The following is a 56,540-nucleotide window of genomic DNA, read 5'->3' as shown; positions in this document are numbered from 1 at the left end:
ACCACGTCGCCGTGCGCGCGCAACTGCACCTCGCACTCGACCGGGGCGTCCGGACGGGCGCCGCCGGTCCAGACCGGACGTACGGCGTGCACGTCGGACACGTCCAGGGCCTCGGCCGGGCCCACAGTCACCGTGTTGGTCTTCGGCGTGATGGAGAGCACGTAGCGTGGCCGGCCGTCCGGGGCGGGCCGGTCCAGGTGCAGCCCGCGTCGCTGCCCCACCGTGTACGCGTACGCGCCGCTGTGACTGCCGACCACCGCGCCGGTGGAGGCGTCCACCACCTCGCCGGGCGCCTCACCGAGCCGGCCGGCCAGGAAGCCGCGGGTGTCGCCGTCGGCGATGAAGCAGATGTCGTGTGAGTCCGGCTTGTCGGCCACGGCCAGGCCACGCTCGGCGGCCTCGGCGCGGACCTGCGCCTTGGTCGAGTCACCGAGCGGGAAGATCGACCGGTCGAGCTGCTCACGGGTGAGCACGGCGAGCACGTACGACTGGTCCTTGGCCAGGTCGACACTGCGCCGCAGCAGCCCGTCCGCGCCGAGGCGGGCGTGGTGCCCGGTCACCACCGCGTCGAAGCCGAGGGCCACCGCCCGGTCCAGAACCGCCGCGAACTTGATCTTCTCGTTGCAGCGCAGGCAGGGATTCGGCGTACGACCGGCGGCGTACTCGGCGACGAAGTCGTCGACCACGTCCTCGTGGAAGCGGTCGGCCATATCCCACACGTAGAACGGGATGCCGATCACGTCGGCCGCCCGCCGGGCGTCCCGGGAATCCTCCAGGGTGCAGCAACCGCGCGCGCCGGTCCGATAGGTCTGTGGGTTGCGGGCCAGCGCCAGGTGCACGCCTGTCACGTCGTACCCGGCCGCCACCGCTCGCGCCGCCGCCACCGCCGAGTCAACCCCACCCGACATCGCCGCCAGAACCCTCACCGACCCACTCCCCTTCCCCGTCCCCACCACAACCCTATCCACCAGCCCCGAGAACCCCCTGAACCCGTGCCCGCCCCGCCCACGAACCTTCGCGATCTTGCAGTTTCTGCGCCGACATATGCCACGCAAGGCGCGAAAGGCCAACCGAAAGCGCAAGATCGCGGGGGTTGGGCCCGGGTCAGCGGGGGGTGCGGAGGGCGGCGGCCCGACGGGCTCGGTCGACAGCTGCCGGCAGGGCCGCGATGAGGGCGTCGATGTCGGCCTGGGTGCTGGTGTGCCCCAGGGTGAAGCGCAGCGAGGAGCGGGCGCGGTCGTCGTCGGCACCCATCGCCAGCAGCACGTGCGAGGGCTGGGCCACGCCGGCCGAGCAGGCGGAGCCGGTCGAGCAGGCGATCCCCTGCGCGTCGAGCAGGAGCAGCAGCGCGTCACCCTCGCAGCCGGGGAAGGAGAAGTGCGCGTTGCCGGGCAGCCGATCGGTCGGGTCACCGTTGTAGATCACCTCGGGCACCGCCTGGCGGACCCGCTCGATCAGGTCGTCGCGGAGCGCGGCCACCCGGGCCGCGTACTCCTGCTGGCCCTTCACTGCCGTCTCCACGGCGACCGCGAAGGCGACGATGCCGGCGGTGTCCAGGGTGCCGGAGCGGATGTCGCGTTCCTGGCCGCCGCCGTGCAGCAGCGGCGTGGCCGGCACGTCCCGGGCGAGCAGCAACGCGCCCACCCCGGTCGGGCCGCCCAACTTGTGCCCGGTGACGGTCAGCGCGGCGACCCCGCTGGCGCCGAAGTCGACGGGCACCTGACCGACCGCCTGGATGGCGTCGGTGTGGAAGGGCACACCGTGCTCGGCGGCGACGGCGGCCAACTCGGCCACCGGCTGGACGGTGCCCACCTCGTTGTTCGCCCACATGGCGGTGACCACTGCCACCTGGTCGGCGTGCGCGGCCAACTCGGCGCGCAGGGTCTGCGGGTCGAGCCGACCGACGGCGTCCACCGGCAGCCAGCCGACCTCGGCGCCCTCGTGCTGGGACAGCCAGTCGACGGCGTCCAGCACCGCGTGGTGCTCGACGGCGCTGGAGACCACCCGGCGGCGGTCGGGCCGGGCTGATCGGCGGGCCCAGAAGATGCCCTTGACCGCGAGGTTGTCGCTCTCCGTGCCACCACCGGTGAAGATCACCTCAGAGGGCCGGGCGCCCAACACCGCGGCCACCTGTTCGCGTGACTCTTCGACCCGGCGGCGGGCACGGCGGCCCGCCGCGTGCAGGGAGGACGCGTTGCCGACCTCGCGGGCGGTAGCGACGTACGCCTCCAGTGCCTCATCGAGCATGGGAGTCGTCGCCGCGTGATCCAGGTAAGCCATCGCCGTTCAGCGTACGGCCGACACCTTGGGGACCGGATGCCGGAGGGGACTGCGCGCATCGGGCCGGGGCGGAACTCCACCCCGGCCCGATGCGCGTGGACCCGGTCAGGCGGGCACCGCGGTGACGACGATGTTGTCGCGGTACCTGCGCGCCTTGGCGTCGAACGGCCCACCACAGGTGATCAGGGTCAGCCGCGGCTTGCCGTCGCGGGCGAAGTACCGGTCCAGTGGGATCTTGGTCTTGGCGTACTCCTCCCGGGCGACGACCCGGTAGCGCCGCGCCTCGCCGTCGCTGCCGGTCGCTGTCAACGTGTCGCCCTGGTCCAGCTCACGCAGCCGGAAGAACGCCCCCTTGCCCTGCTTGGCGCTGTCCACGTGACCGGCGATGACGACCGAGCCGACCTCCGCCTCCAGGCCGGGGCCGTACCGGTACCAGCCGATCTGGTCGACGCTCGGCGGCACCTCGAACTCGTTGGTCCGCTCGTTGATGCCGACCGCGTTGACGGTGGCGGTGACGCCGATCGCCGGGATCAGCAGCCGCACCGGCGGGATGATCTTCGGGCCGGCGGGCAGTTCACCAGCGGTGACCGGCACAGACGGGGCACTGGCGGCGGTCGGTGCGGGGCTGGCCAGCGTGCTCGCCTCCTCGGCCCCCACCGTCCCGGCCGGCTGGTTGGCGCACGCCACCAGGGCGGCGGCGGTGAGCGCGGCAACGCCGGCGGCCAGGGCCGCCAGCGCGCCGCGATTGCGCACCGTCACGTGCGGCCCGTCCGCGCGGTCGCCATCCGCACCCCACCACCAAGCAGCAGGAGTACGCCGGCACCGGTGAGCACGTACCACCAGGTGTCCACGCCCGTGCCGGCCTGGCCGCCGTCACCGCTGGGCACGCCGCCCGGTGCGGAGTGCAGGCCGGTGATGGTCTGGGCCACCACGTCGAGGGTCTTGCCCTCGGCGGAGCCGATCGCGTAGACGATCGTGGCGGTGCCCTCCTTGAGGTTGAGATCCGCCGGGCCGATGGCCACGGTGTCGGTGCCGGCCAGCACCACGTCCGCCTTCACCTCGCCCGCGTCGACGTCGCCCTTGGCCTCGTTCGGGTTGGTGAGGTCCTCGAAGACCGGGGTGCCACCGGCGCGCACGTCGACCGCCGGGGCAGCGGCGGTGTGCCGGACGATCAGCCGCGCCTTGCCGGCGTCGACCTTCGAGACGTCGTTCACGAACGGGGTGATCTTCGGCTGGCCGGTGGCGTCGAGGTGGGCCGCGATGCTGATGTTCGCACCGCCCGGCACCGCTGCGTCGTCGACAGTGAGGATCGCGCTGCCGATCGGCTCGCCCGGCTTGGTGAGCGCGATGTCGTAGTCGCCCTCCTCCAGGTTCAGCGGGCCGGCGACGTCGCCGGGCTTGAAGTTGTCCAGCGTCTTCTTGCCGTTGACGTAGACGTCGACCGGGGTGTCCGGGATGCCGTGCACGATGGAGACCTTCGACGTGGCGGCGTACGCGGGGCCGGCGGTGAGGGCGCCGACGCCGGCGAAGGCCAGCGCGGCGACCGCGCCGCCCGCGGCGACCCGACGGAAGTACGAGAGCTGCATGTCTGCCTCCTGATATTTGGTGCTGATTCGTCAGGCCTGGCTTGCAGAACGGGTTACGCCGGCTGTCGGACGGGTGGATGCGCGCCGCAGGCACTTTTCTTTTCCGGCCCCGACCGCATCCGGAACGGGGTCGGGAGACGAAGAGCTGGTGAGATGACATCGACCGGGGAAGTGGGGCGGGGACTGTGGCAGCTACAGTCGGGCATGCCCCATCGAAGGCGAGCCGCCCGATGACGGCGCTACGACAGGAACCGGACCCTCCGGTGGACGACCTCGACCGCAGGTTCCGCGACGGCGACGACGTGGCGCTCCGCGAGGCGTACGACCGCTACGGTCGTGCCGTGCTCCACCTGGCCACGTCCATGCTGGCGAACCGCAGCGACGCCGAGGACGTCACCCAGGCGACGTTCGTCGCCGCCTGGCTGGGTCGCGACACGTTCGACCCGGCCAAGGGGTCGCTGATCGGTTGGTTGCTCGGCATCGGCCGGCGGAAGGTGATCGACCGGATGCGCGCCTCGGCCCGGGAGAGCCGGGTGGTGGAGACGGTCCGACAGCTGCCCGAGCCGGCGCAGACCCAACCGGACCCGGACCGCGTGGTGGACCGGTTGGTGATCGCCGACGAGCTGGCTCGTCTCCCGGACGACCAGCGACGAATGCTGGAGCTGGCCTTCTACGACGACCTGACACACCAGCAGATAGCCACTGTGACCGGCGTGCCGTTGGGCACCGTGAAGAGTCACATCCGACGCGGCATGGCGAGCTTGAAACGCAGATGGGAGGTGGACGGTGCAGCACCTGGACCACGACCGGCTGGTATTTCTGGCACTCGGTGAGAGCGAGGCGGACGACGGGGAGAGCACCCACCTCGGCACCTGCGCGCTCTGCCGCGCGGAGGTCGCGAGCCTTCGACAGGTGGCGGGGCTCGGCACCGAGACGCAGGGCCTGGCTGACCTGCCCGACCCGCCGGAGCACGTCTGGCAGGGCATCGAAGCCCAGGTCAGGGCCGCGGAGGCCGGGCCGTTGCTGACCGAGACCCGTCGACACCGGGTGCCCGAGCAGGCCGACCCCACGACCGCCGAGCAGGCCGAGACAACGACGGCCGAGCAGACCTTCGGCGCGGCGGCCGAGTCGACGGTGACCCGACTGGACCCGGCGCGGCAATCCCGCCGAGGTCGCGGCTGGTCCGGTTGGGTGGCCACCGCGGTGACCGCGGCCGCCGCCGCGGCGGTCGGCGTCGTGGGCACCGTCTCGGTGCTCCGACCGGACGATCCGACGCCCACCCCGCCGCCGGTGGTGGTGGCGAGCGCGCCGCTGGCGGCGTACGGGTCGACCCCGCCGACGGCCAAGGGTGACGCCCGGGTTCTGAAGGACGGCCAACTACATCTGCAGGTGGCGAATCTCCCGAGCGTCGCGGGGTACTACGAGGTCTGGCTCATCAATCCGACGACGATGGAGATGTTCTCGGTCGGCACCCTTGGTGGCGGCTCGGACGCGCTGCTACCCCTGCCCCCGAATGTCGACCTCAAGAGCTACTCGGTGGTCGACGTCTCCGCCGAGCAGTACGACAACAACACCCGCCACTCCGGCGACAGCCTGCTGAGGGGCTCTCTGACGGGCTGATCGGCGGGCCGGCTCAGCTCCCCGGCTCGCCGATCAGCTCCCAACGGCAGTGGCCGCCCGTGCGAACGGGCGGCCACTGACGTATCGCTGGCTTACTTGCGCTTGCGGATCTCCTCGGCGGCCTGCGGGACGATCTTGAACAGGTCGCCCACCACCCCGAAGTCGGCCAGCTCGAAGATCGGCGCCTCGCCGTCCTTGTTGACAGCGACGATGGTCTTCGAGGTCTGCATGCCGGCCCGGTGCTGGATGGCGCCGGAGATGCCGAGGGCGACGTAGAGCTGCGGGGAGACCGTCTTACCGGTCTGGCCCACCTGGAACTGGTGCGGGTAGAAGCCGGAGTCGACGGCCGCGCGGGACGCGCCGACGGCGCCGCCGAGCAGGTCGGCCAGCTCCTCGACCAGCTTGAAGTTGTCGGCGTTGCCGACGCCCCGACCGCCGGAGACGACCACGCCGGCCTCGGTCAGCTCGGGGCGGGAGCCCTTCTGCTCGGCGACCCGCTCGACGACAGTGGCCAGCTTGTCGGTGTCGGTGACCGACACGCTGAGCTGCTCGATCGCCGGGGTGGCCGCCGCCGGGGCGGGGGTGACCGAGTTGGGCCGGACGGTGACCAACGGCAGGCCCTTGGTGACCTTGGACTTGACGATGGTGGAGCCGGCGAAGGCGACCTGGGTCGCGGTGCCGTCGGCGTCCAGGCCGACCACGTCGGTCAGGATGCCGTTGTCGAGCTTGACGGCGAGCCGGGCGGCGATCTCCTTGCCCTCCTGGGCCGACGCCAGCAGCACGGCGGCCGGCTGCACCCGCTTGACCAACTCGGCCAGCACTGTCGCCTTGGGGGCCACCAGGTAGCCGTCGATCTCGTCACCCTCGGCGGCGTAGATCTTCTCCGCGCCGTACTCGCCCAGCTTGCCGCTCAGCGCCTCGGCGGCGCCGGCGCCGCCCAGCACCACAGCGCTCGGGGTGCCCAGCTCACGCGCGAGGGTGAGCATTTCCAGGGTGACCTTCTTGACGCCGAATTCCTTTGTGGCTTCGACGACGACGAGAACCTCGGACATGTCAGACCCCCCTCTCACACGAACTTCTCGGTGGCGAGGAACTCGACCAGCTTGACGCCGCCCTCGCCCTCGTCAGTGATCTTGGCGCCGCCGGAGCGCGGGGGGCGCTTGGTGTGCTCGACGACGGCGCTGGTGGCGCCGTCGAAGCCCACCTCGTCGGCCGCGACCCCGAGTTCGGCCAGCGAGAGCGTCTGCACCGGCTTCTTCTTGGCGGCCATGATGCCCTTGAAGGAGGGGTAGCGCGGCTCGTTGATGGTGTCCCAGACGGAGACCACGGCCGGGGTGGCAGCGGTGACCACCTCGTAGCCCTCCTCGGTCTGCCGCTCGACGGTCAGCGTGGCGCCGTCGACGGTGAGCTTGCGGGCACCGGTGAGCGCCGCGACGCCCAGCCGCTCGGCGATCATGTGCGGCATGACCTGGACCCGACCGTCGGTGGACTCGGCACCGCAGATGACCAGGTCGGCATTGAGCTGACCGAGCGCGGCGGCGAGCACCTTCGAGGTGGCGACGGCGCACGAGCCGTGCAGGGCGTCGTCCAGCACGTGCACGGCTTTGTCCGGGCCCATGGAGAGCGCCTTGCGGATCGACTCGGTCGCCCGGTCCGGACCCATGGTCAGGATGGTGACCTCGCCGCCGTGCGCCTCCTTGATCTTCAGCGCCTCCTCGATGGCGTACTCGTCCATCTCGTTGATCACGTTGTTCGCCGAACCGCGGTCGACGGTGTTGTCGTCATTGCGCAGGTTGCGGTCCGCGCCCGAATCAGGCACCTGCTTGACGAGTACGACGATGTTCATCGCGCTTCGACGACCCTCCTGTGTGGTGTTGCGATTCGCTCGCCCGGTCTGGGGCGCAGCGTCGCGCGTCGGTCGACGCCAGGTCAACCGAGGGCGGTTGTGCAGTTGCCCACGGCGCAATGTTACCTGCCAGTAGGTTGCGCTCCCGCAGCACTCAGAGTGACACAGCTCACCGACGCGTGGCCGGTCAGGCCGGCTCGGCCAACGCGACCCGGATCTGGTCGATGGCCGCCGCCTCGGCGGGCGCCACCCCGTCGTGCGCCCGGGCCACCTGGTCCGCCGCGGCCAACACCAGTTCGCGGTACGCGTCCACGTCCCGTGGGGACTTCTCACGCAGGATCCGCACAGCCTGCCCCAGCGCCGGCAGTACCACCGACTCGATCTCCAGCTGCGAGTCCCGGGGAAGTCGCGGAAGCGGGCCGGTGGTCAGCGCCTCCTTGACCGTGCCACTGGCGTCGGCCAGCGCGCCGGAGGCGGCGATGCTCTCCCGGATCACCCCCAGCACACCGGGGTCGGCGTTGGAGACCAGGAAGACCGCGCCGAAGGCACCCGTCTTGAGGGTCAGCCGCTCCTCGTCCGTCAACCGCTGTTCCATGATCACGGAGTGTAGACGTACGGGGTGGTGGTGGTGATCGGGACGAGACCGAGTCGCTCCAGGATCGGCCGGCTGTCCTCCGAGGCGTCGACCTGCAACAGCGTCCGGCCCCGCTGGTCGGCGAGCCGGGCCCGGTAGGTGACCAGCGCCCGGTAGATGCCCTTGCGACGCCACTGCGGCAGTGTGGACCCACCCCACAGGGTGGCGAAGCCGGTGTTCGGAGCGAAGCGCACCCAGCCGGCGCTCACCACCGTCGCGTCCGCCTCGGCCACCACCACTGTGATCGAGTGCGGGTCGGCGTCGATCTCCTTGGCCAGGCCCCACACCAGGTGCGACCGGTCCTCCTGCCAGACCTCCTCCTCCATGGCGGCGATCCGCTCCAGGTCCTCCCGGGACGTCACCTCACGCAGGCGTACCCCCTCGGGGACGACCGGCAGCGCGGCGGCGAGCGGCGCGACCGGGCCGACCACGACGGTCTCCCGGTCCTCCGGCACGAAGCCGGCCGCCCGCAGCCGGTCCGCCAGGTCCGCCGGTTCGTCGTGCTCGTTGAGCTTCCACTCCGCCGACTCGCCCCGCTCGCTGCACAACCGCACCTGCCGGGCGATCAGCTCGTCCAGCGCGTCGCCGGTCAACCCGCCCAGGTCGCGGTAGGTGATGAAGCCACCGGAGTCGAGCCCGGAGATCCGGACCAGCGGCCCGTCCCGCTCCACCGTCACCCCGGCCGGAACCGGGTCGGGGATCTCCGGACGGAGTTGGTTGTCGTAGGCGGCCCGGAGCGTCTGTACGTCGAGATCAGTCACCGGCCCAGGCTAAGCGGGATGGGAAGCGGATAATCTCCCACTGTGTGGGAGGCGATCAGGCGGTGGTTCGACCCGGCGGAGCTGGGCTCGGTCGGTGAAACACCGGACTACCGCTTCTCCCTGGCCAACGAACGGACCTTCCTCGCCTGGCTGCGCACCGGGTTGGCGCTGGTCGGGGGCGGGTTGGCCGCCGCGCAGTTCCTGCCACCCCTGCCGATGAGCCACCTGCGGGAGGTGATCGCTGTGGCGTTGCTGCTGCTCGGCGCGGCGGTCGCGATCCGCGCGGTGGACCACTGGTCGCGTACCGAGCGGGCCATCCGGCTCGGTCAAGAGCTGCCCGCGTCCCGGTTCCCCGCCGTCCTGGCGCTCGCCGTCGGCGTCGGCGCGTTGCTGCTGGTGGTCGCCGTCCTGATGCGGGCGGTCGGCGAGCAGTGAGCACCGGACGCGACCCGGGGCTGCAACCGGAGCGGACCCGGCTGGCCTGGCGGCGCACCCTGCTCACGGTGACCGTGGTGAGCGTGCTCGCCGTCCGGCTGGCGTCGACCGGCGACGCGACCGGTGCGCTGATCGCCGGCGGCACCGTTCTGGTGTGGGGCGCCCTGCTGGTGCTCTGCTGGCCACGGGGTACCGGAACGGGTCCGGCCCGCACCGGCGGCCGGACACTTCCCCTGGTCACGGTGGGCACTGTGGTGCTGGCGTTACTGGGAGTGCTGCTGGTGCTGCGCGGACTGTGGTGACGCGCGCCGGTGCGTCATCATGGGTGCATGGCCCGGCTTGGCGTACTCCTCTTCCTGGTGCAGATTGTCCTCGCCGTCTGCGCGCTGATCAGCTGTCTCTCCGCCGAGGAGGGCAAGATCCGCGCCCTTCCCCGGATCGCCTGGGTGCTGATCATCTTGTTCTTCCCGCTGGTCGGCTCGATCGCCTGGTTCATCGTCGGCCGGGAGCCCAGCCCCGGCACCCGTAAGGGCTGGCCGGGCGGCACCGGCGGCGGCGAACGGCAGCGCCCTCGGCCGGTGGCCCCCGACGACGACCCGGAGTTCCTGCGCTCCGTCGAGGAACGCGCCCAGCAGCAGGACCAGGAGCTGTTCCAGCGCTGGGAGGAAGACCTGCGGCGGCGCGAGGACGACCTGCGCCGCCGTGACGGTGAGCCGCCGCGCGAGGGCGACCGACCGGAGGTGTGAACGCGCCGCCGGCGCAGGAGCGACGACGGCGGCGGGTGCGACTCAGGCCAGGTTCGACGACCGGGGGTACGCGTCGGTCGGGTCGGTGAGCACGTTCACCAGGTACGGCACTCCGGAGTCGAACGCCCGCTGGAGCGCCGGGCCCAGGTCGGCCGCCTTGGCGACCGTCTCCCCCGCCCCGCCGAGCGCGCTGACCACCGTGTCGTACCGCAGCTCCGGCTGGAGGTCGGCGGCCACGTCGTAGCCGTACATGGCCCGCATCGGGTGCTTCTCCAGCCCCCAGATGCCGTTGTTTCCGACGACGATCACCACCGGCAGCTTCTGGCGGACCAGCGACTCGACGTCCATCAGCGAGAAGCCGGCAGCGCCGTCGCCCATCAGCACGCAGATCTGCCGGTCCGGGTGACTGACCCGGGCGCCCATCGCGTAGCCCATGCCGGTGCCCAGGCAGCCGTACGGGCCCGGGTCCAGCCACGTGCCGGGCTGGGCCGGCTCCAGGTACCGCCCGGCGTACGACACGAAGTCGCCGCCGTCGCCGATGGTGATCGCGTCCGGGGCGAGCGCCCGACGCAGCTCGCCGTAGATCCGGGCCGGGCGGATCGGGTCGGTCTCGGCGGCCATCTCCGCGGCGTCGCGAGCCTTCGCCGCGTCCTCGGCGACGCGCAGGTCAGCGATCCAGTCGGAATGGTCGGCCCGGTCACCGGAGTGATCGGCCAGCGCGGACAGGATCAGGCGCAGGTCACCGGCGGGGGCGGCGGCCGGCTGCACGTGCGTCGCCCGCTGGCTGGGGGCGTCGACGATGTGCACCACCTTGGCGTCACCGAAGTCGCCGAAGCTGAGCCGGAAGTCCAGCGGGGTGCCCACCACCACGACCACGTCGGCGCCGGAGAGCGCGGCCCGACGAGCCTTGGCGAACGCCAGCGGGTGCTCCGGCGGGAGCGAGCCGCGACCCATGCCGTTTGTGAAGACCGGCACCTGCAACGCCTCGGCCGCCTCGCGCAGCGCGGCGACCGCGTCGCCCGCGTACACGTCGGAGCCGGCGATGATGACCGGCCGCTGCGCCCCGGCGATGAGCATCGCCGCGCGGCCGACCTCCTCCGGGTCCGGGGCGATCGGGTCGACACCCGTCACGGTGGGCAAGTCGGCCTCGGCGACCGAGAAGACCGTCTCCAGCGGAAAGTCGAGGAAGGCCGGGCCGCGGTGCGGGGTGAGCGCGGCGTTGAGCGCCGCACCCACCGCACGCGGGATGTCGTCGGTGCTGAACACCGTCTCGGCGTGCTTGGTGACCGGGGCGACCAGCGGCAGGTGGTCCATCTCCTGGAGGCTGCCCGAGCCCCAGCGGAACGCGGGCGCGCGCCCGCCTAGCACCAGCACCGGCGAGGCGTTGAAGAACGCGCTGGTCATGCCGGAGATGCCGTTTGTGACACCGGGCCCGGCGGTGAGCACGGCGAGACCGGGGCGGCGCTGGAGCTTGGCGACCGCCTCGGCGGCGAAGACCGCGGACTGCTCGTGCCGGACGTCGTAGATCGGGAAGTCGGTCTTGTACGCGGCGTCGTAGAGCGGGAAGACGTGCCCGCCGGACAGCGTGAACATCTCCCGTACGCCGTGCGCGCGTAGTGCCGCGAGCGCCAACTCGCCGCCGTGACCCTCGATCCGCTCCGTCATGTCGCTCCCATCGTCCGTGGCCGGGATCACAGGTTACCGGCCAGTCACTTGGCAGTGCGACCGTGGCCCCGGCCAGCAGACGCTGCCGAGGTCAGGGGGCCGTCGGGGCGGGAGGCGACGGATCAGCGGCCGGTGAAGCCCGGCTTGCGCTTCTCGACGAAGGCCGCCATGCCCTCACGCCGGTCGTCGGTGGCGAACAGCGCCGCGAAGAGCTGACTCTCCCAGGCCAGGCCCGAGTTCAAATCCATGTCCAGGCCACCGTCGACCGCCAGCTTCGCCGCGCGCAGCGCCTGCACCGGACCGGTCAGGTACGGAGTGATCAGCGCGACGGCCGTGTCGTACACCTCGGCGGCCGGGGCGACCCGGTCGGCCAGGCCGATGCGCAGCGCCTCCTGCGCGTCCACCATCCGCCCCGACATGATCAGGTCCTTGGCGCGGGCCGGGCCGACCAGGCGGGCCAGCCGCTGGGTGCCGCCCGCACCCGGGATGATGCCCAGCTTGATCTCCGGCTGGCCGAGCTTGGCGTCCTCGGCGACGACCCGCCAGTCACAGGCCAACGCCAGCTCACAGCCGCCGCCGAGGGCGTACCCGGTGATAGCGGCGACCACCGGCTTGGGGATCCGGGCGATCGCGCCGAGCGCGCTGGACAGGTTCGCCGCCCGGTCGGCCATGTCCACGTAGGACATGTCGGCCATCTGCTTGATGTCGGCGCCGGCGGCGAAGACCTTCTCCCCGCCGTACACGATGACGGCGCGGACCTCGGGATCGGCGGTGGCCGCCGTGGCGGCGGCGCGCAACTCCTCCTGGACCTGGGTGTTGAGCGCGTTCATCGGCGGCCGCTCCAGCCGGATCGTGCCGATGCCGTCAGTGGTCTCCAGCCGAACGAACTCGCCCACGCTGCCCTCACTTCCTCGTCGAAGTCGCGTGCCAACCTTACGACCCGGCTCGTTTGGGTAAGTAGTGTGGTGTCAGCCCCGTGGGCGGGAGTCCAGCCATGATCACGTATTACGACGACAGGTCGGTGCAGGTCACCTCCACCACCGTCAGTGTCGACGGTCGCAGCTACAAGCTGGCCGACATCACCATGATCTGGCACCGGCGGGGCACCCGTTCCTGGCGCGTGCTGGTCGGACGGGGTGCGATCGGCGCAGCTCTCGCCGGCCCGCTGGTCGCGGCGGTGCTCGGCATCGGCGTGGCCGTCTGGCTGCACCGCTCACCCACAGTGACGATCGCGATCGTCGGCGCGTCGGTGCTGGTCGGGTTGGCCGTCGGGCCGGTCGCCGACTTCCTCTTCGAACACCTGGACCGCTCGTACGCCCGGGGTAGCCGCCAACTGGAGATCTGGGCCCGTTGGCGGGGTCAGCCGGTGCGTCTGCTGCACACCGGTGACGCGCTGCGCTTCGGGCAGATCTACCGGGCGGTGCAGCGTGCGGTCGAGCACAGCCAGCCGGCCCGCCCCGTCACGCGCCGCTAGCCGGCCTGGTTCCGCTTCACGTCCCTACCCGACCGGGGCCGGTCGTCACCGGTGGGACCTGCGCAGCGACCGGGCTCGCCGAGCCAGGCGGGGTGCAGCGGACGCCGGCGCAGCGGACGCCGGCGCAACCTTCCTGCAGTGCCTATGGAGCTGATATCACAGACGAATCGGACCGTTGGCCTTGCGGCGCCGCTGTGCCGCTGTGCCGCAAGGCCGCAAGGCCACAAGGCTGCGGCGCGACGCGTGATGTCGCAGACGATTCAGCTCCAAAGGACCACTGCGACATCACCTCCACCCCGCCGGACGGCCTCCGTCGAAACCTCTGCGCAGGCTGGCCGATCCACTGCGAAAGAAGCCACGTGCCAAGGTCCGAGCGAGGCGAGGGTTGCCTGGCGGTGGTTAGGCTTAGTGATGACCCTCTATTACCGGGACGACGCGGTGCAGGTGACCTCCGAGTCGATCCGGGCGGGCGGTCACGTGATCGCCCTGTCCGACGTGACGTTCGTCTGGCACGACCGGGGGCAGAAAACCCTCGCCGTACGCGGCCGTGTGCTGGGGCGCGGTGTCCTGGTCCTGCTGCTCTCGCTGCCGCCGCTGGTCGCGGTGGTCTGCGTGCTGTCACTGGCCTGGTCGGCACAGGACCGGGGCAACTGGCAGTTGGCGCTGATCATCCTCGCCGCCTGCGCGGTGGGGGCGCTCGCGTTGATGCCGTTCCTGGAAATCCCGTTGGGTTGGCTGGACCGCTCCTACGAGCGCGGCAACCATGTGCACGAGTTGTGGGTGCAGCACCACGGCCGGGAGGACCTGCTGGTGCGCACCCCGGACGCGCTACGGTTCGGGCAGATCTACCGAGCCGTGCAGCGCGCCGTCGAACAGCAGGGGGACCAACGATGACCACCCGCCGCGGCGAGGCCGTCGCGCTGGCCGGCCTGCTCACGGCGGCCGGCGTCACCCATCTGCTGCGACCCGGCGTCTACGACCCGATAGTGCCGCGCGCGTTGCCCGGCCCGCCCCGATTCTGGACGTACGCCAGCGGCGTGGCCGAACTGGCGGTGGCGGCGGCGGTCGCCAACCCGACCACCCGGCGGGCCGGCGGGCGGGCAGCCGCCGCGCTCTTCGTCGCCGTCCTACCGGCGAACGTGAAGATGGCCGTGGACTGGCGCCAGCGCCGCCCGACGAAGCGGGCCATCGCGTACGGCCGGCTGCCGTTGCAGGTGCCGCTGATCTGGTGGGCGCTGCGGGTGGCCCGCGCCGACACCGCCGGCCGACGGGCCCGCTGACCGGCTCCGTCGGGCGGTTGTGGCACAGCCGACGCACACTTGATCCCATGGCGATTCCTCTCCCCACCCCGGCCGCCGTGGTCGGTCTGACCCGCTCCGCTCTCGACCAGGCGCTCGGCTCCGCGGCCTCGATGGCGGCCGTGCCCGCCCGCGCATTCGCCGTGCTCGACGGGGTGGAGGCGCTGGTGGCCCGGATCAACGGCGTGGTCGACCGGATCGAGACAACCCTGGACCGGACCGACCAGGTGCTCACCGACGCCGAGGCGGCGGTCCGCGAGGTGGCCGTCATCAGCGCCGCCGCGACCACCGCCATCGACACGGCCACCGAGGTGGCCACCGCCGCCGCCGTGGTGGTCGCCGAGGCCGAACGGGTCTCCCGGGCCGCGGGCACTGTGGTCGCCGAGGCCGACCGGGTCGCGAACCGCGCCGCCGCCACCGTGGGCACCGCGACGGAGGCCGCCGCCACCGCGGCAGAGCTGCTGGCGGCATACGAGCCGGCGCTGCGCCGGGCCGCGCCGATGGCCGGGCGGTTCGTGAAGGAGTTGAGCCACGAGGAGATCAGCGCGGCGATCCACCTGATCGACGAGCTGCCGAAGCTCAAGGAACACCTGACGGCGGACATCCTGCCGATCCTGGCCACGCTGGACCGGGTCGGCCCCGACCTGCACGACCTGCTGGACGTGACCCGCGACCTCAAGCTCGCCGTGGCCGGCATCCCCGGGTTGGGCATGCTGCGCCGACGCGGCGAGAAGCTCACCGACGAACCCGTCAGCTGACGGCCGGCCCGCACGAGCGAGCGAGCCGGTGTGGTCAGGCCGGTACGTACAGCTCGTCGATCTCGGCGCGTCGTGGTAGCGCCACCGAGGCGCCGAGCTTGCGGACGCAGGCAGCGCCGGCCGCCGACGCCCAGCGCACCGCGTCGACCAGGTCGCGCCCTTCGCCCCAGCCGACGGCCAGCGCGGCGGTGAACGCGTCACCGGCGGCGGTGGAGTCGACCACGTCGACACGTACCGCCGGCACGTGCACCTCGGTGCCGTTCCGGTCGACGTACCAGGCGCCCTCACCGCCGAGGGTGAGCACGGCCCGGGGGGTCAGGTCGAGCAGCGCGCGCGGCTCCTCCCGACCCCGGCCGGCGAGCGCCTGCGCCTCGCCCTCGTTGACGACCAGCAGGTCCACGGCGGCGAGCAGCTCGGGTGGGAGGTCCCGCGCCGGGGCGGCGTTCAGGATGACCCTCGTGCCGGCCTCGCGGGCGGCCACGGCGGCGGCCGTCACGGTCTGCACCGGGATCTCCAGTTGGGCGACGAGGACGTCCGCCGCGCGCACAGTGGTCAGCTCCTCCTCGGTGAGGCCGACCAGGGCGTCGTTCGCGCCGGGGGTGACCACTATGGCGTTCTCCCCCTGGGCGTTGACCATCACCAGCGCCACTCCGGAGGTGCCGTAGACCACGCGAAGCTGACTGGTGTCCACGCCGGCCGCGGTGATGCGGGCCTTGAGGGTGACGCCGAAGGCGTCCGAGCCGATCGCGCCGAGGAAGGCGCAGGAGGCGCCGGCCCGGACCGCGGCCACGGCCTGGTTGGCGCCCTTGCCGCCGGGCACCATCACGAAGTCGGTGCCGAGCATGGTCTCGCCCTGTCGAGGCAGCGCGGGTGCCATCGCGACCAGGTCCATGTTGGCGCTGCCCACCACGGCAACCCGGGTCTGCGGCACGGCCGTCTCCGCCTGTCCGACGCTCAGGCGGCGCGAGCCGTGAAGCGGTCGCCCGACCGCTCGACAACGAGTGGCAGCCCGAAGGTCTTGGAGAGGTTGTCACCGGTCAGCGTCTCGGCGAGCAGGCCCTGGGCGACCACCCCGCCCTCACGCAGGAGCATCGCGTGGGTGAAGCCGGGCGGAATCTCCTCGACGTGATGGGTGACCAGCACCATCGCCGGGGCGTCGGGGTCGTACGCCAGCTCGGCAAGGCGGGCGACCAGGTCTTCCCGACCGCCCAGGTCCAGCCCGGCGGCGGGCTCGTCGAGCAGCAGCAGCTCCGGGTCGGTCATCAGGGCACGGGCGATCTGCACCCGCTTGCGCTCACCCTCGGAGAGGGTGCCGTAGCGGCGTTCGGCGAGACCACCGACGCCGAGTTGACTCAGCAGGGCCCGCGCACGCGCCTCGTCGCCACGGTCGTAGTTCTCCCGCCAGCGGCCGACCACCGACCAGGCGGCGGTCACCACCACGTCGCTGACCCGCTCGTCGGCGGGCAGCCGCTCGGCGATCGCGGCGGTGGTGAGCCCGATCCGGGTACGCAGCTCGTTGACGTCGGTGCGGCCGATTCGCTCGCCGAGCACGTGCGCGACACCCGTGGTGGGGTGCAGCCGACCGGCGGCGAGGTTGAGCAGCGTGGTTTTGCCGGCGCCGTTGGAGCCGAGCACCACCCACCGCTCGTCCAGTTCGACGCGCCAGGTCAGGTCCTGTAGGAGGGCGGTGCCAGAGCGGCGTACGCCGACGCCGTCGAGGCTGACCACCAGATCCGGGTCCACGAAAGCGGCGGCAGGCGCGGCGCCAGCAGCGCCGGGGATCAGGTCACCAGTCACCACACCATCCAACCACGCAGCGCCGGGGTGCCCCCCATGGGCGGCACCCCGGCCATAGGGTGAAGCGCCGTGTCATTGATCACCAAGCCCGAAGGACGGCCCATGCCCCGCCCACGTACGGAGCCGCGCGGATGAGCGCGGTCATCGAGATCGAGGGTCTGCGCAAGACCTTCCGCAGCCTGCGGAGCGGCCGACGGGTGGCGGTGGACGGGTTCGACCTGTTGGTCGAGGCGGGTCAGGTCCACGGCTTCCTGGGCCCCAACGGCTCGGGCAAGACCACCACCCTGCGGGCCCTGCTCGGGCTGGTGAGCGCCGACAGCGGCCGGATGACGGTGCTCGGCGAACCGTCGCCGGAGTTGCTGCCCCGGGTGGCGGGTCAGGTCGGCGCCATCGTGGAGAGCCCGCAGTTCTTCGGCAACTTCACCGGCTACCGGACACTGCGGTTGTTGGCCCGCGCCGGTGGTGTGCCGGTCTCGCGGGTGGACGAGGTGCTGGATCTGGTGGGCCTGCACGACCGGGGCGATGAACGGGTGAAGGGCTACTCGCTGGGCATGAAGCAGCGTCTGGCGGTGGCGTCCGCGCTGTTGAAGGACCCGCGTCTGCTCATCCTGGACGAGCCGGCTAACGGACTGGACCCGGCGGGCATCCGGGAGATGCGGGACCTGATGCGGTCGCTGGCGGCCAACGGGGTGACAGTGCTGGTGTCCAGTCACATCCTGGGCGAGATCCAGCTGATCTGCGACCACGTCACGATCATCTCGCGGGGGCGGCGGGTCGCGACCGGTCGGGTGGACGAGGTGCTGGCCGGCCACGACCGGCACGAGTTCCTGGTCCGGGTGGCCGAACCGGAGCGGGCCGTCGAGCTGCTGCACGCGGCCGAGCTGACGGCGGCGGTGGACGGCGGAGCGTTGGTGGTGAGCGGGGTGAGCGACCCGACGGCGATCAGCCGGGTGCTCGGTGAGCAGGGTCTGTGGGTGGGCGAGCTGACGCCGCTGCGGCCGGATCTGGAGAGCGTCTTCCTGGAGCTGACCGGCGCGTACGAGCATCCGTCGGTGCCCCGGCAGGTCGGCGACTCGTCGCTGCCGCAGGGCGAAGCTGTGATCGACCTCGATCGGGGAGTGGACGCGTGAACCTGGTGCGTGCCGAGTTGGAGCGACTGTCCGCGCGTCGTTTCGTGCAGCTCATGCTCGTCCTGTTGGTGTTGGCGTTCGCCGTCACGGCGGCGACCACGCTGGCCGGTTCCCACAAGCCGAGCGTCAGTGAGCTGAACTCGGCGCGGGCCCAGGCCGCCGAGGCCCGGCGCGACCTGGAGGCCACCCACCAGGAGTGCCTGGCCCGTCAGGACGGCACCTTGCAGTCCGACACGGACAGGTACTTCCCCAGCGACTGCTCGGACATCGACCCAATCCGGCAGGACCGGCTACCGATCGCCGCCGACTTCCTGCCGGGTGTGTTCAGCTTCGCCGAGCAGGCCGAGCCGCTGCTGTACTTCCTCATCGCGTTCCTGGTGCTGTTCGGGTTCCTGGTCGGTGCCTCCTACATCGGCGCCGACCTGAACTCCGGCGGGGTGGTGAACCTGCTGCTCTGGCGACCGCGCCGGTTGACGGTTCTCGCGACCAAGCTGGGCACCCTGCTCGGCACGGTGCTGGTCCTTGCCCTGCTGGCGTCGCTGGCCTATCTCGGCACGTTCTGGGTGATCGGGCAGACCGCCGGCTTGCCGGGCCGGCTGGACGGCGACTTCTGGAGTTCGCTCGGCGCGGTGCACGGTCGTGGCCTGGTGCTGGTGTTGCTGGCCTCCGCGCTGGGCTTCGCGATCGCCACACTGGGTCGGCACACGTCGGCGGCGCTGGGCGCGTTCGCCGCGTACGCGGTGGTCTGGGAGTTGGGCGCCCGGCTGGTCCTGGAGATCGTCGACGCACGGAAGTCGGACCTGTTCATGCTCTCCAGCCACACCGGGGCGTGGCTCAACGGCGGGGCGCGTTTCTATGACGAGCAGTTGTGCCGGGGCGACAACTACGGCTCCTACTGCGAGGGGTTCTACACGCTGCCCTGGCTGCCGGCGCTGTTGGTGCTGCTCGGCCTCACCGGCGGGCTGACCGCGGCGGCGTTCGCCGTGTTCCGGCGCCGCGACCTGATCTGAGGTTGTAACGGGCCGCCCGTCCTGCGATGGGCGGCCCGGAGCAGGCCGGTACGCGGCAAGAGCTTGCACCGCACAGACACGCGGTGAAATATTCCTTCACATGACCGCCGCAGCGGGCTCAGCCGACGGTGGAGCCGAACACCTCGTCGCGCACCGCGTCCAGGGCGGTGCGCAGCGCGCCGTGCAGGATCGGCTCCTCGGTCAGCCCGGTCGGCACCACTCGCGGCTGGACCAGGGTGATCGCCGCGACCTCCTGCTGCACCCGGTCGGCGAGCGCCGCGCCACCGGCCTGGCCGACTTCGCCGGCGAGCACGACCAGTGGCGGGTCCAGCACCACGCAGGTGCTGGCCACGCCGAGCGCGAGCCGACGGGCCAGTTCGTCGAGCATCGGGCCGCCGTCGGCGCCGGCCGCGACGGCCGTGCGGACCGCCTCGGCGGCGTCGGCGTCCGGGTAGCCGTGCTCGCGGGCCACCGCGCGCACCGAGTCCGCACCGATCAACTGCTGGAAGGCCGGCTTGGCGCGGCGGGACACGTCACGCGGGATGGGCGCGCCAGGCACCGGCAGGTAGCCGATCTCGCCGGCGGCGCCGGTGCTGCCGTGGTGCAACCGCCCGCCCAGCATGATCGCCAGGCCGACGCCGGCGCCCACCCAGACCAGCACGAAGTCCGACAGCCCCTGCGCTGCGCCGGACTGCGCCTCGGCCACCGCGGCCAGGTTGACGTCGTTCTCGAAGACCACCGGCGTGTGCAGGTCGTCCCGCAACGCGGCGAGCAGACCGCTGTGCCAGCGCGGCAGGTTGAAGGCGAAGGTGATGTCGCCGGTGCCGGGATCGACCAGGCCCGGCGTGCCGAGCACGATCCGTCGTACGCTGCTCAGCTGCGCCTGGGCGCTGCTCGCCGCCTGCACGACGGCGTTGTGCACCACGCCCACCGGGTCGTCGGTGTCCCGGGTCGACTGCTCCACCCGGCCGATGACAGCACCGGTGATGTCGGCGCAGGCGGCTACCACCCGGTCCGGACCGACGTCCACGCCGACCACGTGCGCGCTGCTCGGGCGGACGGCGTAGAGCTGGGCGTTTGGTCCTCGCCCGCCGGCCTGCTCGCCGACCCGCGCGACGAGGCCGCGCTCCTCCAGCCGCTCGACCAGTTGCGAGGCGGTGACCTTCGACAGCCCGGTCAGCTCGCCGAGTCGAGCCCGGGTCAGCGGGCCGCGTTCGAGGAGCAGCTCCAACGCGGCACGGTCGTTGAGCGCCCGCAACAGGCGGGGGGTGCCGGGCAGCCGGGTCGCACTCATGAGACGTCCTCTAGTTTTAGTAAACTTTGCTAACTGTAAACCGACCTGCGAACGGGTAGCCGTAGCGTAACGGCCACTCGACGGTGGGACGCTCCGCCGAGTCGGCAGGGCCAAGACCACCACCGGTACGACGTTTCGTACCCGCGGGGGCACCGAAGGGGGAAGCACGTGGGGTTGGATCCAGGACTGCGCCGGCTCGCGCTGGGCACGCTGCTGGCCGCGTACCCGGGACCGGTCCCGCCGGACTGGGCGGTCGACCTGCTGGCCGACGGGCTGGCCGGGCACACCCTGTTCGGCACCAACGTGCATGATCCCGCGCAGGTGGCGGCGAGCACCGCCGCGCTGCGCGCCGGTCGGCCGGACGCGCTGATCGCGATCGACGAGGAGGGTGGCGACGTGACCCGGCTGGCGCACGCCACCGGCAGCCCGTACCCCGGCAACGCCGCCCTGGGCGCGATCGGCGACGTGGCCCTCACCCGACGGGTCTACCAGTCGATCGGCGCCGAACTGGCCGCGCTCGGCATCACCGTCAACCTCGCCCCCACCGTCGACGTCAACACCGCCGACGACAACCCGGTGATCGGCACCCGGTCCTTCGGCGCGGACCCGGTGCGGGTGGCCGCCCACTCGGCCGCCGCCGTGGCCGGGTTGCAGGCCGCCGGCGTGGCCGCCTGCGCCAAGCACTTCCCCGGGCACGGCGCCACCGTCACCGACTCCCACCACGAGCTGCCCACGGTGGACGCTCCGCTGGGCCTGCTCCGCCAGCGGGACCTACCGCCGTTCGCGGCCATCGTCGCCGCCGGGGCGCGCGCCGTGATGACAGCGCACATCCGGGTGCCGGCGCTCACCGGCGCCGACCCGGCCACCTTCAGCCGAGCCGTCCTGGTCGACCTGCTGCGCACCGAGTACGGCTTCACCGGCACCGTCATCACCGACGCGCTGGAGATGAGGGGCGCCGCGGTGGCCGCCGGCGGGGTCGGGCCGGCTGCGGTCCGGGCCCTGAGCGCGGGTGCCGACCTGCTCTGCATCGGCGCGAAGGTCGACGCCGAACTGGTCGAGCGGGTGGCCGCCGAGATCGTCGACGCGCTCGCCGACGGCCGGCTGGCGAGGGCGCGGGTCGAGGAGGCGGCCGGCCGCGCCGCCGATCTCGCCGCCTGGACCCGGGCCGCCAGCGGGTCGCCGACCACCGGCGACCCCGAGCTGGGGTACGCGGCAGCGCGTCGAGCGGTCCGGGTGGACGGTCTGCTCACCGGCCTGGACCAGCCACTGGTTGTGCAACTGCACACCGAGTCGACGATCGCCGAGGGTCGGGTGCCGTGGGGTCTGGGTCCGCACCTGCACGGGGTGCCGGAGATCCGGGTGATCGCGGCCGAGACCGACCCGGCCACGCTGCGCGGATTGGCGGGCGACCGTCCCATCGTGCTGGTCGGGCGACACCTGCACCGGCTGCCCGGCGGCCCGGAGCTGATCGCCGACCTGGCGGCCCAGCACCCGGTGACAGTGGTGGAGATGGGCTGGCCGGCACAGTGGCGGCCCGCGGGCGTGCGCGCCTTCGTCACCACCTTCGGCGCGAGCCACGCCAACGGTCGCGCGGCGGCCGAGGTGCTCGGCCTGGCCGGCTGAGCAGGGCGCCATCCGGCCGGGCTGAGACGCTCGGCCGGATGGCGCGCCCTCAGCGCCGCACCAGAGTGTCCACAGTCACTGGTCGCCACTTCTTGAACATGTTCAATATCAGCCCTAGTCTGATGACGTCGGTAGTTGAACACGTTCAAGAAGGGCGTCCACATGGACATCAAGGTCTGGATGTACGTGATCTACCTCGCGGTCAGCGTCGGCCTGACCATCTGGGTGGCGCGAGCGCTGTCCCGCAACGGGCAGGTCTTCCTGGAGGAGGTGTTCGCCGAGGAACGACTCGCCCGAGCGGTCAACAGCCTCCTGGTGGTCGGCTTCTACCTGCTCAACCTCGGCTACGTCACTGTGGCGATGAAGCACCCCGACCCAGTCGATTCGACCAGCCAGGCCATGGAGGAGCTGTCTCTCAAAATCGGCTTGGTGCTGCTGGTCCTCGGCGCGCTGCACTTCTTCAACGTCTTCGCGCTTGGTCGCTACCGCCGAAACCGACTCCGCCAGCTCGCCACCCACCCCCCGCTCGCCCCGATCGGCCGACTCCCCATGCCATCCGCCCCTCCCGGATCGCAGTTGGTCGGCGCGTACCCGGGCGGACCGCAGCCGACCGGCGCGCACCCGGCCGGACCCCAGTCGGGTGGCCCGCAGCCGGGCGGCGGCCCGACGACCAACCCACCAACCCGATGACAGTGCCCCCGACCGGTGGCGTCGGTCGGCTCCCGGATCCCACCGCTCACTGCGGCGGTGGGATCCGGGGGTTCACCGTCCTGTTCGACGCGGCCTGCCCGCTCTGCCGCGCCGCCCGCCGCTGGTTGTCGTCCCGCGCCCAACTCGTACCTCTGGAGTTCGTGCCGGCCGGGTCCGCCGAGGCCCGGCGGCGCTTCCCCGGCCTGGACCACGACGCGACGCTGCGCGATCTCACAGTGATCGCCGACACTGGCGAGGTGTACGCGGGCGACGGCGCCTGGTTCGCCTGCCTCTGGGCACTGACCGACCATCGGTCCACTGCCGAGCGGCTGGCCCGACCGCACCTGCTGCCCCTCGCCCGGCAGACGGTGGCCGCCGCCTCGGCGATCCGGGAGCGGATCCGCGACCCGTGGGCCGAGCCGACCGACGAACCGGCGGGATACGGTGACCTCGATGACCGAGCAGCCTGCGCAGACGACCACTGCGGGTGACCCAGCCACCGCCCGAGGCGAGCAGACCCGGCAGCTGATCCGGGACACCGCGATGCGGCTGTTCCGCGAACGCGGATACGCCCAGACCACCATGCGGGCGATAGCGCAGGAGGCCGGCGTCGCCGTCGGTAACGCCTACTACTACTTCGGTTCCAAGGACCATCTGATTCAGGAGTTCTACGCCCAGTCCCAGGTCGAGCACCGGGCCGCCGCGCAGCCAGTGCTCGATCGGGAGGAGGCGTTCGGTCCCCGGCTCGCCGGAGTGCTGCACGCGGGGATCGACGTGTTGACGCCCTCACACGGGTTCGCGGCGACCTTCTTCAAGACGGCGGCGGAGCCCACCTCCCCGTTGAGCCCCTTCTCCGCGGAGTCCTCCGGCCCCCGACAGGCGGCCATCGACCTCTTCGGCGAGGTGTTGACCGGATCGACGGCCACTGTCGACGCCGAGCTGCGCCCACAGTTGCCCGAGCTGCTCTGGCTCGCGTACATGGGCGTGATCCTCTACTGGGTGCACGACCGATCACCGGGCCAGACCAAGACCCGCCAGCTCATCGACGGGGCCGTACCACTGGTCGACCGGCTCGTGACGCTGTCCCGGCTCCGGGTCCTGCGGCCGGTGACCCGACAGGTGCTCGACCTGATTCGCACGCTCCGTCACTGATCCGGCCGACCTCCTTCGGCCAGCGAAGCAGCAGGTCAAGTCCGCTTTTCGACACTCCGAACCGACAGCTTCAACCTTGCCCCAAGCCTGTTCGATACGTAGCGTGATCGACACGTGGCGGCACGCCGCCGGCGACAGCCGCTACACCCGGAACCGGGGCCTGGGGGGAGGTTGCGGACCGTGGATCCGGCCCGGGATCCACGGTCCGCGCCCAGCCCCGCCCTGTCTCAGCGCGGATAGACGCCGTACGCGCGCCAGCCCCGGTCCGGGAAACCGGCCGCTTCGGCGACCCGGGCCGAGGCGTGATTGTCCCGCTCGTGCAGGTAGGTGGGGACCGCCCCCTCGTCGAGCACCCGCCTCGCCGCCTGGGCCACCAGTCGACGGGCCAGGCCGCGCCCCTGGGCTGCCGGCACGGTGCCGACGGCCAACTCGTGCCCGTACGCGTCGTGCCGTTTGATCCCGGCGCCGGCCAGATAGGCGCCGTCCGGGTCACGGACCACCAGCACCGGTCGGTCGAAGAGTCGCAGCCACGGCGGCAGCCCGGTGGCGGTCGGCTCGGTCCACTCCCCCACGTCGGGCAACGGGGCGGGTGCCAGGCTCCACCGGAAGGGTCCGTCGTGTACGCAGAAATCGGGTCGGCCGACGGCCTCCGGCAGCGCGGCGAGCAAGCGAGCCGGCGTACGGCTGACCAACGCGCGGATCGCCGCCACACGGTCCGGCGCCACGGAGAGCACGGCGCTCTGCCCGGTGTCCACGGCGAGCGCGGGGCGTAGCCGGCCATCCCAGGCCGGTTCGGCCCGCCGGTGCGAGGCGACCACGTGCAACCCAGGCCCGGCCGGCCACTGGCCGAGCCAGGTGGCCAGGTGCAGGTGAAGTCGCCGGTCGAGCATGCGCACCTCCCCGTCACCCGACCCGTTGTCGATCACCGTACGCCGGACGGCGGGGCCGGGCGCAGGATACGTCAGGGCCGAGCGGGAAAGGGGTGCGGGAACCAGGCACATGAATCGACCGTCATATGTATTTCCATATCTGGACACCTTTGTTTGGGACGGTGAACGCATGCCGATTCAGCCGAGCGACCACTACCAGCAGGACCCCGAGCGACTCTGGCAGGCGGCGGAGGCCGTCGGAGGCAATCCGCCCCAGCCGCGCTACCGGAACCCGCGGACGATCGGCGGCGGCGCCCTGTCGTGGGCCGGCCTGAACAAGCTGTCCGTCGGCAACTCCAGTAGGCACCGTCTGAACAACCACTGACGCACCGCCGAGTCGGTGGCGCCGAAGGGCAGTCTCTGACGTTCGCCCGGGGCGACACACCGGAGGAGGTCCAGCGGCGGCTTTCGCACACCTGTCGGGTAATTTCTTGTGGTCCGCCATCCCGGCCTACGACAGGAGAAGCTCCGCGCATGGGCAAGAAGACGATCCACGTCTCCGACTTCACCGGCACGGTTCTGCAGCAGGACGACGAGGTGGTCCGCATCGTCGTGCTGGAGCACCCGGACCTGGTCGCCGGGCCCGTGCAGCTGGACGCCACCCCGGGCGAGGTGGAGAACATCGACGACGCCGCGCTGGACGTGGCGGTGGTGGAGATCCACGATCGGCACGGTGGCGGCGAGCCCCGCCGGGTGGTGTTGACCGCCAGCGAGTTCGACGCGATGGCCACCGACGTGCCGATGGCGCAGCTGTTGAAGACGGCCGAGCGGGTTCGCCCACCCAAGGCCCGCAAGAGCACCGAGAAGATCGACTACGGCACGCTGGAGCACGCCGGCAAGCCACACCGGGGCCGGGTCACCGAGGAGGAGGCCCGCCTGGTGCGCGAGCAACTCGACGAGGTCAACAAGCGCCTCGCCGACGCGGGCGTACGCCAGATCGACCCGGCCGATCCGGAGCACGCCCTGCGTTACGGCTTCCCTGAGGCGTCCTGACCCCGGGTTCTCACTTCTTTCCGACGGCGGCGGCGAGGGCGGCGGCCAGGTCTGCCTCGACCGTCGCCTTGTCCAGGCCGAGGTTGGTGAGCACCCCTGCGCCGTCCTCCTGCTCCAGCAGCGCGAGCAGCATGTGCTCGGTGCCGATGTAGTTGTGCCCGAGGCGCAGCGCCTCCCGGAAGGTCAGCTCCAGCGCCTTCTTGCCGCGCGCGTCGTACGGAATGAGGTCCGGAACCTGCTCGGCCCGTGGTGGGAGGACGGCACCGACCGCCTCCCGTACCACCTCGGGGGTGGCGCCACGACCAGCCATCACCCTGGCGGCCAACCCTTCCGGCTCGGCCAGCAGGCCCAGCACCAGGTGCTCGGGGGCGATCTCGGCGTTGCCGCTGGCCCGGGCCTCCTCCTGCGAGGCCATCACCACGTTGCGGGCACGCGGGGTGAACCGACCGAAGCCGGCGTTGGGGTCGAGCGCTGCCGCCTCGGTCGCCTTCGGCACGAAGCGCTTCTGGGCGGCCTGCTTGGTGACCCCCATGCTGCGGCCGATGTCGGTCCAGGAGGCGCCGGAGCGCCGGGCCTGGTCGACGAAGTGGCCGATCAGGTGGTCGGCGACCTCGCCGAGGTGATCGGCGGCGATGACCGCGTCGGTGAGTTGGTCGAGCGCGTCGGTGTGCGCCGTCTTGATCGCCTGGATCAGGTCGTCGAGCTTGACGGTGTTACTCATCTGGAGAGGATCTGTCATGCGTCAACCATAGGTTGACGCATGCGTATCGTCAACCCTGAGTTGACGATGTTGCGTCCGATCAGGCGGCGTACTCCGGCAGGAGTCGGGCGACGGCCGCCGGCGAGGGCATGCCGGCGATCTCCTCGGCGATCAGGCGGGCCGCGTCGTGCTGCTCGACCTGGCCCCGCCGCGGCAGCAGGCGGTGCGCCTGCTCGGCGATGGCGCTCGGGTCCACCTCGCCGGGAAGGAGCCGCACCGCGACACCGGCGGCGGCGAGCGTGTCGGCGTTGGCAAACTGGTCGGCGCCCTGCGGCAGCAGCAACTGCGGTACGCCGGCCGCGAGCGCGCCGAGGGTGGTGCCGCTACCTCCGTGGTGCACCACCAGGTCGACGAGCGGCAGCAACTCCGCCTGCGACACCCACTGGTGCACGCTGACGTGGTCGGGGAACTCGCCCAGTTGTTCCAGAGGCACCCGGCCGGCCGCGACCACCACCTCGGTGTCCAGCGCCGCCAGGCCGGCGATGGCGGTGCGCAGCAGCTCCGGCGTGCCGAACGCGGTGCCGAGGCTCAGATAGATCAACGGCCGGAACGTGCGACGGCTCACCCGTTCAGGCAGCGGGGCCGGTGTGGAGAAGGCGACAGGTCGCAGCTCGATCCGACGTTCGGTGGCGAGGAAGTTCGTGTCCTGCAGCGAGGGCGGCCAGATGTCCAGGTGCGGCCGGCCGACGACCTCGGCGTTCCTGGTGGGCAGTTCCAGGCCGATGCCCTCGGGGAACATCCGGCCGAACCCGTGCCACAGGCCCGGGATCCCGGCCCGGTGAGCCGCCACGGCCGCCCCCGGCAGCCCCCACTCGTGCACCACCAGGTCGGGCCGCAGCCGCGCCAGCTCCGGCGCGAGATCCTCGGCGTACACCTCGTAGAAGGCGTCGCCGGGCCGGAACGGTCGCAGGCCGTGCGCGGCGAGCGGCGGGTGCACCTCCGTCCCGGCGGCGAAGTGGACCTCGTGCCCGGCCTCTCGGGCGGCGATCGCCAGCGGGATCAGCGGATAGGTGTGACCGACGGACGCAAGACTGGCGAACAGCACACGCATGGCGTCGGACCCTACCTGCCGCACCGTGGGCCCGGCCGGGTCCGCCGGCCCGTATACGGTGGGCTCCGGTCGAGCGCGGTCACCAGTGGGAAGGGCGGTCATGCGTCTGCACGTGGGGTGCGCGATGTGGAGTCACCGGTCGTGGCCGGGCCACCGACTGCCGCCCACCGAGCGCCTGCGGCACTACGCCAGTTGGTGCGACGCCGTGGAGGGCAACACCACGTTCTACGCGACCCCGGCCCGGGACACCGTGGCCTCGTGGGCCGCCCAGACGGGTCCCGACTTTCGGTTCGTCCTCAAACTTCCCAAGGTCATCACGCACGAACGCCGCCTCACCAACGTCGACGAACCGCTGCGCGTCTTTCTGGACGCCATCGAACCGCTCGGCCCGCGCGCCCACGCCCTCTGGATCCAACTGCCCGGCTCGTTCGCGCCCGCCGACGTCCCGGCCCTGGGCCGTTTCCTGGAGCAGCTCCCGCGGTCCCACCGGTACGCGGTGGAGGTCCGCCATCCCGCGTTCTTCACCGACGCCCACGCGACCCGACTGCTCGGGGCGACACTCGCCGCCACCCGGGCCGAGTGGATCCCCTTCGACACGACCGCCTTCTTCGCGAGCCCGCCGACCAGCGACCCGGAGCGGGACGCCTGGACCAAGAAGCCCCGCGTGCCGCTCAGGTCCGTCGCGCTGACCGACCGGCCGATCGTCCGCTACCTCGGTCGCGACGACTCGACGCGCACTGTCGACGGGTGGCAGCGCTGGATCGACGTGACGGTCACCTGGCTTCGCGAGGGGCGCTCGCCGACGATGTTCATCCACACCCCGGACAACGCCGACGCGCCGGCGCTCGCCCGCCGGTTCCACGACGAGGTACGAGCACGCGTACCCGGGCTCGACGCGTTGCCCGAGCCGATCCCGGTCGAGCCGCTGACGCTGTTCTGACCCGACGGGTCAACCCTGCTGGTCGAGCAGGTCGTCGAGGTGGGCCGCCGTACTGATCAGCGAGAGGTGGCTGAACGCCTGCGGGAAGTTGCCGATCTGCTCACCGGTCGGCGCGATCTCCTCGGAGTAGAGGCCGAGCGGGTTGCTGTAGGTGAGCATCTTCTCGAAGGTCAACCGGGCGTCGTCGATCCGGCCGGCCAGGGCGAGCGCCTGCACGTACCAGAAGGTGCACATGTTGAAGGTGCCCTCGGTGCCGGCGAGACCGTCCGGCGAGGCCCTCGGGTCGTAGCGGTAGACCAGGCTGTCGGAGACCAGGCCGGTGTCCATCGCCCGCAGCGTCGACTCCCACATCGGGTCGGTCGGCGAGATGAAGTTCAGCCCCGGCATCGCCAGCAGCGACGCGTCCAGGATGTCGGACCCGTAGTGCTGCACGAACGCGCCACGTTCCTGGTTGAACCCTCGGGTCATCACCTGCTCGTAGATGGCGTCACGTTCGGCGGACCAGCGGGCGATGTCGCCGGGACGGCCCCGGCGACGCGCGATGCGGATGGCCCGGTCCAGCGCGACCCAGGACAACACTCGACCGTAGGTGAAGTCCTGCCGGCCGGAACGGGTCTCCCAGATGCCGTCCTCGGGCTGGTCCCAGTGCGCACAGAGCCAGTCCATCAGCCCGGCCGTCTTTCGCCACCCCTCGTACGGCGCGATCAGCCCGTTGCGGTCCGCGAGTTCCAACGAGACGAGCGCCTCGCCGTAGATGTCGAGCTGGAGTTGGCCCGCGGCGCCGTTGCCGATCCGCACCGGCGCGGAGCCGCGGTACCCCTCCAGGTGACCCAGCACCTCCTCGGGGAGGTCCGGTGAGCCGTCGATGCGGTACATGATCTGCAGGGGAAGGTTGCCGTCCCGTGCCTCACGGATGCGCGCGTCGAGCCAGAGCAGATACTTCTCGGCCTCTTCGGTGAAGCCCAGGCGCAGCAGCGCGTGTACGGAGAAGGACGCGTCCCGGATCCAGGTGTAGCGGTAGTCCCAGTTCCGCTGCCCGCCGACCTGTTCGGGCAGTCCTGCGGTGGGCGCGGCGACCAGGGCGCCGGTGGGTGCGTACGTCATCAGCTTGAGGGTCATCGCCGACCGCTCGACCACCTCCCTCCAGCGCCCCTTGTACCGGGAACCGCCCACCCACCGCCGCCAGTAGTCGCGGGTCTCGGCGAGCAGATCGCACGCCTCGTCGGTGCTGAGTGCGCGAGGCGCGTGCGGACAGGCAGTCTCCAGGACCACCCCGCCGATGTCACCGGCGTGCAGGGTGAACGACGCGGACACGCCATCGGTGTCCCGTTTGATGTCCCTCGCGTCGAACTCGCGAAGCGAGTTCTTGAAGGCGGCCAGGGTGAGGGCCATCGTCGGGCTCCGGAAGACGTCGCCCTCGGGGTGCACCTCCAGTTCGTACGGATCGCGCCCGTAGTTGAACCGTGGGTGGCAGTGGAAGCGGAACCGCATGCTCCCCCGGACCATCCGGACCAGCCGGATCAACCGGTGTCGGTCGGTGGCCTCGGCACCGGTGACCGGCATGAAGTCCAACAGCTCACCGACACCGTCGGCGCTGTGGAAGCGGGTGATCAGGATCGGCGTACCGGGCAGGTAGAGCTGCTTGCTCGTGTAGTCGACGCCGTCGGGCGAGAGCTGGAAGTGGCCGCCGTTGCGGCGGTCCAGCAGCGCGCCGAAGACGCTCGGCGAGTCGAAGCGGGGCGCGCAGAACCAGTCGACCGTACCGTCCGTGCTGATCAGTGCCGCGGTCTGTAGATCACCGATCAGACCGTGGTCCTCGACTGCCGGGTAGCTGTCCACGCTGTCCCCCGCCACTCGTACTGGCAATGGCGGCGACTACCCGGGTGCAGGGGAAAAATGCGGCCCGTGGCTCGACACCGTCGAGACGCGCGGCCGATTGCGGAAGCTAACCTTCCGCAATCGTCGATAGCGTCAACACCGACGACATCGACGAGAGGACACCTGATGAGCCTGCGAGGATTCGCCACCCTGAACATCTGGGCGGACGACGTGACGGCAGCCACCGCCTGGTACGCGGACTTCCTCGGCATCGAGGCGTACTTCATGCGCCCCGGCCCCGACGGACGCCCGGCCTACACCGAGTTCCGCATCGGGGACTACCAGGCCGAGCTGGGCATCATCGACAGTAGGTACGCACCGGCCGGCGCGGCGACCGGGCCCGGCGGCGTGGTCATGCACTGGTGCGTCGACGACCTCGACGCGACAGTCGAGCGGCTGCTGGCGTTGGGTGCCACGGAGTACCAGCCGATCACTCCGCACGGGGACGAGGGGTTCATCACCGCGGCGGTGGTCGACCCGTTCGGCAACGTGTTGGGGGTCATGAAGAACCCGCACTACCTCGACGTCCTCGCGTCGCTGAAGGCGACCTGAGGTGGGCGCGCCCGACGTTCCCGACGGGCGGCTCAGCGACAGTGGCGGAGGTGCTGCGCGGTTCAGTCCCACTCGTCCCGACCCGACGTCTGCCGCACCAGCGCTGCCGCCTCGTCGGTGTCCAACCCACTGGCGATGAGCAGGTCCTGGGCGGCCATGCGGAACTCAGCCGCGGCGATCATCCCGGAGTAGCCCAACCGGTGGGAGTGTGGACGGGTGGGATCCGGCGCGGCCTCCCCCTGCGCCTCTCCGACCAGCTCGAGAGCGGTCAGGATCTGCCGGCGCGCCTCCTGCGGATCCGCCCGCTCAGGAGTGGTGGTACGTCTCAGCGTATGCACGCTGGTGGCCAGCAGCTCGATGGCGGCCGCGAACTCCTCCGGTATCGGCTCATCCTCCCGGAGAGCCTTGGTGAGTCTCCGCGCGACGGCCCGACAACCGTAGAGGCTGCGCTCGAGATGTCGGACGGCCTGGGTGTAGCGGACCAGGGACCTGCGTTGGTGCCACCGTAACGGCGCCAGTCGCACCACCTCCTGGGCTGCCCCCAGCCCCTCGTCCAGCGCGGTCACCCGCGACCCGAGGATCCGCAGGCCGGTCAGACTCTGCTCGGTGCCGTCAAGGTCCCGACGGCGCAGCGCCGCGCCCAGGTTGTGCAGGGCGGCGATGGCCGGGTCGAGAACCGGTTCGGCCAGCCGCCGCACCGTCCGCTGCGGGTGGATGGGCACCACCAGCAGACCGACCGCCAACCCGACCAGTCCGCCCACCGCGGCATCGACGAAGCGAGGAACGGACAGGTCACGCACTGGCGGTTCCAGGGTGGCGATGAGCACCGCTGTGCCACCGGCCTGGGTGAGCAGGGAGCCACCGCCCTTGAGCAGGATGGCGACGATGATCGCCAGTACGACGACCAGGCCGGTCTGCCAGGCCCCGATGCCGAACAGTGGCATGAGCGCGTCACCGACGGCGAGCCCGAGAACGACCCCGACCAGCAGCTCGATGGTGCGCCGCAGGCGTGTGCCCATCGCGGCGGCCACGATGCCGACAGCTGTGGTGGGCGCGAGGACCGGGGTGGGATTGTCCAGGACCTGGGCTCCCACGAACCAGGCGATCGTCGCCGCGACGCCGGCCTGCACGGCGAGCAGCCCGAAGAGGCGGAACCGCCAGGCGCGGGAGCGCAACCCGTGCCGCACCCGCTCGGGCAGGCCGGCCCAGGTTCGGTCGGCCCCTGACACCCCGCGCGAGGGCGGGTCGTTGTCGGCTGCCGGCTCCTGTTTGGCGGGCATCCGCGCCGCTTACCCAGCGGAGGCGAACCTATCCGGTGAACCAGCCGAATCGTGCGGGTGCCCCGTCAGTGGGCGGGGTTCGGCGTGTGCGGAAGTTTGCCGAGTTGGCGCCAGTTCGTCTCGGCGACGTCGACACCGTAGTGCTTGGCGGCGGCGAGGATGTTCTGGAAGGCCAGGTCGCGGTCCTTGTCGGTGACGCCCTGCACCTGATCGAACCGGGCGACGGCATTGCGGACGTGGCTCGCATCGGTCATCGGTTCCTTGCGTTTGCCGGGGAACGCGAAGACGGTCTCCGGCAGCTCGCGCTTGTCCTTGTCCGACAGGCCGCCGTGCTTCTCGTGGGGCTTCCAGGTTGATGTCATCGCCCAGCATTACCCGTGCACCGTCCGGCAGCACCTCCGAAGCCGACATTTTCCGGACCACCACCACCGGCAAGATCCATATCATGCCGACCCGGCCGGGCGAGGCCGAAGCCCCGCACACGTCGTCCTTTGTGGAGTGCGAGCATGGCCGGCATGGATATCTATGAGGACTCCCGTACGGTTTCACGCTCCGACCTGGCTGCCTGGCTGCGCCAACTGGCGAACCAGTTGGAGTCTGACGGGCGGCTCTTCTATGGCGCGGCGGGTGCGGTGACGGTCGCGGACACGGTGCGGTGCGAGCTGGAGATCGAGCGGGAGAGCGAGACGGAGGTGTCCGTCGAGATCGAGTTCTCCTGGACCGAGCCCGCGCGCGTCACGGTGGCGGACGAGGAGGAGCCCTCGACGGACGACGAGGCCGACGAGCCGACCGACACCACGCCGCCGGCCGCCTCCTAGCGACGTCGTCGACCCGAGATCGAGCGTGGGCACCGTCCGTCGGATCCGGCGGACGGTACTCACGGACGCGGCCAGCCCGCGTACTTTAAGGAAGGTTTAAAGACCTTCCGAGCGCGGGCCGTAAGCGCCTACCATTCGGCCGCCGTGGCCGTTCGGGTCATCCTGGCGTCTACTCGTTGGGAGTGACCCGTGTCGTACGAGAGCCCGCCGCCGCCCCGTCATCGCGTTCCGGGCTGGCTCGGCCGCAACAGGCTCGGCGTGGCCGTCGGCGCGGCGGCCGTACTCGTCATCACGGCCGGGGGCGTGTACCTGGGCAACGGCGCGGCGCAGCCCGAGGCGTCGAACGCGGCCAACGCCCTCGAATACCCGTCATCACCGGCCGGGCAGCCGGCGGCGCCCGGCGTGGCGGTGTCGATCTCCGCGACGCCGTCGGCCGCCACTACCCCGTCGGCCGGCGCGACACCGTCGACCGCTGCCGCGCCGAAGGTCCCGGCAACCGGCTGGATTCCGGTCGACCGGGCGACCTGGAAGGCGCAGGCCGACGCGTACCGGGCGTTGAAGACCGACCCCGTCCCGTCCGGAGTGGGTAACCTCCCGGAGTTCCGGGCGGACTGCCAGTACAGCCACCGGCTACCGGACGACCCGATCGTCGCCCCCGGCCTACCGGGCGCGTCACACATGCACTCGTTCGTCGGCAACAAGGCCGTCGACGCGAACACCGTCGCCGGCGACCTGACGAAGTTCACTGCCACCTCCTGCAAGCCCGTCCAGGACCACTCCGCCTACTGGGTGCCCACGCTCTACGACAACGCGACGGGAAAGCCGGTCGAGACCACCGGGTTCCGGGTCTACTACCGCTCGCTCGCCAAGAACTCGACAGGCCAGATGCCGATGCCCAACGGCCTGCGCATGATCTCCGGCGACGCCAGGAAGAAGAAGCCGACCCCGCGCGGCGCGACCGGCCAGTTCTACTGCGCCTTCTACGGTCCCGGTGACCTCGACGGCATCGCCCGCAGCACCAACGGCAACTGGCCCATCTGCGGGGGCGACGCGACGCTGCACTTCATGATGCAGTTCCCCGACTGCTGGGACGGCAAGCACCTGGACAGCCCCAACCACAAGGACCACGTGGCGTACGGCAGCGGCAACTCCTGCCCGACCAGTCACCCGGTCCGGATCCCGGCGATCACCTTCGACATCCAGTACCCGGCCAAGGGCACCCCGGCCGGCTACTACCTGTCCTCGGACAAGGAGGGCAAGAGCGCCTCGTCGATGCACGGCGACGCGTTCGTGATGTGGGACGTCGACACCATGAACAAGCGCACGAAGAACTGCGTGCAGGGACGCCGGACCTGCGACAACTACGGCTACCAGAAGTAGCCGGGGCCAGGCCCGTGTCGGCCTGGCCCCGGGGTCTGATCGGGTCAGCTACGCAGCGTCCACCGCTGGTTCGTGCCGCCGTTGCAGGACCAGAGGATGAGCTTGGTGCCGTTGGCAGTGGCGGCGCCGTTGGCGTCGAGGCAGAGCCCCGACTGGGCGTTCGTCACGGTGCCGTTGCTGTTGACGTTCCACTGCTGGTTGAGCCCGCCATGGCAGTCCCAGATGATGACCGCAGTGCCGTTCGCAGTGCCCGCCCCGGAGGCGTCCAGGCACTTGTTGCCGTACACGGTCAGCTGCTTGCTGGCGGTCTGGGTCCACCGCTGGTTGGTGCCCGTGGAGCAGTCCCAGAGTTGGGTCTGAGTGCCGTTGGTGGTCGAGGAGTTGGGCACCTCGACACAGCGGCCGGACTGGCCACCCACGAGTTGTCCGCTCCCCGTACTGCCGCCGCCCTGCTGCTGCCGGACGATCGCTGTCGACTCGGCCGACCGGTTGCCCTGTGCGTCGACGACGTACAGCCGGTACTCGCCCTGAGTAGCCGGCACGGCGATGGACGTGGCAGTGCCGGCGGCCCTGGTCATCGTCGGCCCGGCGGTGAAGGTGGTCGTGCCGGACGGCGCCAACCAGACCGACCTGGTGGCGTCGCCGATGCTCCGGATCGGGATCGTCGCGGTGGCACTGGTGACGAAGGTGCTGGCCGGCAGCACATAGTTCGGTGCGGAGAAATTGCTCGCCGGAATGATGTCCCGGTACGCGTCCTCAAGGCCGGAGTTCGCGGCGATGCCGTACGCCGCCGCGGGCCAGACATAGTCGGAGGAGACGAGGATGTCGGCGACCGTGCTGTTCGGCAGATTCTTGTTCGAGACCTTGTTGATCGGGCCGTAGATCTGCGTGATGCTCAGATCGTGCTTCCGCCCGAAGTCGTCCGAGTTGATCATCCAGGTGACGTTCTTGTCGATACTCAGGACATTGTCGCGGAACGTGATGAAGGCCGATCCCTCGTCCGGGTGCAGTCCGTACTTGTGGCCCGACGGCACGCCCTGGAGGTAGTTGTTGGTAATGGTGGTCCCGGGCTGGCTCCCGAGTGTGTAGATGGGGGCCGTGTCGCTGAGGCGCTGCACCGTGTCGATGATGTGGTTGTAGCTGATGGTGTTGTTTCTCGCCGTGGTGGTCGGCCGGTTCGGCACGATCGAGCCCGACGATCCGTCGAAGTTCCACCAGCCCCAGCCGAGCGTGATGCCCGACCACGGGGTCTTCTCGATCCGGTTGCGCTGGATGGTGAGGGTGTCGGCGAAGTACGCGGAGATGGGGCTGTGCCCGTTGAACAGGACCGCGCTGTCGTAGAGGTAGTTGTTCTTGATGTCGATGTTCTTCGGTAGCCCCTCGACCGACGCGGAGTACTTCTCGCGGTTGGTCGACGTGCCGTCCCCGATGTAGACGTGCTGCGGATGGCCCACGAGGATCGCGGACCCGGCGATGTCGTTGGTGTGGTTGCCGATCAACTGTGTGCCCTGCACGTCGTTCACCATGCTGATCCCGTCGGCACCGGTGTGTTGGATCCGGTTACGTTGCAGGAGGATCCCGTCGGCGTTCTGCACCTGGACGATGCCGGGAACCACGTCCACGTTGCGGTAGTGGTAGACGTGGAAGTTGCCCTTGGCGTACACGTTCGCGCTCAGATTGCCCTGCTGCGCCTGCTTGAAGGACGAGCCGGCGACGTTGACCAGGTTCCAGTCGGAGTGCTGCACCGTCAGGCCGGAGAACGTGATGTTGCGCGCGTGGCTGCTCGTCGAGGTGCCGGCCACCCGCAGCACTGTGGAGACGTTGTTCGGCGCGTAGACCGTCGCGGTCGACATGTTCTCGGCGCTGGCCTTGTAGTAGTAGAGCGTCCGACTGCCCTTGTCGAAGTAGAACTCACCGGGGGCGTCCAGGAACTCGTAGGCGTTCATGAGCTTGTGCGTGCCACCCACCTGGGCGTTGCCGTTGAACGCGCCCTGCGCGATGGCCGCGCCCGGTTGCTGGAAGAGCGCCACCCGGTTGGCGCCGTCGGAACTCGTGGTCACCTGGCGGACGCCGACGATGGCAGTGGTCCAGGTCGTTCCGGTCTCGATCTCGATGTCGTCCTGGTTGCGGGCGACGGCAGGGAAATCGTTCAGGCTGTATTTCGCGCCGTCACACTGCGACCCCGACTCCCAGGCCCACGCGGCCTGGTTGGCCGTGATGTTGTACGTGCCGTAACAGCCCGCCGAGCCGATCGTCTTCGACGCCATGTACGCGCGCTTGTCGTTGACGTAGAGCGCCCGGAGTTTGTTGGCGCGGTCCAGTGGCGCCTTCCAGATATTGCCGCTGTGCTGGGACCATCCGGTCACCGGGACGCCGCCGTCGAGGACCGGTGTCTCGCCGGGATAGGCGGCGTAGGCGACCCGGAACCCGTTGTTTCCGGAGTCGCTGGCACCGAACTCGACGGTGCTGGTGACCGGGTATCTCCCGCCGCGGAGATACACGTTGATGTCACCACTCATGGTCGAATTTATCGTACGAACCACGTCCCGCGCGCGTTCAACCGTCTTGAACGGCGATTGAATCGTCCCCGGGTTGGCGTCGTTACCGTCCGGGGCGACATAGTAGGTCGCCTGTACTGCGGCCGAGGCCGGTAGTTGGTTTGTCAACACTGCCGGCAGTGTGGCGGCGACAAGCGCCGCCACCGCCAACACTGACATTCGCGCGGTGGATATGGCTGACTTCACGTCTGTTCCTCTCACTGGTCGTCGATGTGGTGCCCAAAGTGCGTATCGAGCGACGAGTACGGAACAGCGACGCCACTAAGGGCCGGCGGGGACTTCCGTCGCCCCGACCGCACTCTTTGTTAACCGCCCCGAAATTCTTACTGGGAGCGTAGGTCACACGTCTGACCAATGCAACCGGCAATTGGAGGGCGTCTATGCCGAAATGCCCTCGGATCGGGCAGATCAACCATGCCGGCTGCGGACCCCCGCATACGTCGTCCGACGAATCCGCAGCGACGACGCCGCGGGGCTCGTCGTGCAGGCCCGCGACCACTCGCACACCCCTCGGCGATCGGCAACCGGGCGGTGGCATGGGGCTAGCCCGCAGTGCCGGGGCGCTGAACTTCGCGAGCAATCAGGGCGACCCAGCGGGTGCCGGGCCAGGGAGTGCCGGTGGCCCGACCCTCCTTTGGAGCTGAATCGCCTACGACATCACCGACAGCCGACCCCCTTGCCTGATTCGTTTGCGGCATCAGCTCCATAGGCGCCGCAGATGCTGAGCCCACCCATCCGGGCGGGTCCCGAGAGGGCTCAGCGACCCCGGGCCGGACCAACGATCAACCCGCGACCAGGACCCGATCATCGAGAGGCTTCGGGGTCCGAAAGACTCCGAAAGTTTCGGCGGATTCACCAGCCGAGGCAGCGTCCCGGGCATGCCCACGTCAGGCACCCAGAACCCTCGCCAGCCGGCCCTGCGACCCGCATGGGAGCACGGATCACACATTGACTTCCATTGATGTTCTGCTTACAGTCACCAACGAAATACCGAAAGTTTACCGAAAAGTAGCCCGGAGGTCCGGCCACCTTCCGCAGGTCGCCACGCAGCGACGGCGGCCTGGCGTCGGTCCGCTCCGGCGTGAACCAGGAGGAACCCCAGCGATGTCGCAGCTCGTCCTGTTCGCGATCGACATCTGCGCGGTGGCGCTGCTCGTCTTCGGGCTCTACTTCCCCCGGCACCGCCGGCGCGACCTGGTCGTCGCCTACCTGGGGGTCAACGTCGGCGTCCTCGCGGTGGCGAGCGCGCTGAGCGCCAGCGACGTCGGCGCCGGGCTCGGGCTGGGGCTGGCGCTGTTCGGAGTGCTCTCCATCATCCGACTCCGGTCGACGGAGCTCGACCAGCACGAGGTCGCGTACTACTTCTCCGCTCTCGCGCTGGGCATTCTCGGCGCACTCAGCACCACCTCGGTCTGGCTCAGCGGCGGCCTGATGGCACTCATCGTCGCGGTGATGTTCGTCGGCGATCACCGACGCCTGCTCCGGCACTACCGGCACCAGATCATGGTGCTCGACTCCGCCGTCACCGATCACGTCGCTCTCGTCGCCCAACTGGAGCAGCTGCTCAACGCCCGGGTGCACAACGCCATCGTCCAGCGGCTCGACATGGTCAACGAGACCACAGTGGTCGACGTCCGATACTCGGTCGCCCGGCGCAGCGCGGCGGCCGGCACCAGCAAGTCGGTACGGGCCGGGGCGCTCCGATGAGCACGGCACCGCTGGCGACGTTGACGCCGATCGCACTCGCCGAGGTCATCGACCGGGCGGCGCTGCAGTGCAGGGTTGACCGCAAGTACGTCATCACGGTGGACGCGTTGCCGCACCTGCTGGACCAGCTCACCCCGTACGCCCGGGTGCTGGACATCGACGGTGAGCGCAGCTTCCGATACGAGTCGGTGTACTTCGACACGCCCTGCCTGGCCAGCTACCACTGCGCCGCGTACCGGCGGCGCAGGCGCTTCAAGGTACGGACCCGGACCTACCTCGACTCCGCCCAGTGCTGGCTGGAAGTGAAGATCAGCGGAGCACGCGGACGGGTCACCAAACACCGACTGCCGTATCTGGCCGAGGAGCGCCGCACCGTCCGGTCCGGGCGCGGGTTCGTCGACGATGTGCTCGACCGGGAGTCGATTCTGTCCAATCTCACCGGCAGTCCGCTCGAGCCGGTACTGGTCACCAGCTACCGTCGCTCCACTCTGCTGCTGCCGGCGACGGCGAGCCGGGTCACCATCGACACCGGGCTCACCTGGCAGGACGGTGACCGCGCACTGCGGCTGCCCGGCATCGCCGTGGTCGAGACCAAGACCAGCTCGGCCCCTTCGCTGGTCGACCGCGCGCTGTGGCAGCGCGGGACCCGGCCCGTACGTATCTCGAAGTACGCCACCGGTCTCGCGGCTCTCCGCCTGGACCTTCCAGATGTGCCGTGGCGACGGACGCTACGCCGCCATTTCCGCGCCGACCCGTCCTCGGCGCTCCTGGAGTTGACAGTCCCCACCCGATCAGAACAGGAGGCATCGTGCGCATGACCACCCGAAACACCGGTCTTCCGGTGGCGGCCCTTCGTGCCACCGGGATCGCCGCCACCGCCGTGTTCGTCGCAGGCCTCCTCGTGGTGTCCTCGCCACCGGCCGGTGCCGAACCCGTCGCCGCCGTCCAGGCCGCGCAACCGGTCACCGAACTCCTCGCCGGCAACCAGGCCGCCGCCGCACCGGCCGCCGCGGACGACGACCTGGTCGGCGACATCACCTTCTCGGTGCCCAGCGGCACCTTCCAGGGGGAGGTGGCGGTGACGCTGAGCAGCGCGGTCAGCGGCGCTCAGATCCGCTACACCACCAACGGGCAGCCGCCCACCGCCCAGTCGTCGCTCTATTCGGGCTCGGCGCTGCGCTTCACCCGCACCACCCAGTTACGGGCACAGGCGTTCGTCGGCCAGACACCGACGGGTGCGCCCGGCACCGCCATGTACGCCGCCCAGAACGTCACCACCGCCCACGACCTGCCGGTGGTACTCATCGACTCGTACGGTGCCGGCCGGCCCGACCGGGAGTACTTCGACGCCACCACCATGATCTTCGAACCGGCGGGCGGCGGCACCACATCGTTGGCGGCCGCCCCGACGCTCAGCACCCGGGCGGGATTCCGGCTGCGCGGCAACTCGTCGGCGACGTTCGAGAAGACGCCGTTCCGCGTCGAGTTCTGGGACAACGAGAACGACGACGCCGACCACCCGGTGCTGGGCATGCCCGCCGACTCCGACTGGGTGTTGCGCGGCCCGTTCCCCGACAAGGCGTTGATCCGTGAGGCGCTCGTCTACGACCTCGGGCGCGAGATGGGGCTGCCCGCCCCGCGCTACGCGTTCGCCGAGTTCTACCTCAACACGGACGCGGCACCGGTGGGTGCCAGCGACTACATGGGCGTCTACATGTTCATGGAGACGATCAAGAACTCCAAGGACCGCCTCGACCTCAAGCAGTTGGACTCCGACGACGTGACCCTGCCGAAGATCCAGGGCGGGTACATCTGGAAATTCGAGTGGATGGCGGCCGAGGAGCCGACGTTGCCGTGCACCGGGCCGGCGGCCACCTGCTGGAACTACCTTGAGGTCGCCGACCCGTCGCCCCTGCAACCGCAGCAACGGGACTGGCTGCGCGGTCACCTCCAGGAGTTCAACGACGTGCTGCACTCGTCGAACTTCGCTGACCCGACCACCGGATACCGCAAGTACATCGACGTCGACTCCTTCGTCAACCTCATGATCGTCAACGAGCTGAGTCGGGAGATGGACGCCTACGTCCGCAGCTCGCACTTCTACAAGGACCGGGACAGCAAGATCTTCGCGGGTCCGCTGTGGGACTTCGACCTCAGCTTCGGTGTCGGTGGATTCTTCGCCAACGACCAGGTGTCGGGCTGGCAGCACCAGCAGACCCGGCAGCCGTCGGCCAACGACTGGTTCGCCCAGTTGCTACGCGACCCCGCGTTCGTCAACCAGGCCCGATCGCGCTGGCAGACGCTGCGACGGGGTCTGCTCTCCGACGCCGCGCTCCAGACCCGGATCAATGCTCTCACGACCCCGCTGACCAACGCGGCCCAGCGCAACTTCCAACGCTGGCCCAACCTGACGGCACCGACGGTCAGCTTCTTCCGCACCCCGACCTCGCCCACCTGGCAGGGGCAGGTCCAGGTGATGCGGGACTGGATGCTGCGCCGGGCCGCCTGGCTGGACTCCACCGCCGGCTGGGGGGGTCCCGTCACCACACCGCCGCCCACCACGCCACCGCCCACCACGCCACCGCCCACCACGCCACCGCCGTCGGCCGGCTGCACCGCGACGTACGCGGTGACCAGCCAGTGGACCGGAGGCTTCCAGGGCGAGGTACGGGTCACCGCGGGAACCTCGGCGATCAGCAACTGGACAGTGACGTGGACCTTCGCCGGTGGCCAGAGCGTCGCCCAGGCCTGGAACGCGACAGTCACGAGCCAGGGGTCGGCGGTCACCGCCCGTAACGTCGCCTACAACGGGGCACTCGGCGCCGGCGCGAGCACCGCGTTCGGGTTCCTCGGCTCGTCCACCGGCACTCCCAGTACACCGACGCTGACCTGCACGGCGAGCTGACCAACAACCGGCCCGGGCCCGGTCGTCGATCGACCCGGCCCCGGCTTACGGTCAGCTGACCGAGAAGTCAGCCAACCGCAGCGGGGAGTCGAACACCAGGTACACGTCGTGGGTGCCGACGGCCCGGGCCAACTCGGTGCTGGTGCTGACGTACCGGTAGTCGTCGCCGGTGCTGGGCACTGTGGCGGTGCCGAGCAGCCGGCCGGTGGGCGACCCCAACCGGATCTGGACCGTGCCGACGCCCGCACCGGCCTTGGCGACAGTCGCGGTGAAGGTGCGCGCGCCGGCTCGCAGCGCGGAACCGTCGAAGGAGATCCACTGACCGGGCGCGGTGGCACCGACCGCCGTACCGCTGGGCTTCGACTCGTCGACGAGCCGGACCCCCGCGTACCTGTCGAAGTTCTCCGCCCTGGTCGGACGGGACAGGTCACGGGCCGGGATCGTCTCGCCGCGGACCCGGACCGCGGCGCGGGCCCGGATGTCCTCGGCGGACGCCCCGACCATCAGGTCGTGGACGGACGACTCGACCACCCACCGGCTGCGGGTGACGTCCCAGTGCGCCAGGTCCGCGGCGGGCAGGCGCAGGGTCACCGTACGGGTCTGCCCAGGCGCGAGCTTCACCTGCTCAAATGCCTTGAGCTGGCGGATCGGAGTGGTGTCCCGCGAGGTGCGCTGGTGGGTGTAGAGCTGAACGACCTCGGTCCCGGTCCGGCTGCCGACGTTCGTCACGTCGACGCTGGCCGTGATGGTGCCGTCGGCCGCCACCGACTGCGCACCGGTACGCAGTTGGCCGTACCGGAAGCGGGTGTACGACAGCCCGTGGCCGAACGGGTAGAGCGGCTTCGCGCGGCTGTACAGGTAGGTCTGCCCGGACGAGATGATGTCGTACTCCAGCAGGTCCGGCGGTAGTTGCGAGTCCGAGCGGTACCAGGTCTGGGTGAGCCGGCCGGACGGGTTGCGATCGCCGAAGAGGACGTCGGCGACCGCGTGACCGGTCTCCGCGCCCGCGTGGGTGGTCCAGACGATTGCCGGTACGTGCTCCTGCTCCCACCGGATGGTGACCGGGTAGCTGGTCTGGAGCACGAGGACGGTCCGTGGGTTGGCCCTGGCCACGGCCTTGACCAACGCCTCCTGGCCGGCGCTCAGCGCGGTGGAGGTCCGGTCGTGCGCCTCGCGGCCGTTGATGAACGGGTTGCTGCCGACCACAAGCACGGCGGTGTCGGCCGCCTTCGCTGCCGCCACCGCCCGGTCGATTCCGCTGCTGATCACCTCGCGACTGAAGTGGGTCGCGGCGGCCGGGGTCGATGCGCCGAGCTTGAGGCCGCCGTCGTCACCGATGGTCACGTACGTGTCGGCGCCGAACCAGCTCTCCTTGGTCTCGTAGCCGACGTAGCGCAGCACCACTGTCCCGTCGGCCTGCGGCTCCAGCTTGAACTGCTGCTGGACGTACCAGCCGTTCGGCTGTTCGTCGCGGGTGAGGAACGGCCCCCAGTTGTAGCCGAGGTAGCGGCCGTTGGCGGCGTTGCGCAGCGTCACCACGTCCTGCCCCCAGTCGACCACGTCGAACTGGGCGTCGAGCGAGGCGGTGGCGCCGGTAGCGGTGACCGGGTTGGAGTCGGTGGTGCCGGTGGCCGTGACGTACCGGCCGGTCGCCTCGTCCTTCAGGGCGATCCGGTCCGCCCCGTCGAGCCCGCTCACACTGGCCGAGCCGCCGAGCCGCTCGCGGATGCCGTCGAGCGCCGTCACCTGGTAGGGCAGGTCGCCGCCGTACCAGTCCGAGTAGAGGGTGTCGGCCAGCGGGCCGAGCACCGCCACCTTGCGGGTCCGGGCCGGGTCCAGCGGCAGCGCCTGCCGCTCGTTCTTCAGCAGCACCATCGCCTCCCCGGCGGCCTGCCGAGCGAGTCGCTGGTGTTCGGGGCTGTTGATGACGTCCGGGGTGATGCCGCCGTACCGGCCGCCGCCCGGGTCGAACTCACCCAGCCGGAACCGGACGTTCAGGATCTCGCGGATCCGGGCGTCGATGTCCCCCTCGGTGAGCAGGCCGGTCGCCAGCGCCTCCTTGATGGCGGTGATGGTCGGCTGCGCGTTCGTGTCGTCGGTGATGAAGCTGTTCAGGCCGGCCTTGATGATCGCGGCGTTTCCCTCGGCCTGGGTGGCGTAGTACCCCTGGGAGGCGACGAGGTTGTTCGGCGCCCAGGCGTCCGTGACGTTCATCAGCGGCTGGTCGGTCCAGTCGCGGACCACGGTGGCCAGATCCGGGTCCACAGTGGCGGGACGGCCGTTGACCAGGTTGTACGCGGCCATCATTCCGGTCGCCGCGTCGGCGGCGATGGCCGGCTTGAAGGCGGCACGGTCGTACTCGTTGAGCACCCGGGGCGGCACGTTCGACGAGGTCACGTCGCGCCGGACCTCGTTGTTGTAGGCCAGGTAGTGCTTGAGGGTCGGTGCGCTCTTCAGGTGGTTCGGGTCCCCGCCGGTCATTCCCGACCCGTACGCGGTGGAGATCGCGGCGGTGAGCAGCGGGTCCTCGGAGTAGCCCTCCTCGTTGCGGCCCCACCGGGGGTCGCGCAGCAGGTTGACCACCGGCGCCCAGAGGTTGAGCCCCCAGACCCGGGGATTCTGCGCGTGGTAGCCGCGCGCCTCGTCGCCGACGGCCGAACCGACCTGCCGGATCAGGTCCGTGTTCCAGGTGCTCGCCATGCCCACCGGCTGGGGGAAGACGGTGCCACGAGCCTTGACCACCGCGCCGTTGTTGTCGATGTCGGTGGACCAGGCCACCCCGTGCAGCGCCTCGGTGCCGGCCTTGAACAGGCCGATGCCCAGCCGGGGAATGGCCGGCTGGTACTGGTGCAACCAGGAGATCTTCTCGTCCTGGGTGAGGCGGCCGAGTAGGTCGTCGACCCGGGCGTTCACGGGCAGGTGGGGATCTCGGAACGGGTAGGTTGGCTCGGCGAGCGCGGTGCCGGGGACGGCCGGTAGGGCTAGCAGTGCGAGCGCGAGCGCGGTGATTCCGCGCCGAAGGCGCCAGTTCCGCATGCGTTTCTCCTCATGTCGTACGACAGACGCCCAGCGGGGCGCCGAGACCGGCGTGACCAGGCTCGACACGCGGCTGACGGGCCTGAACGACGAATCGTCGAAGCGCTTCGACGACCCGGCCGCGTCACCACGGCCATGATTGTTGTGATCCGCGCAACTATAGATGCGCGCCAATGACCGGGCAATAGTCGCCTGCCCTACCGGCCGGTAGACCCCAGCCGCTTGACCAGAACGCCCTCGATGTCTTTCAGCGGCACGAATCCCCACCGACGCGAGTCAACGCTGCCCGGATGCTCGCCGAGCAGCACCGCCATGCCGGCCGGCACCTGCCGCACCCCGGCACCGACGGCCGGGGCGACCACGTCCGGGACGGCGTCGCCCGGCAGCGCCACGAGGCGTTTGACCAGCCAGCCGGACGCGGGAGAGCCCGCGACGACATCCCGGGGACCACCCTCCTGATGGCGCGCGACGACGATGCCGCCGGCCCGGAGTCGGCGCGTTCGGCGCACCACGAGGCGGTCGCCGTGCGCCAGGGTGGGGGCCATGCTGTCACCCATCACATCGACTATCATCAGTCGCTGACGTGCCAGGGCAACGCCGACGACGGGTGCCGCAAGCGCGGCAAACCCACCCAGGACGGTGAGCAGGAATTGTGACTCGTCGGTCATAAGACCCCCTTCGAGGGGTATTACTCTCATCTTTCCGTCGGCAAATCAACCCGTTGACAGCATCGAAGCACGCCGATAATCTCGGGTTTCCCAGCCGGGGTTCTTGAGGTCTGTGCGACTCGCACCTCGGCACATGGGCACCACGGGGAATGGGGGACTATGTGGGTGTCGCTGTTGTCGCGTCCATTTTGACGCTGGCCGGCGTTCTTGCGATATCTGTCATCGGAAAAGTGCGTAGTCGAATGAGTTATCGCGCGTTCGCCGACGCCATTGCCCAACTGCGGGTCGCCCCCGTGCGCTGGTCCCGCCCGGTGGCGGTGGCATCGATCGGGTCCGAGGTAGCCGTACTGGCGCTCGTCCTGTGGCCCAAGGGCACTGTCATCGGCCTGACCGCGGCCGTGCTGCTCTTCGGCGCGTTCACCGTCGTGCTCGCGCGGGCCGTCCGACAAGGGTCCACGGCGGGGTGCCACTGTTTCGGCCCGACGGACACGCCCGTTGCGTGGCGGCACGTCGCTCGCAGTGGTTTCCTCGCCAGCACGGCCGCCGGCGCCCTTCTTGGCGCGATCACCCTGCCCGCCATATCGCTCAGAAGTCTAGAGCCGCCGCACCTCATATTGGCTCTTTCCCTAGCGGGATTCATCGTCACGACGCTGGTCAGGCTTGACGACCTCACCTGGCTCCTTCGTGGAGCGTCTCACGCGCGCTGAATCTCTCCAATCGATCGCGCACTTCTCGTGCGCTGCGCTTCGACGCCCCGATCCAAGGAGCCCACAGTGCTATTTCTGTCCACCGCCGTCGGCATACTCGCGGCGCTCGTTCTCGTCGATCTCGCGCTGAGCGCCGCGGTCATCAGGCGGCTACGCGAGACGGAGGCGAAACTCATCGAGATGAACTCGCCGCCCGCCTCGGGGCTGCCGGTCGGCGCCACCCTGCCGGAGTTCGTGTCACCGGACGGCCAGGTCTCCAGCGCCGACCTCGCGGGCAGCCCGACCCTCATCGGGTTCTTCTCCGCCGGATGCCGACACTGCCCCACGCAGGCGGAGAAGTTGGCCGACCGGGCCGAGGAGTTCGGCGGCACGGGCGTACGGGTGGTCAGCTTCCTCACGGTGGGTGAGGGCATGACCGACGAGCTTGGCCCGACGCTGCGGAAGGCCGGCCTCCTCGTCATTGACGACAGCCCGAGCGCGGTGATGGCCGCCTTCCAGGTGCAGGGCACCCCATCGTTTGTGCTCTTCGGCGCGGACGGACGACTGGCGGCACGCGGGCATGACCTGAGCGAGGTATTGGGCAGCCGATGAGGCGGTCGGCAGCGTTGATGCGTCGCGCGTTCGGGATCTACTTCGGCGCCGCGCCCTGGGCGGCGGCGGTGAGCGTCGTGATCATGGTGGTGGGTGGTCTGACCGCGGTAGCCACCGCATGGTTCACCCGAGCCCTCATCGACGGTCTCTCCGCCGACGCCACGTCGACGATCTGGCTCGGTGTCGTCGGTTTCGGCGCGCTGGCCATCGTGTCGCCGGTCATCCTGCACGTCTCGCAGTACGTACAGCGGGACGCGGAACGCCGGGTGACGATACGCACGCAGCAGGAACTGTTCACCGCGGTGTCGGCGCATCCTCGGCTGACGGAGTTGGAGGACAGCAAGTTTCATGATCGGCTCCGGCTCGCCCACGAGGCGAGTCGCTTCGCGCCGACCCAGCTCAACAGCATGGTCCTGGGCATCGGGCAGGAGATGATCACCATCGTCGCCTTCGGCGTGACGCTGGTGCGCTGGTCTCCCCTGGTGAGCGCGTTGGTCATGCTGGCGGTGCTGCCCACTCTCGTGGCCCAGATCCGGTTGGCTCGGATGCGCGGGGCGATGTTGGAACGCACCGTGCCGATGTTCCGCCGGCAGACGTTCTACGCGGCACTCCTGCTCGACATGCGCGCCGCGAAGGAGATCCGGCTGTTCGGGCTCGGCCAGTTCTTCCAGGGTCGCCTGCTGCGCGAGCTGCGCGCGGCACAGGGACAGGAACGTCACCAGGACCGGCTGGCCCTGTGGGTCGACAGCGCCCTCGCGACGCTGACCGGCATCGTCTCGCTTGTCGCTCTGGCCGTCTTCGTCGCACGGGTGGTCGACGGACATGGCACCGTCGGCGACCTCGTGCTCGTGATCGCGGCACTGACCGCGTTGCAGATGTCCGCGTCGAGCCTGGTCCGACAGATCGCGATGCTCGGCGAGACATTGATCGTGTTCGGCCACTACGTCGACATCACCGCGGTGATCCGCGAGGCCCGACGTGCCGTTCCGCTGCCCGCCCTGCCGCCACTGAGGCGAGGTCTGGAGTTCGACGACGTCTGGTTCCGGTACGCCCCCGAGCACGACTGGGTCCTGCGCGGTCTCACGTTACGGATCCCCTGCGGCTCGTCCCTCGCCCTGGTGGGCGACAACGGCGCCGGAAAGTCGACAGTGGTCAAACTTCTCTGCGGCTTCCACGTCCCGAACAAGGGCGTCATTCGGTGGGATGGCGTCGACATCACCACCATCGACCCGGCCTCGCTCCGCGCCCGTCTCGGGGCGACATTCCAGGACTTCATGACCTACGAGTTCTCCGCCCACGACAACATCGCGGTCGGCGACATCAGCGCGTTGGACGACCGGGCCCGCGTACGGGCAGCAGCCGCGACGGCGGACATGGACGCCACCCTGGTTGCGCTTCCGAACGGGTACGACACCATGCTGACGCGAACCTTCAGCGACGGGGATCTGCCCGGGGTGGGGGTGGTGCTGTCCGGGGGGCAGTGGCAGCGACTGGCGCTGGCCAGAGCCCTGCTCAGGGAGGGCGCGGACGTGTTGATCCTCGACGAACCGTCGTCAGGTCTCGACGTGGCGACCGAGCACGAGATCAACCAGCGGCTGATGTCGCTGCGCCGCACACACACCAGCCTGCTCATCTCGCACCGGCTCAACACCGTCCGGGAGGCGGACAGCATCGCCGTGCTGGCCGCCGGCCGCATCCTCGAACAGGGCAGCCACGACGAGCTGATGGCATCGGGAGGGCGCTATGCCGAGTTGTTCCAACTCCAGGCATCCGGTTACGACGACGCGATCACCACTCGGACCTCGATGTGAACGCTAACACCCTGCTCAGAGTGTCACTGTTGGGTCCGATCGAGGCAACCGTCGGCGGGCAGCCGATGGCCGTCGGCGGCCTGGGCCGGCGAGCACTGCTGGCGGCGCTCGCCTTCAACCTGGGCACTGTGGTCGCCGTCAACCGTCTCATCGAGGTGATCTGGGACGACCACCCGCCGGCGACGGCGACGACGAAACTACAGGGCCACGTCTGGGCCCTGCGGCGAAGCCTGGTGCGACTCGGCGGGCCGGACGCCGTGAACATCCTGCAGACCCGTCCGCCGGGTTACCTGTTGTGCGCCCGCCTCGCGTCGACAGACCTCGCCCGTTTCGACGACCTGACGCAACGGGGTGCCGGCGCTCGGCTCCCCGAAGGTGCCGAACGCCGGGTCGCCGCCCTCTCCGCGGCACTGCGGCTGTGGCGGGGGGACGCCTGCGTCGATGCCCGGTCAGCTGGGGTGGCGGTCGTGGCGGCGTCACTGGACGAGCGACGGTGGCGGGCGATGGAGGACCTCGCCGAGGCGCAACTCGTCCTCGGCGACCACAACTCCGTCATCGACGCGATGGAGCCACTCGTACGCCGGTGGCCGTACCGGGAACGGGCCTGGGAGCACCTCATCGAGGCACACATGAGGCGTGGTGACGTCGCGTCCGCCCTGGCCGCTCACGACCAGTTGTGCGAGATCCTGGCCGGGGACCTCGGCGTCGCGCCCGGTCAACGAATCGGCCGGTTGGTCGGCATCATCCGCGCGAGCGGCCAGCGGTAGCACCGCCGCCCACCTGCCACCGACGACCACCGCACGAGGCGGCGGCATGGCCGCCATCGTCGTGCGTCGGGCGGTCGTGACCAGTGCGAATGCCGATCCGCAGTCGCTCGCCGGGGGCATTAGCGCACCGTTAGCGAATCGTAAGCGGTCGATGACATCGTGGCCTCTGTCGACAAACCGTCGTACCGACGGAGAAGGAGAGAGGTCGTATGATTATCAACAAGCTGGCCGACAAGCTACTGGCCACGCTGCTGCCGAAGGCCACGGCGTCCGCGTGCAACGTCTGCTCTCTCGCCTATGTCGGGTGTGGAGGGCCCTTCTGCTACTACTACTACAACAAGGTGGTCGCGGGGCAGGTCCGCTGTTACGCCAACACGGCGAGAGACTGCAACGCGTCCTACGTGAGCTACTCCACGGGCTGCTGCTGATCGTCGATTCGCGGCCGTCGGTCGGATGTCACCATCCGACCGACGGCCTCATGCTGGAGGACCAACGATGCGGGGCACGGTGCGTCGATGCTGGGGATAGCCGCGTCGCAGTGGCGGGTGCGACTACGCCGGTCACTGGCCCTGCTCTCGATGATCGCCGTCGCGGTAGCCGGGTTCACAGTGCTCACCGGGGCCGCTGTGACCTCCCGGCTGGAAGCGGTCGGCGCGGTCAGCGCCAACTACCGCCCGGTCTACGACCTCCTGGTACGCCCCCGGGACGCGGTGCTGCCGCTGGAGCAGGAGCGCAATCTGGTCCAGTCGGGCCAGTTGGCGGGCATGCGTGGCGGCATCACCCACGATCAGTGGCGCGAGATCCAGGCGGTGCGCGGGGTGTCGGTGGCGGCACCGGTCGCGATGATCGGGTACGTGATGCGCACAGTGCCCGTGACGGTCGACCTGTCGGAACACCTTGACCCGACCGCCGAGCGTCAGGTGTTGCGGGTCCAGCCGACCTGGGCGACGGACGCGGGGCTGAGCCAGATCCCGGACGGGCCGGCGTTCCTCTACGCGACGCGGAACCGGCTGGACGTGGTGCCGAACAGCGAACTGAAGAGCGGCGGGGGCCTGCCGCCGCCGGAGGAGGTCGACGCCGACGGCCAGCGGGTAAAGATCTGCCCAGCGGCTCCGGCCATCACCGCTGAGGACTGGCTCGCACCGACCGACCTCCGAGCCCGATCGTCGTTGACGTGCGTCGGCGGCATGGGCTCGACGGATCGCGAGGGAAAGGCGACGCGGCCGACAGTCACGTTGGCGTGGACGGTGCCGTTCCTGATGGCCGCGGTCGACCCGGAGTCGGAGGCCACGCTGGCCGGGCTGGACCAGGCCGTCACCTCGGGCCGATACTTCACCTCGGCCGAAGCGCCGACCTCACGGCGGCTGGACGGAATGCCGTACCCCTACTCGGTGCTCCCGATCCTCGTCGCGGACCGACCCCAGGTCGACAGGACGCTCAACGTCACAGTGCAGCGCCTGAACTCCGACGCGCCCGAGCTGGTCCGGAGATCCGCCGACGACCAGCGGCTCCGCGCCGCTCTGGTCAACGAGTCCGGCACGCCGGTCGCCCAACGGGCGATGTCGTTCGAAGAGCCGTACCAGAACCTGCTCGACCGGATGCTCCGCCCCGACGACCTCGGTGTCGAGTACGACCTGGCAACGTCGAACACCAGGTGGCTCGACCAGTTCTGGACCGTCGGACCGCCGAAGAGGGTACGGGCCGGGGACGGTCTGCGGGCCCAGCCAGATCCGTACGACCTGAAGATCTGGGGTCAGGGCGCCGACGACGGCGGGTCGTCCCGGCACGTGCCGATGGAGTTCGCCGACACCAGCGTGCGCAGCGAGGTGGCCGTCCATCGGAACCTGGCGCACGGTTACCAGGAGCAGCCGGGGGACGTGAGCATGCCCGACGCCGCGCTGGGCGCGGTGGGCACCTTCGACCCCGCCAAGGTTTCGCTGGGCAGCGCGCTGTCAGCGGTGCCCATGGACACGTACTTCAACCCGGGCGCCGAGGGTGCCGACGAAGCGTCACGGCGGGCACTGGGCGGCCGACGACTGACCCCGAATTCGAACGTCACCGGCCTGCTCAGCCAACCTCCGCTGATGCTCACCACCATGGCGGCCCTGCCCGCCATCTTCGACCCCGGCGCGTACAGCACCGAGCCCAGCTACCCGGAGTACCAGCTCAACACCACCGCACCGATCAGCGTGGTACGAGTCCGACTGGCCGGAGACGTCGGCATCGACCCGGTCTCCCGGGAGCGGGTACGGGTGATCGCCGAGGAGATCGCGCAACGCACCGGCCTCCAGGTCGACATAACCCTGGGGTCGTCGCCCACCGCGATGACTGTGCACTACCCGGCGGGCAACTACGGCCGGCCCGACCTCGCCGTGGCCGAGCCCTGGGTCCAGAAGGGCGTCGCGTCCGTGCTGGTCCGCGCGGCCGACCGCAAGAGCGTACTGCTGTCCGTCCTGGTGCTCGCGGTGTGCGCGCTGGCAGTGCTCAACGCCAACACCGCCGCCATCCGCGCCAGACGCACCGAGTTCGGCATCCTCACCTGCCTCGGCTGGGGCCGCCGGCACCTCCTCCAGCTGATGTTCATCGAGATCGTCGGCATCGGCCTCGCCGCAGGCATCGCCGGCACCGGGCTGGCGCTCGGGATCGCGTTCGGTCTCGGGCTGAACATCGCGTGGAGCCACACAGTGCTCGCCGTACCCGCAGCGGTGGCCCTGGCCCTGCTCGCCGGCGGCTGGCCGGCCTGGCGGGCCGCCCGGCCGGATCCCGGCGAGATCATCAGGCCCGCCGTCTCGGGTTTCGCCCTCCGCCGGCAGGCGCCGCGCCGGCTGGGCACCCTCGCGCTGGCCAACCTTGCCCGCACCCCCGGTCGGACCGCGCTCGGCGCGCTGAGTCTGACGATCGGGGTGGCCGCGCTGACCATGTTGTTGGCGATCACGTTCGCGTTCCGTGGTGCGATCACCGGCACCCTGCTCGGTGATGCCGTCACCATCCAGGCCCGCACCGTCGATCACATCGCCGTGGCGGTCACGATCGTGCTGGGCATCGTGTCGGTCGCTGACGTGCTCTATCTCAACATCTCCGAGCGCGCCGCCGAGTTCGCCCTGTTCGCAGCCGTCGGCTGGACCGACGCCATGCTGAACCGGCTGGTCATCATCGAGGCCATTGGCATGGGTGCCATCGGTGGCACGCTCGGCGCCGCTGCCGGCCTCGGCGCGGCGGCGACCTTCGCCGGGGGCGTCACCGCTGGAATCCTCTGGTGTTCCGGAGCCGCCCTGGTGTTCGGCGTCGCCGTCTCCGCCCTGTCCGTGGTGGTGCCGATCGCCGTGCTCCGCCGACTGCCCACCGCCCACCTGCTCGCCGAGGGGTGAGCGGCAAAGGAGTAGGTCCGATGGAACGGACGTCAGCTGCGCCGTCGAGCACCGTCACCGTGCCCCTGGTGTGTCTCACCCGGGTACGGAAGTCCTTTCCGCTGCCCGACGGCGCACCGCTGGTCGCGGTGAACGACGTCAGCCTGGAGATCGACGCCGGCACCGCGATCGCGTTGACCGGGCCGAGCGGCTCGGGCAAGTCGACGCTCCTGCACCTCATCGGTGCCATCGAACGAAGTGACGGTGGCACCATCGAGGTCGGCGGCCAGGAGGTGACCGGCTTGGCCGGCCGGGGGTTGGCCGCCTACCGGCGACGGGTCGGCTTCGTGTTCCAACGGTTCCACCTGCTGCCCACGCTCACCGTCCTGGACAACGTCGTGGCACCCCTGATTCCGTTCCGCACCGACTTCGACAAGGTCGCTCGTGCCCACGAACTGCTGGCGATGGTGGGGCTCGCCGACCGGGCCGCCGCCCTGCCGTCGCGGCTCTCCGGGGGGCAGCAGCAACGGGTCGCCATCGCCCGCGCGCTGATCAACCAACCTGCCCTGTTGCTGGCCGACGAACCCACCGGCAATCTCGACAGTCAGACCGGCACCGCGATCGTCGACCTGTTGCTGAGGCTGCGCGACGAGCAGGGCACGACTCTCATCATGGCCACCCATGACGCCGCTATCGCCGCGCGTTGCGACCGAGCCGTCCAGATGCGGGACGGGCGCCTCACCAGCCTGGACGGCTGAGGCGCGGACCGGGCAGCCAGCCCGGATCAGCACGGTTTCAGCGCCCTTTCCGGCCGCTCAATACGTTCGCGCCATGACATTCAAACGTTCCACGCGCACCAGGCGCGGGACTGCCGCGCTGGCGATGATCGCGGTCACCGCGGCAAGCGTGCTCTTCGGCGAGCCCGCGTCGGCCGATCCCGTCCCCGTCCCTCAGGCAGCGCTCACCGACCGGGCCTTCGGCCAGGTCGCCGAGATCCATCTCCAGGGCGCCGCTCGGATCACCACCGTCGTGCTGTCGGCCGAGTTCGTCCAGTGGCACCGGCTGCACCCGAACGCCACTGCCGAACAGGCACAGACCCAGCTCACCGCACGCCAGCAGCTGCTCGACGGCTCGCTGACCGCGTTCGACCTCCTGCTGCCCGAACAGGACCTGCTGCTCAAGTCCGTCGACATCCTGCTCGGCGCTCCCGGCGGCGACACCCGGACCTCGCCGGAGATCACCGGCCTGGTCGGGGCCGTGATCGGCAAGACGGTCGAGCCGTGGGACACCCGCGAGGAACTCGCCTCCGGCGCGCTGCGGACCGCCCAGTGGCTGCGCGGCCGCGACGACGCCCTCGCCGCGGTGTGGTCCGCGACCCGACAGGCGGGGGCCGCCAGCGTGCCCGTCGCCACCGCCTGGAACGCCGTCCTCGGTGAGCCGGTCGGGGTGGACATCACCAGCACCTACGAGGAGCTCCAGCAGGATCCCGGACTTTCACATGTCGACCTCGACGCGATCCTGGCGCTGCGGGACGACTCGACGGCGTACGTCGCGGCGGCCAAGCAGCAGCTTGCCTCCCTGCACGCGGAGCTGCTCGGCCTGAGCCTGGAGATCCGTCTCGAGATCGGCGAGAACAACAGCAAGTGTCCGCCGGAAGGGCCGCCGAGCGCCGCGTGCACCGCGGCGGCCAAGAAGGCGGCGGAGGACCGGGACAAGGCTCGGCAGCAGACGATCTCCGACATCAAGGCCGGGGTCGGCATGGTCTCCACCATCATCGGGTTCGCCGACCCGGCCGCCGGCAAGAAGTCCAAGGTGATCGGGGAGGCGGTCCTCACCACGATCAGCGCGATCTCCAAGTACGCGGCGGCGATCACCGGCCGCGGCCCCGCGGGCTCGATCTTCAGCACCGCGACGTTGGCGATGACCGGCAACGTCTTCGGTGCCGTGATGTCGATCGTCGGTCTCTTCGGCAGCAGCGGACCGTCGCTGGACGCACAGATCCTGGCCCAGGTGAAAGCATTGCGCGACGAGGTGCGGGCCCTCGGCGACGAGATGCGGGCCAGCTTCGCGCGGGTCGAGGCCCAGATCAACACGGTGTACGCGAACATGATGGCCCAGTTCGACAAGTTGAACGCCGCGATCGCCGGCAACACCGCGCAGATCACCCTCGTCCAGCAGCAGGTCGCCCAGCTCGGCCTGCGCCTGGAGGACATCGCCGCCACAGTGCTGGCCGCGATCGGCGACGCCACCCTGCACGACGCCCGCGCCGACATCAACAAGTACGTCGGCTATCTGGAGAACTTCGGTCAACCGATCCCGACGTACGGCGAGTTCGTCGACCCGGAGAACGAATTCCACCTGACCTCGACACAGCTGGCCAGCGGCGCCGCCTTCGTGGTGCCCAGGACCGACGCCGACAACCCGGCGCTCGACCCGACCACAGTGCTGAACAGCTTCGGCGAGGCCCGGTCGATCAACTACCTGGCTCGGGTCGCCAGCGGACGTGACCCCTCGATGGTCGAACCGTCGACACCGGTCGGCAACCCGACGGTGTGGAACCTCGGCGCGCAGTCGTACGCCATGTTGATGCTGCAGAACCCGACGTACGCCGCCCAGGTCAGCGCCGGCCGGGCCGCGCAGATCGAGGCGGAGGGCACCCGTATCGCCGACCTCGCGGCCAGCTTCGGCCGACCGGTCGACGGCCACGCCAACGGGCTTATCACCGGGCTGGTCAACGAGTACGTCGCCGCCACCAACGAACTGTCGACCGCGCTGGCCGCCTTCCGGACCAACGAGGTCCAGGTCCGCTACGAGCCGGACGCCAACGGCGTACAGGTCAAGACGCCCAAGAACTACGACCTGTTCTGGGACACCGACAAGCCGCTCGCCCAGGCGCCGGCGAAGGCCGACGAGGCGACGGTGCCCGCGTGCGAGGGCAGCAGGCAGATCGACCGGCCCAGCAACGTTCGCTACGAGCTGATGTCGAACATGGTGCGGGCACTCCAGTACGCGTACACACCGCGCCACGACGAGCCGCCGGCCGGGGTACGGGAGTTGCCCGAGGTCGGCCACTGCTACACGCCGAGCTGGGTCCACACCCGGACGACCGGCAACGGGAGCGGAGTGATCCGCTCCTACGGCAAGCTGCGGTTGCAGGTCCACAGCCGGTTCCGGCTGAACTCGTCCGTGGCCTGGCAGAACTCGCGCACCGCCGACTTCACCTGGCCGGACGAGCAGGTCTACCAGGTCTACTGCGAGTTCTTCAGCTGTAGCAGCCAGACCACGCCCGAACAGGCCCTGACCCAGAAGTGGCCGTCCGGCCGGTACGCCTTCGCGAGCGGCGCGACGGCCGTGAACAACACGGCACTGGACGCCACGCTGACGCCGACCCTGCGCGGTTTCCTCCAGGCCCGGCAGAAGTCCATGTACGACCGGGTACGGGACCAGAGCACCCAGGTCAGCGGGGCGGTGCCCACCGCCCTGAAGAAGGTGAACACGGCGGCGCGGCTGCTCCAGGCGTACACCCGGTTGGGTCTGCCCAACGCCCTCGACTCGGACGACGTGTTGTCCGCGAACCTGTTCGGGCAGTACCAGATTCCGGTGAACATGCCGACGGACGCCAAGATCGGAAATGCCTACGCCACGGCGAGCGGAAACTACGCCCAGTGCGGGCCCACGCCGTGCCCGCCCGACTCCAGCCGCCCACTGCGCGACCAGGTCAGCCTCAAGGTGCCCTGCGAGCCCGCTGTCGACTCGTCCAACCTGCCCGGTGACCCACTGGGCGACTGCCTGATCACCAGCGCGCGGTCCCGCGCCAACACGCTGATGCAGCGGTACGAGGTCTGGGCCGACCAGATGACCGCCGGTCTGCACCGCGAGCGGGTGCCGTGGATGAACGACACCCTTCTGGGCCTGCGCATCACCACCCGCCTGACCCACGCCAACTGAACCAGGGGCGTTGCCGGCGTCTGCGGGCGCCGGCAACGCCTGGTGTCAGGTTCAGATAGCGTTCGGGTCATGGGATCCGTGGACGTGGTCTTGGCGGTCATCGCCGCCGCAGCCA

Annotated in this window: 55 protein-coding genes (2 of these 55 only partly in view); 33 read left to right on the top strand and 22 right to left on the bottom strand. The window is 70.3% G+C overall.

All coding sequences use genetic code 11. The annotated features are described in order from the left end of the window. The 4 genes from mnmA to KBX08_RS03585 all read right to left on the bottom strand — a co-directional run. Positions 1-926: the 5' portion of a tRNA 2-thiouridine(34) synthase MnmA gene (mnmA, locus tag KBX08_RS03600; protein ID WP_210781070.1), read on the bottom strand. Its footprint begins 148 nt before the window's first position; only the first 926 of its 1,074 coding nucleotides appear in the window; the start codon lies at positions 924-926; its stop codon lies beyond the left edge, outside the window. Between the two features lie 178 nt (positions 927-1,104). Then, positions 1,105-2,280: a cysteine desulfurase family protein gene (locus tag KBX08_RS03595; protein ID WP_210781069.1), complete on the bottom strand. Its 1,176-nt coding sequence runs from the start codon at positions 2,278-2,280 to the stop codon at positions 1,105-1,107. Positions 2,281-2,385: 105 nt separating this feature from the next. Next, positions 2,386-3,039 carry a class F sortase gene (locus KBX08_RS03590; RefSeq protein WP_210781068.1) on the bottom strand — a complete coding sequence of 218 codons (654 nt, stop codon included), beginning with the start codon at positions 3,037-3,039 and terminating at the stop codon, positions 2,386-2,388. Further along, a complete protein-coding gene (locus tag KBX08_RS03585) occupies positions 3,036-3,866 on the bottom strand; it encodes a DUF4397 domain-containing protein (protein ID WP_210781067.1) in 831 nt (276 codons plus the stop codon). The genes KBX08_RS03590 and KBX08_RS03585 overlap by 4 nt, the downstream gene beginning before the upstream one ends. A gap of 230 nt (positions 3,867-4,096) precedes the next feature. Between KBX08_RS03585 and KBX08_RS03580 the strand changes: the two genes are divergently transcribed. Both KBX08_RS03580 and KBX08_RS03575 read left to right on the top strand, forming a co-directional pair. Next, entirely contained in the window at positions 4,097-4,699 is a 603-nt protein-coding gene (locus KBX08_RS03580; protein ID WP_210781066.1) for an RNA polymerase sigma factor, read from the top strand. Next, a complete protein-coding gene (locus KBX08_RS03575; protein WP_210781065.1) occupies positions 4,653-5,486 on the top strand; it encodes an anti-sigma factor in 834 nt (277 codons plus the stop codon). The genes KBX08_RS03580 and KBX08_RS03575 overlap by 47 nt, the downstream gene beginning before the upstream one ends. Positions 5,487-5,578: 92 nt before the next feature. Here KBX08_RS03575 and KBX08_RS03570 read toward each other — a convergent pair whose 3' ends face one another. The 4 genes from KBX08_RS03570 to KBX08_RS03555 form a co-directional block, all read right to left on the bottom strand. Then, entirely contained in the window at positions 5,579-6,538 is a 960-nt protein-coding gene (locus KBX08_RS03570) for an electron transfer flavoprotein subunit alpha/FixB family protein (protein ID WP_091393283.1), read from the bottom strand. 14 nt (positions 6,539-6,552) lie between these two features. Then, a complete protein-coding gene (locus KBX08_RS03565; protein WP_124862320.1) occupies positions 6,553-7,332 on the bottom strand; it encodes an electron transfer flavoprotein subunit beta/FixA family protein in 780 nt (259 codons plus the stop codon). A 187-nt stretch (positions 7,333-7,519) separates the two neighbouring features. Beyond that, positions 7,520-7,933 (bottom strand): hypothetical protein, encoded by a 414-nt coding sequence (locus tag KBX08_RS03560; RefSeq protein ID WP_210781064.1) that lies wholly within the window; start codon positions 7,931-7,933, stop codon positions 7,520-7,522. After that, positions 7,930-8,727: a GNAT family N-acetyltransferase gene (locus tag KBX08_RS03555; RefSeq protein ID WP_210781063.1), complete on the bottom strand. Its 798-nt coding sequence runs from the start codon at positions 8,725-8,727 to the stop codon at positions 7,930-7,932. Before KBX08_RS03555 ends, KBX08_RS03560 begins: the two co-directional genes overlap by 4 nt. Positions 8,728-8,769: 42 nt before the next feature. Between KBX08_RS03555 and KBX08_RS03550 the strand changes: the two genes are divergently transcribed. The 3 genes from KBX08_RS03550 to KBX08_RS03540 are packed head-to-tail and all read left to right on the top strand — an operon-like array spanning position 8,770 to position 9,908. Further along, the gene (locus tag KBX08_RS03550; RefSeq protein ID WP_210781062.1) at positions 8,770-9,162 is read left to right on the top strand and encodes a DUF202 domain-containing protein; all 393 of its coding nucleotides are present in this window, start codon (positions 8,770-8,772) and stop codon (positions 9,160-9,162) included. Continuing rightward, positions 9,159-9,464 carry a DUF202 domain-containing protein gene (locus KBX08_RS03545; protein ID WP_210781061.1) on the top strand — a complete coding sequence of 102 codons (306 nt, stop codon included), beginning with the start codon at positions 9,159-9,161 and terminating at the stop codon, positions 9,462-9,464. Before KBX08_RS03550 ends, KBX08_RS03545 begins: the two co-directional genes overlap by 4 nt. A 27-nt stretch (positions 9,465-9,491) precedes the next feature. After that, positions 9,492-9,908: a PLD nuclease N-terminal domain-containing protein gene (locus KBX08_RS03540; protein ID WP_210781060.1), complete on the top strand. Its 417-nt coding sequence runs from the start codon at positions 9,492-9,494 to the stop codon at positions 9,906-9,908. 42 nt (positions 9,909-9,950) lie between these two features. On the opposite strand, the gene KBX08_RS03535 is transcribed toward KBX08_RS03540, so the two are convergent. Then, positions 9,951-11,573 (bottom strand): acetolactate synthase, encoded by a 1,623-nt coding sequence (locus tag KBX08_RS03535; protein ID WP_210781059.1) that lies wholly within the window; start codon positions 11,571-11,573, stop codon positions 9,951-9,953. A gap of 122 nt (positions 11,574-11,695) precedes the next feature. Then, a complete protein-coding gene (locus tag KBX08_RS03530) occupies positions 11,696-12,469 on the bottom strand; it encodes an enoyl-CoA hydratase/isomerase family protein (protein ID WP_210781058.1) in 774 nt (257 codons plus the stop codon). Positions 12,470-12,567: 98 nt separating this feature from the next. Here KBX08_RS03530 and KBX08_RS03525 point away from each other — a divergent pair, with 98 nt between their 5' ends. The 4 genes from KBX08_RS03525 to KBX08_RS03510 all read left to right on the top strand — a co-directional run bounded on the left by KBX08_RS03525 (position 12,568) and on the right by KBX08_RS03510 (position 15,103). Further along, positions 12,568-13,047, top strand: coding sequence for a DUF6232 family protein (locus KBX08_RS03525; RefSeq protein WP_210781057.1), 480 nt, complete (start codon positions 12,568-12,570; stop codon positions 13,045-13,047). Between the two features lie 411 nt (positions 13,048-13,458). After that, entirely contained in the window at positions 13,459-13,941 is a 483-nt protein-coding gene (locus tag KBX08_RS03520; protein WP_210781056.1) for a DUF6232 family protein, read from the top strand. Continuing rightward, positions 13,938-14,327: a hypothetical protein gene (locus tag KBX08_RS03515; protein ID WP_210781055.1), complete on the top strand. Its 390-nt coding sequence runs from the start codon at positions 13,938-13,940 to the stop codon at positions 14,325-14,327. Before KBX08_RS03520 ends, KBX08_RS03515 begins: the two co-directional genes overlap by 4 nt. A gap of 47 nt (positions 14,328-14,374) precedes the next feature. Continuing rightward, positions 14,375-15,103, top strand: a complete 729-nt coding sequence (locus KBX08_RS03510) for a hypothetical protein (protein WP_210781054.1) — start codon at positions 14,375-14,377, stop codon at positions 15,101-15,103. A 34-nt stretch (positions 15,104-15,137) separates the two neighbouring features. On the opposite strand, the gene KBX08_RS03505 is transcribed toward KBX08_RS03510, so the two are convergent. Together KBX08_RS03505 and KBX08_RS03500 are read right to left on the bottom strand one after the other, a co-directional pair. Continuing rightward, positions 15,138-16,034, bottom strand: a complete 897-nt coding sequence (locus tag KBX08_RS03505; protein WP_210781053.1) for a ribokinase — start codon at positions 16,032-16,034, stop codon at positions 15,138-15,140. A gap of 23 nt (positions 16,035-16,057) precedes the next feature. Beyond that, complete coding sequence (locus tag KBX08_RS03500) at positions 16,058-16,900, bottom strand: ABC transporter ATP-binding protein (RefSeq protein ID WP_091397101.1); 843 nt, start codon at positions 16,898-16,900, stop codon at positions 16,058-16,060. A 131-nt stretch (positions 16,901-17,031) separates the two neighbouring features. On the opposite strand from KBX08_RS03500, the gene KBX08_RS03495 reads away from it, so the two are divergent. Further along, entirely contained in the window at positions 17,032-18,030 is a 999-nt protein-coding gene (locus KBX08_RS03495) for an ABC transporter ATP-binding protein (RefSeq protein ID WP_210781051.1), read from the top strand. Beyond that, positions 18,027-19,040 carry an ABC transporter permease subunit gene (locus tag KBX08_RS03490; protein ID WP_210781050.1) on the top strand — a complete coding sequence of 338 codons (1,014 nt, stop codon included), beginning with the start codon at positions 18,027-18,029 and terminating at the stop codon, positions 19,038-19,040. Before KBX08_RS03495 ends, KBX08_RS03490 begins: the two co-directional genes overlap by 4 nt. A 118-nt stretch (positions 19,041-19,158) precedes the next feature. Here KBX08_RS03490 and KBX08_RS03485 read toward each other — a convergent pair whose 3' ends face one another. After that, positions 19,159-20,334 carry an ROK family transcriptional regulator gene (locus tag KBX08_RS03485; protein ID WP_210781049.1) on the bottom strand — a complete coding sequence of 392 codons (1,176 nt, stop codon included), beginning with the start codon at positions 20,332-20,334 and terminating at the stop codon, positions 19,159-19,161. Between the two features lie 168 nt (positions 20,335-20,502). Between KBX08_RS03485 and KBX08_RS03480 the strand changes: the two genes are divergently transcribed. The 4 genes from KBX08_RS03480 to KBX08_RS03465 all read left to right on the top strand — a co-directional run bounded on the left by KBX08_RS03480 (position 20,503) and on the right by KBX08_RS03465 (position 23,799). Further along, entirely contained in the window at positions 20,503-21,957 is a 1,455-nt protein-coding gene (locus tag KBX08_RS03480; RefSeq protein ID WP_210781048.1) for a glycoside hydrolase family 3 protein, read from the top strand. A gap of 135 nt (positions 21,958-22,092) precedes the next feature. Beyond that, a complete protein-coding gene (locus KBX08_RS03475; RefSeq protein ID WP_247668787.1) occupies positions 22,093-22,647 on the top strand; it encodes a hypothetical protein in 555 nt (184 codons plus the stop codon). Then, complete coding sequence (locus tag KBX08_RS03470) at positions 22,644-23,138, top strand: thiol-disulfide oxidoreductase DCC family protein (RefSeq protein ID WP_210781047.1); 495 nt, start codon at positions 22,644-22,646, stop codon at positions 23,136-23,138. Before KBX08_RS03475 ends, KBX08_RS03470 begins: the two co-directional genes overlap by 4 nt. Continuing rightward, positions 23,101-23,799 carry a TetR/AcrR family transcriptional regulator gene (locus tag KBX08_RS03465; RefSeq protein WP_210781046.1) on the top strand — a complete coding sequence of 233 codons (699 nt, stop codon included), beginning with the start codon at positions 23,101-23,103 and terminating at the stop codon, positions 23,797-23,799. Before KBX08_RS03470 ends, KBX08_RS03465 begins: the two co-directional genes overlap by 38 nt. A 227-nt stretch (positions 23,800-24,026) precedes the next feature. Here KBX08_RS03465 and KBX08_RS03460 read toward each other — a convergent pair whose 3' ends face one another. Beyond that, positions 24,027-24,689 (bottom strand): GNAT family N-acetyltransferase, encoded by a 663-nt coding sequence (locus KBX08_RS03460; RefSeq protein WP_210781045.1) that lies wholly within the window; start codon positions 24,687-24,689, stop codon positions 24,027-24,029. Between the two features lie 169 nt (positions 24,690-24,858). Between KBX08_RS03460 and KBX08_RS03455 the strand changes: the two genes are divergently transcribed. Continuing rightward, positions 24,859-25,053, top strand: a complete 195-nt coding sequence (locus KBX08_RS03455) for a DNA repair protein (protein WP_210781044.1) — start codon at positions 24,859-24,861, stop codon at positions 25,051-25,053. Between the two features lie 149 nt (positions 25,054-25,202). Then, complete coding sequence (locus tag KBX08_RS03450) at positions 25,203-25,721, top strand: hypothetical protein (protein WP_210781043.1); 519 nt, start codon at positions 25,203-25,205, stop codon at positions 25,719-25,721. A gap of 10 nt (positions 25,722-25,731) precedes the next feature. Here the strand turns inward: KBX08_RS03450 and KBX08_RS03445 are convergent, their stop codons facing one another. Beyond that, entirely contained in the window at positions 25,732-26,460 is a 729-nt protein-coding gene (locus KBX08_RS03445; RefSeq protein ID WP_210781042.1) for a Clp protease N-terminal domain-containing protein, read from the bottom strand. Positions 26,461-26,521: 61 nt separating this feature from the next. Further along, positions 26,522-27,532, bottom strand: coding sequence for a glycosyltransferase (locus tag KBX08_RS03440; RefSeq protein WP_210781041.1), 1,011 nt, complete (start codon positions 27,530-27,532; stop codon positions 26,522-26,524). A gap of 124 nt (positions 27,533-27,656) precedes the next feature. Between KBX08_RS03440 and KBX08_RS03435 the strand changes: the two genes are divergently transcribed. Then, positions 27,657-28,472: a DUF72 domain-containing protein gene (locus KBX08_RS03435; RefSeq protein WP_210781130.1), complete on the top strand. Its 816-nt coding sequence runs from the start codon at positions 27,657-27,659 to the stop codon at positions 28,470-28,472. A gap of 9 nt (positions 28,473-28,481) precedes the next feature. Here KBX08_RS03435 and KBX08_RS03430 read toward each other — a convergent pair whose 3' ends face one another. Next, positions 28,482-30,311: a glycoside hydrolase family 15 protein gene (locus tag KBX08_RS03430; protein WP_210781128.1), complete on the bottom strand. Its 1,830-nt coding sequence runs from the start codon at positions 30,309-30,311 to the stop codon at positions 28,482-28,484. Between the two features lie 165 nt (positions 30,312-30,476). On the opposite strand from KBX08_RS03430, the gene KBX08_RS03425 reads away from it, so the two are divergent. Then, positions 30,477-30,902: a VOC family protein gene (locus KBX08_RS03425; protein ID WP_210781040.1), complete on the top strand. Its 426-nt coding sequence runs from the start codon at positions 30,477-30,479 to the stop codon at positions 30,900-30,902. A 62-nt stretch (positions 30,903-30,964) separates the two neighbouring features. Here KBX08_RS03425 and KBX08_RS03420 read toward each other — a convergent pair whose 3' ends face one another. After that, positions 30,965-32,182 (bottom strand): aromatic acid exporter family protein, encoded by a 1,218-nt coding sequence (locus KBX08_RS03420; RefSeq protein ID WP_210781039.1) that lies wholly within the window; start codon positions 32,180-32,182, stop codon positions 30,965-30,967. A gap of 65 nt (positions 32,183-32,247) precedes the next feature. After that, positions 32,248-32,544, bottom strand: a complete 297-nt coding sequence (locus KBX08_RS03415; protein ID WP_210781038.1) for a DUF6582 domain-containing protein — start codon at positions 32,542-32,544, stop codon at positions 32,248-32,250. Between the two features lie 153 nt (positions 32,545-32,697). Here KBX08_RS03415 and KBX08_RS03410 point away from each other — a divergent pair, with 153 nt between their 5' ends. Then, complete coding sequence (locus tag KBX08_RS03410; RefSeq protein ID WP_210781037.1) at positions 32,698-33,000, top strand: amphi-Trp domain-containing protein; 303 nt, start codon at positions 32,698-32,700, stop codon at positions 32,998-33,000. Positions 33,001-33,189: 189 nt separating this feature from the next. After that, positions 33,190-34,380 (top strand): DUF1996 domain-containing protein, encoded by a 1,191-nt coding sequence (locus KBX08_RS33565; protein ID WP_210781036.1) that lies wholly within the window; start codon positions 33,190-33,192, stop codon positions 34,378-34,380. 44 nt (positions 34,381-34,424) lie between these two features. Here KBX08_RS33565 and KBX08_RS03400 read toward each other — a convergent pair whose 3' ends face one another. Beyond that, entirely contained in the window at positions 34,425-37,097 is a 2,673-nt protein-coding gene (locus KBX08_RS03400; protein WP_372494934.1) for an RICIN domain-containing protein, read from the bottom strand. A gap of 945 nt (positions 37,098-38,042) precedes the next feature. On the opposite strand from KBX08_RS03400, the gene KBX08_RS03395 reads away from it, so the two are divergent. From KBX08_RS03395 to KBX08_RS03385, 3 genes are read left to right on the top strand one after another with little or no spacing between them, the layout of a single operon-like run. After that, complete coding sequence (locus KBX08_RS03395; protein WP_091393400.1) at positions 38,043-38,645, top strand: DUF4956 domain-containing protein; 603 nt, start codon at positions 38,043-38,045, stop codon at positions 38,643-38,645. Next, positions 38,642-39,463, top strand: coding sequence for a polyphosphate polymerase domain-containing protein (locus KBX08_RS03390; RefSeq protein ID WP_210781034.1), 822 nt, complete (start codon positions 38,642-38,644; stop codon positions 39,461-39,463). Before KBX08_RS03395 ends, KBX08_RS03390 begins: the two co-directional genes overlap by 4 nt. Next, the gene (locus KBX08_RS03385; protein WP_210781033.1) at positions 39,460-41,550 is read left to right on the top strand and encodes a CotH kinase family protein; all 2,091 of its coding nucleotides are present in this window, start codon (positions 39,460-39,462) and stop codon (positions 41,548-41,550) included. The genes KBX08_RS03390 and KBX08_RS03385 overlap by 4 nt, the downstream gene beginning before the upstream one ends. A gap of 51 nt (positions 41,551-41,601) precedes the next feature. Here the strand turns inward: KBX08_RS03385 and KBX08_RS03380 are convergent, their stop codons facing one another. Continuing rightward, complete coding sequence (locus KBX08_RS03380) at positions 41,602-44,586, bottom strand: glycoside hydrolase family 3 protein (RefSeq protein WP_210781032.1); 2,985 nt, start codon at positions 44,584-44,586, stop codon at positions 41,602-41,604. 197 nt (positions 44,587-44,783) lie between these two features. Then, positions 44,784-45,254, bottom strand: coding sequence for a S26 family signal peptidase (locus KBX08_RS03375; protein ID WP_210781031.1), 471 nt, complete (start codon positions 45,252-45,254; stop codon positions 44,784-44,786). 161 nt (positions 45,255-45,415) lie between these two features. Between KBX08_RS03375 and KBX08_RS03370 the strand changes: the two genes are divergently transcribed. The 9 genes from KBX08_RS03370 to KBX08_RS03330 all read left to right on the top strand — a co-directional run. Further along, positions 45,416-45,961: a MauE/DoxX family redox-associated membrane protein gene (locus tag KBX08_RS03370; protein ID WP_210781030.1), complete on the top strand. Its 546-nt coding sequence runs from the start codon at positions 45,416-45,418 to the stop codon at positions 45,959-45,961. Between the two features lie 66 nt (positions 45,962-46,027). After that, the gene (locus KBX08_RS03365; protein WP_210781029.1) at positions 46,028-46,552 is read left to right on the top strand and encodes a TlpA disulfide reductase family protein; all 525 of its coding nucleotides are present in this window, start codon (positions 46,028-46,030) and stop codon (positions 46,550-46,552) included. A 17-nt stretch (positions 46,553-46,569) separates the two neighbouring features. Further along, positions 46,570-48,363 (top strand): ABC transporter ATP-binding protein, encoded by a 1,794-nt coding sequence (locus KBX08_RS03360; protein WP_210781028.1) that lies wholly within the window; start codon positions 46,570-46,572, stop codon positions 48,361-48,363. 20 nt (positions 48,364-48,383) lie between these two features. Continuing rightward, positions 48,384-49,130 carry a BTAD domain-containing putative transcriptional regulator gene (locus KBX08_RS03355; RefSeq protein ID WP_210781027.1) on the top strand — a complete coding sequence of 249 codons (747 nt, stop codon included), beginning with the start codon at positions 48,384-48,386 and terminating at the stop codon, positions 49,128-49,130. 209 nt (positions 49,131-49,339) lie between these two features. Next, entirely contained in the window at positions 49,340-49,558 is a 219-nt protein-coding gene (locus tag KBX08_RS03350; RefSeq protein WP_210781026.1) for a hypothetical protein, read from the top strand. 87 nt (positions 49,559-49,645) lie between these two features. Beyond that, positions 49,646-52,498, top strand: a complete 2,853-nt coding sequence (locus tag KBX08_RS03345; protein ID WP_210781025.1) for an FtsX-like permease family protein — start codon at positions 49,646-49,648, stop codon at positions 52,496-52,498. A 20-nt stretch (positions 52,499-52,518) separates the two neighbouring features. Next, a complete protein-coding gene (locus KBX08_RS03340) occupies positions 52,519-53,235 on the top strand; it encodes an ABC transporter ATP-binding protein (protein ID WP_247668786.1) in 717 nt (238 codons plus the stop codon). A gap of 73 nt (positions 53,236-53,308) precedes the next feature. Then, the gene (locus KBX08_RS03335; protein WP_210781024.1) at positions 53,309-56,425 is read left to right on the top strand and encodes an efflux RND transporter permease subunit; all 3,117 of its coding nucleotides are present in this window, start codon (positions 53,309-53,311) and stop codon (positions 56,423-56,425) included. A gap of 69 nt (positions 56,426-56,494) precedes the next feature. After that, a protein-coding gene (locus KBX08_RS03330; RefSeq protein WP_210781023.1) for a hypothetical protein crosses the window boundary here: on the top strand, positions 56,495-56,540 show its start. 287 nt of this gene lie beyond the right edge of the window; 46 of the gene's 333 nt are visible here — the first part of the coding sequence; its start codon is at positions 56,495-56,497; its stop codon lies off the right edge, out of view.

Source organism: Micromonospora sp. H61 (genome assembly GCF_018070325.1).
GTDB lineage: Bacteria > Actinomycetota > Actinomycetes > Mycobacteriales > Micromonosporaceae > Micromonospora > Micromonospora salmantinae.
Note: the sequence above shows the minus strand (reverse complement) of the source record. Positions and strands in the feature narration are given on the sequence as shown.

Bases quoted from the DNA above. Each gene is read 5' to 3' on its own strand.
- KBX08_RS03525 (WP_210781057.1), top strand. From the start codon at position 12,568: ATGATCACGTATTACGACGACAGGTCGGTGCAGGTCACCTCCACCACC.
- KBX08_RS03535 (WP_210781059.1), bottom strand. From the start codon at position 11,573: ATGACGGAGCGGATCGAGGGTCACGGCGGCGAGTTGGCGCTCGCGGCA.
- KBX08_RS03510 (WP_210781054.1), top strand. From the start codon at position 14,375: ATGGCGATTCCTCTCCCCACCCCGGCCGCCGTGGTCGGTCTGACCCGC.
- KBX08_RS03385 (WP_210781033.1), top strand. From the start codon at position 39,460: ATGACCACCCGAAACACCGGTCTTCCGGTGGCGGCCCTTCGTGCCACC.
- KBX08_RS03335 (WP_210781024.1), top strand. From the start codon at position 53,309: ATGACATTCAAACGTTCCACGCGCACCAGGCGCGGGACTGCCGCGCTG.
- KBX08_RS03415 (WP_210781038.1), bottom strand. From the start codon at position 32,544: ATGACATCAACCTGGAAGCCCCACGAGAAGCACGGCGGCCTGTCGGAC.
- KBX08_RS03375 (WP_210781031.1), bottom strand. From the start codon at position 45,254: ATGACCGACGAGTCACAATTCCTGCTCACCGTCCTGGGTGGGTTTGCC.
- KBX08_RS03450 (WP_210781043.1), top strand. From the start codon at position 25,203: ATGGGCAAGAAGACGATCCACGTCTCCGACTTCACCGGCACGGTTCTG.
- KBX08_RS03410 (WP_210781037.1), top strand. From the start codon at position 32,698: ATGGATATCTATGAGGACTCCCGTACGGTTTCACGCTCCGACCTGGCT.
- KBX08_RS03350 (WP_210781026.1), top strand. From the start codon at position 49,340: ATGATTATCAACAAGCTGGCCGACAAGCTACTGGCCACGCTGCTGCCG.
- KBX08_RS03395 (WP_091393400.1), top strand. From the start codon at position 38,043: ATGTCGCAGCTCGTCCTGTTCGCGATCGACATCTGCGCGGTGGCGCTG.
- KBX08_RS03420 (WP_210781039.1), bottom strand. From the start codon at position 32,182: ATGCCCGCCAAACAGGAGCCGGCAGCCGACAACGACCCGCCCTCGCGC.
- KBX08_RS03470 (WP_210781047.1), top strand. From the start codon at position 22,644: ATGACAGTGCCCCCGACCGGTGGCGTCGGTCGGCTCCCGGATCCCACC.
- KBX08_RS03580 (WP_210781066.1), top strand. From the start codon at position 4,097: ATGACGGCGCTACGACAGGAACCGGACCCTCCGGTGGACGACCTCGAC.
- KBX08_RS03515 (WP_210781055.1), top strand. From the start codon at position 13,938: ATGACCACCCGCCGCGGCGAGGCCGTCGCGCTGGCCGGCCTGCTCACG.
- KBX08_RS03440 (WP_210781041.1), bottom strand. From the start codon at position 27,532: ATGCGTGTGCTGTTCGCCAGTCTTGCGTCCGTCGGTCACACCTATCCG.
- KBX08_RS03380 (WP_210781032.1), bottom strand. From the start codon at position 44,586: ATGCGGAACTGGCGCCTTCGGCGCGGAATCACCGCGCTCGCGCTCGCA.
- KBX08_RS03540 (WP_210781060.1), top strand. From the start codon at position 9,492: ATGGCCCGGCTTGGCGTACTCCTCTTCCTGGTGCAGATTGTCCTCGCC.
- KBX08_RS03360 (WP_210781028.1), top strand. From the start codon at position 46,570: ATGCGTCGCGCGTTCGGGATCTACTTCGGCGCCGCGCCCTGGGCGGCG.
- KBX08_RS03345 (WP_210781025.1), top strand. From the start codon at position 49,646: ATGCTGGGGATAGCCGCGTCGCAGTGGCGGGTGCGACTACGCCGGTCA.
- KBX08_RS03565 (WP_124862320.1), bottom strand. From the start codon at position 7,332: ATGAACATCGTCGTACTCGTCAAGCAGGTGCCTGATTCGGGCGCGGAC.
- KBX08_RS03390 (WP_210781034.1), top strand. From the start codon at position 38,642: ATGAGCACGGCACCGCTGGCGACGTTGACGCCGATCGCACTCGCCGAG.
- KBX08_RS03585 (WP_210781067.1), bottom strand. From the start codon at position 3,866: ATGCAGCTCTCGTACTTCCGTCGGGTCGCCGCGGGCGGCGCGGTCGCC.
- KBX08_RS03400 (WP_372494934.1), bottom strand. From the start codon at position 37,097: ATGTCAGTGTTGGCGGTGGCGGCGCTTGTCGCCGCCACACTGCCGGCA.
- KBX08_RS03340 (WP_247668786.1), top strand. From the start codon at position 52,519: ATGGAACGGACGTCAGCTGCGCCGTCGAGCACCGTCACCGTGCCCCTG.
- KBX08_RS03460 (WP_210781045.1), bottom strand. From the start codon at position 24,689: ATGCTCGACCGGCGACTTCACCTGCACCTGGCCACCTGGCTCGGCCAG.
- KBX08_RS03570 (WP_091393283.1), bottom strand. From the start codon at position 6,538: ATGTCCGAGGTTCTCGTCGTCGTCGAAGCCACAAAGGAATTCGGCGTC.
- KBX08_RS03465 (WP_210781046.1), top strand. From the start codon at position 23,101: ATGACCGAGCAGCCTGCGCAGACGACCACTGCGGGTGACCCAGCCACC.
- KBX08_RS03445 (WP_210781042.1), bottom strand. From the start codon at position 26,460: ATGACAGATCCTCTCCAGATGAGTAACACCGTCAAGCTCGACGACCTG.
- KBX08_RS03595 (WP_210781069.1), bottom strand. From the start codon at position 2,280: ATGGCTTACCTGGATCACGCGGCGACGACTCCCATGCTCGATGAGGCA.
- KBX08_RS03425 (WP_210781040.1), top strand. From the start codon at position 30,477: ATGAGCCTGCGAGGATTCGCCACCCTGAACATCTGGGCGGACGACGTG.
- KBX08_RS03435 (WP_210781130.1), top strand. From the start codon at position 27,657: ATGTGGAGTCACCGGTCGTGGCCGGGCCACCGACTGCCGCCCACCGAG.
- KBX08_RS03495 (WP_210781051.1), top strand. From the start codon at position 17,032: ATGAGCGCGGTCATCGAGATCGAGGGTCTGCGCAAGACCTTCCGCAGC.
- KBX08_RS03485 (WP_210781049.1), bottom strand. From the start codon at position 20,334: ATGAGTGCGACCCGGCTGCCCGGCACCCCCCGCCTGTTGCGGGCGCTC.
- KBX08_RS03520 (WP_210781056.1), top strand. From the start codon at position 13,459: ATGACCCTCTATTACCGGGACGACGCGGTGCAGGTGACCTCCGAGTCG.
- KBX08_RS03455 (WP_210781044.1), top strand. From the start codon at position 24,859: ATGCCGATTCAGCCGAGCGACCACTACCAGCAGGACCCCGAGCGACTC.